We start from the raw sequence: 57671 nt of genomic DNA, 5'->3' as shown, positions 1-57671 counted from the left end.
CAGGCGTAATAAAACATCCGCAGTTCTATACCTATGCGTTAACGGCGGCAATTTCGGCTGCCGGTTTATATGCTTATATAGGCGGTTCCCCTTCTGTGTTTATGGGCGTTTTTCATGTAACGGAAAAACAATACGGCTGGATCTTCGCTTTGATTGCCATGGGGCTGATAGGGGCCAGCCAGATCAACAGCGTATTGCTGAAGAATTATACCAGCGAACAGATCATTAAAGTGGCGCTGGCCTGCCAGAGTACGATAGGGTTGATACTGGTTGCCCTTACATTGCTGGGCTGGGGCGATCTGTTCATAACCATATTTCTCATTTTTCTGTTCCTATGCTGCCAGGGTTTTACGTTTCCCAATGCTTCGGCCCTGTCGATGGCGCCTTTCGGACATAACGCAGGCAGCGCTTCGGCGCTTATGGGAGCCATTCAAATGTGTATTGGCGCCTGTACATCGGCCCTGGTGAGCATATTTCAGAACAGCACGGCGCTTCCCATGGCCGCCGTAATGGCCTGCTGCGCCATTGGTGCTTTTACAATGTATATGGTAGGGCGAAACATTATTTATATAAGGGCCCGCGCCGAAGCGGTGGCGAAGGGAGAAGTGGAGATGGTGAGTACGTTGTGAAACGCTTATCGCAACACGCGGAAGGCAGAACGTAGAACGCAGCGGGCGGAACTGCCTTCATTTCAGGGTGTAACTATTTTTCGTGAAAGTGCATGGTCAGGTGCTGCGTTAAGCCTTCGGCTTTCGGCCTTAAGCATTTTAAGCTGAATTTAGTATGTTTGCGGCCCTAAACGGCACTTTGCCGGTTAAATCAAATAATACCTGATGAAGTATTCTCAATGGATCGGCATTGCAGCGGCTGTTATTCTTGTGTTGGCTGGTTTTTTACCCTGGACCTATCATCCTGACCTGGATAAGACCTTTAATGGCTTTTTCTCCGAGAACAGGGCTTATGGAAAGCCGGGCAATGTATTTGTGGTGATGAGTGTGGTAACTATTGCTTTTTTTGCCATTCAGCGGATCTGGGCCAAACGCTGGAACGTGTTTATCTGCGCTATCGTTCTCTCGTATGCTATAAGATGTTATATCGTTTACTCCGGTTGTTACCGCGGTATTTGTCCCGATAAAAAGATCGGGTTGTGGGTTATGCTGTTATCGGCCATACTTATGATGGTAATGTCATTGTTCCCCGATATTAAATTGAAAAAGGAAGAAACAGCAACAAATTGATATTTGTAATTCAACTAAGTGGTTTCAGCAAAGAAGTTCCATGGTAAATATCTTCCATGGAAATGGCTAAGCTTGCAGTTGGTATTTTAACTATTTGCTGTAAAGATGTGTATTCTTCAGATTCCCAGTTTTGATGGGTATTGATGCGCCAGGACGTTACCTTAATGCTTTCTGTATCTATCAGGATATATTCTTTAAGAGCAGGTATATTGCGGTAGAGTTTAAATTTAGTGCCAAGATCATAGTTTCTGGTAGACCTGGAAAGAATTTCGATAATGATAGTGGGATTTGTAAGTGTATCTTCATTTAGTGCAATTGGATCGCCGCAATAAATGGAAATATCGGGATAGGTGAATAAAGTGTTTTCGGGAATATGCATTCTCATATCACTGCCATAGGTAAGGCAGTGTTTGCCTTTTAGTTGAATGCCGATACCTGTGAAAACATTTGTGAACATCCAGTTGTGCCTTTTGCCGGCGCCGGCCATGGCAAATATTTCACCCTCGTAATATTCATGCTTCACATTTGATGCACGCTCCATGTGAAGGAACTCTTCTATGGTATAACGTTTTTTGTTGTATTCAACTGCTGGTTCGTTGAGGAAAAATTTATACTCTGCGTCGGATGCTTGCTCCGCTTCAAGATATTCCTGAATGGTATAGCGTGTTTTTTTGTACTCCTCTAATGGTATTTTATTTTCCATACCATCAAATTACAACTTTGTCATTTGAATGTATCAGGTGCCGGCAATTAATGTGTAAGAAATTGATCAAAGACAAAATATTATCCTTCAAAGATCTTCGCCACACCAAATGCTGCACTGGCTGCTACAGCGCCTATCAGCATCACTTTTAATGCGCCGGCCCAGGGAGAAACGCCGGTCATGCGGCTTTTGAAATAACCGAATACAAAAAGACAGATCAGTGTAACGATTGCCGAAAGTTTCAATGCTTCTACGGGTGTATCGATAAAGAAGTATGGGCTTAATGGTACCAGTCCGCCCACTGCATACGATAACCCGATATTCAATGCCGATTTGGTTGCGCGTTTGGGGTCGGGTTTATCCAGGCCGAGTTCATACTTCATCATAAAGTCGACCCATTTCTTTTTGTCTCTGGCAATATCTTCAACCGCTTTTTGTTGAACTTCTTCGCTTAGGCCGAGATTTTCAAAGAACCCGCGTACTTCTTCTTTTTCTTTTTCCGGAACCAGTTCCACTTCTTCGTATTCTCTTTTCAGCTCGCTGTTATAATGATCTGTCGCGGTTCTGCCTGCCAGGTAGCCACCCAGTCCCATGGCAATGGAACCGGCGGCAATTTCGGCGATGCCGGCAATGATGATAATGCCGGTTGAACTAACGGCGCCGCTTAAACCCGCTGCCAGTGCAAAGGGAACGGTAAGCCCGTCGCTCATGCCTATCACTATATCGGTGAGCATGGCAGAACTTGCTAAATGTTTTTCTTTGTGGTCCATATTAGTGATTAGTTCATTGGTTATTGAACTGTTCAGTTGATTAGCTTGAGTGTTGGTTAGAAAACTGAACAACTGAACAACTGAATAACTGAACAACTGAATAACTAGTTATGCCAGTGCGTCGAGACTCTTTTTAATAATTTGCACACATTCAATTATTTGTTCTTTATTAATGACCAGCGGCGGTGCAAACCTGATCTTATCGCCATGGGTAGGTTTGGCAAGCAGGCCATTGTCCTTTAACGTGAGACATAAATTCCATGCGGCGTTCTTGTCGGTATGCTCGATGACGATCGCATTTAATAATCCTTTTCCCCGAACAACATCAATAAAAGGTGATTGCAATGCCTGTAACTCCTTTCTTAACAATTCGCCCATGGCGGTTGCATTGGCGGCCATATGCTCTTCTTTCAGCACGCGCAGCGATTCAATGGCCACCCGGCATGCCAGCGGATTACCGCCGTAAGTAGAACCATGTTCGCCGGGTTTAATGGTAAGCATAACAGCATCGTTTGCCAGTACAGCCGATACCGGTACCGTACCGCCGCTCAATGCTTTACCAAGAATGAGGATATCGGGTTGTACATTTTCATGGTCGCATGCCAGCATTTTGCCTGTACGGCACAAACCGGTTTGAATTTCATCGGCCATGAACAGTACATTGGCTGCTTCGCAATATTGTTTTGCCCTTGACAAGTATCCTTCGTCGGGAACTACGACACCGGCTTCGCCCTGTATGGGTTCAACCAGGAAACCCGCCATGTTAGGATCTTGCAACGCTTTTTCAAGCGCAGGCAGATCGTTATAGGGAATAACGGTAAAGCCCGGCATATATGGGCCGAACTTACTCCGTGAAGAAGGATCGGTGCTGAACGAGATCACGGTGCTGGTGCGGCCATGAAAATTCTCTCCGCATACAATGATGGTGGCTTTGTTCTCAGGAATGCCTTTGACGGTATATCCCCAGCGACGGCACAGTTTGATGGCTGTTTCAACAGCTTCAACCCCCGTGTTCATCGGCAGCACTTTATCGTAGCCGAAATATTTAGTGATGAACGCTGCATACTCACCCAGTGCATCGTTGTAAAATGCCCGGGAGGTAAGTGTAAGTTGTTGCGCCTGCAGCATGAATGCAGCAATAATTTTAGGATGGCAATGTCCCTGGTTAACGGCTGAATAGCCGCTCAGGAAATCATAATACCTTTTGCCATCGACATCCCATACATACACGCCTTCTCCTTTTTGCAACACTACGGGAAGGGGATGATAATTGTGTGCGCCATACTGTTCTTCAAGATCGAGATAATGCTTCGTTTTGTCAGATAAAGTGGAAACCATAAACAGGTGATATAAATATTATAAATAAATGCGACGGTAAAATATATCGTAAGGGATCGAACAGGCAGAATACCTTATACGCCCGGCAGGGCCGGGAAACAGATGGATTATCCTCGATGATTCAGAAAATCGAGGTTGAAGTGAAGAAAGTGCGGTATGTTGATCTTAAAAGTGATAACAACGCTATTTGCTGCAAATATAAGCAATTTGGGCGAGGGGTGAAAATGATGAAAATATTAAACTACCCGTTCGGTAGACAGATTATTTCAGGTTAAATACCGCGTAATTATCAGGCCATTGCAGGGAGGGGAGTTGTTCTTTGTTAAAAATGCCAAAGAAACAGGAGCCGCTGCCCGTCATGGATGCATACAATGCGCCGGCTTCATAGAGTTTGTCTTTAATGGCTTGCAGTTCGGGATACTGTTTGCATACAGGCGCTTCGAAATCATTTGTAAGCGCATGGCGCCAGCGGGCAACCGGTTGCTGAATGATCTGCTGTAAAGGTTGCGGCGATGGGGCAGGCGTGAGTTGAGAAAACGCCCAGCCGGTATTGATGTGAACGCCGGGGTGCACTACGAGGAATGAATAAGCGGAAAGATCTAGTTGAATAGTTTGCAGAAGCTCGCCGCGGCCGGTAGCAAAACAGGGTTTGTTGATGATGAAGAACGGGCAGTCGCTACCCAGTTGCAGCGAATGATCGAGCAGCTTTTCGAGGGGAATGTTCAGTTGAAATTTGTCGTTGAGCAGTTGTAAGGCGAAAGCGCCGTCGGCAGAACCGCCGCCAAGGCCGGCGCCCATGGGAATGGCCTTATGCAGGTACATGTCGACGTCACTGAGTTGCGGATAATGTTTTTTCAGTAAGTGATATGCTTTGATGCAGAGATTGTCTTCCGGCCTGCCATTCACATTCAAGCCGCTTAAATGAAGTGAGGCGGTTGCGCTATCAGGCATTGGCCGATCGCTTCCGCTTTGAGGCGCAACCGGTTGCCGGCTGACCACTTCCAGTGCATCGCGCAGGGGCAGGGGATAAAAAATGGTTTCCAGGTTGTGGTAACCATCCTCCCGTTTGCGTACAACATGAAGGCCCAGATTTATTTTGCAGTTGGGGAAAACAACCAAAGGATGAGATTTTGGGATTTTTAGATTTGAAAAACCGGAAATCTGCTATTATTTGAACCGGGTGTTTTGAAACTAGCGAATATTGAAATTTATGGGGCGTTTCGCATTTAAGCAGATCTCAAAATCTCAAAATCAGAAATCTGTATTACCCTCTGTTCCGTTTGCGGCTATTTATTTCATCGCGGATGGCGATGGCCCTGATATAGTCTTCCTGTTCAAGCACCTCGTTCAGCAAGGTGGTCAGTTCATCGAGGGTGAGGGTTTTCAGATCGTCGGTACCGGCAGAAGATTCGGCGGCCACGGCTTCGCGGGGCTGTTTTTTCTTACCGGAAGGGTCTTCCATCAAAATACCGGCGCTTTCGAGAATATTATCGTAGGTATAAATAGGACATCCGAAGCGTACGGCCAGGGCCAACGCATCGGATGTTCTTGAATCAATTTCAACCGTATCGTGTTCACTTACACAAACCAGCTTTGAATAGAATATGCCCTCCTGCAGATCGCAGATCACGATCTCCTGCAGGTCAATGTTAAAGGCATTCATGAAATTTTTCATGAGGTCATGCGTGAGCGGGCGGCTTGGATGCATTTTTTCCAGTGCAACAGCTATAGCCTGAGCCTCAAAGCCCCCGATAACGATCGGCAGCCTGCGCAACCCGTTTACTTCTCCCAACACAACAGCATAGGAATGAGTTTGCGTAATGCTGTGTGACAAGGCAACTATTTCCAACTCTATTTTCTTCATAACGAAAGCACGAAACTAAGGGATTTTATTCAAAAAATGAGCCTTAATCCTTTAGCCTCATTTCATTGAATATACCGGGTTTATTTATGCCATTCCTTTCAGCTTTTTAACCGCTTCCGTTATTTTGGGAACTATGTCAAATGCATCACCCACAATACCATAATCGGCTGCTTTAAAGAAGGGGGCTTCGGGATCTTTATTGATAACCACTATCACCTTGCTGCGGTTCACTCCCGCGAGGTGCTGAATGGCTCCCGAAATGCCGACTGCAATATATAAATTAGGAGCAATAGTGAGGCCAGTTTGTCCAACATGTTCATGATGCGGGCGCCAGTGCTCATCGGCCACAGGGCGGCTGCAGGCGGTTGCGGCGCCAAGGGCATGGGCCAGGTTCTCGATCAGTGCCCAGTTATCGGGTCCTTTTAAGCCACGGCCGCCACTTACCACCACTTCAGCTTCGCTTAATGGTACTTCGCCCGACGCTTTATTCACGGCTTTGATCTTCACTTTAGGGGCATCTACGGTTACTGAAGCAGGAACAACTTCGGCGGTGCCGCTGCCTTCCGTTACCTGGTAAGAATTGGGATTGAGCGAAATAACCCTGATGTCTGAATTGATAGTCAAATTAGCAAAAGCCTTACCGGAAAAAACGTTTTTCTTTACGGTGAAACCGTTGGCAGTATCCGGCAATGCAACTGCACCGGGCACAAAGCCGGCTTTGAGCCGGGCCGCCAGCCGCGGAGCGATAGCTTTACCATCGACATTGTTCGAAAATATGATCACTTTTGCCCCGGCTGCCTGCGCAACCTGGGCAATTACTTTTGTAAAAACCTGTGCATCGAAGTGATTAAGGGCATCATTGGCCACATGGTGTATCTTTTTTACCCCATATTTTCCCAATGCAGCGAGGTCGCCCGCTGAAACCGCGCCCAATACCACACCTTCGGCGGATGTGCCTAATTGTTCTGCTACTTTGGCACCATAGCTCAATACTTCATAAGAAGCTTTTTTAACATGGCCATCGGCCTGATCTATAAATACTAAAACCATAATTAATTAATTTGATAATTAGCTAATGTGATAACGTGATAATGAAATACACGATCAGATCAGCAAATTGAATGATGGTGAATAAAGAACCGAACGTACAAGTGTCCGCCAGCTGGCGGAACGGAAGCCTGTTACTATCGATTGGCTCATAATCAGCTAATGTATTTAATTATCACATTAACTAATTCTCACATTATCACATTAAATGATCTTCGCTTCTTCGTGCAGTAAACGCACCAGCTCGGCCGGGTTGTCGGCCGGGATCAGTTTTACACCTGCTTTCGCTGGCGGCAATTCAAAACTCGCAACGGTAGTGAGCGTATCGGCAGCAGCCGGCTCCAGTACTTTCAACGGTTTGGTACGGGCGCCCATAATACCTTTCATGTTGGGAATACGCTGTTCGGCCATCCCTTTCTGACAGCTAACTACAACGGGCAGATCCACTTCACAAACTTCTTCGCCGCCTTCAATTTCGCGGGTGATGGTAGCGGTAGCGCCATTCAGTTCAAATTTTATGGCCAGAGAAACATATGGCATGTCGAGCAGTTCGGCCACCATACCGCCGATGGATGAACCATTGAAGTCGATGGTTTCCTTACCGGTAAAAACAAGATCATAATTACCTTGTTTGGCTACTTCCGCAATTTGTGAGGCAATATAAAAACTGTCGGTGCTGGTACTGTTCACCCTGATGGCTTCGTCGCCACCCAGGGCCAGGGCTTTGCGGATAACCGGTTCGGCATCGGCGCCGCCTACATTAATAAGATGCAGCACAGTAGATGGATCTTTTTCTTTTAATTCAATAGCGCGCACAAGGGCGTACCATTCATCGTATGGGTTGATGATCCACTGTACGTTGTCCTGCGCAAATTTCGTATTGTTATCGGTGAAAGCTATTTTTGCCGTGGTATCCGGCGTTTTGCTGATGCAAACTAATATCTTCATTGGCAATAGATTTATTGGTTCATTGGTTGTTTATGCAACCATGTATACAAATATACATGCCATAAAGATACATTTAGATATTTTATGGATTTTTTAATTGAGGAATTATGGACCGCATAACCCAACTGAAGGCGTTTTTGCAGGCTTCGCCCGGTGACAATTTTTTAAGGCATGCACTGGCCCTGGAGTACATAAAACTGGGCGATGACAATACAGCGAGGTCAATTTTTGAGGAAATATTGACCCAAAGTCCGGCATATATTGGTTCTTATTATCATTTGGCCAAACTGCTCGAGCGAACCGGCGATACCCCTGCGGCAATAGCATGGTATGAGAAGGGGATGGAAGCGGCCAAACAGGCGGGCGATAAACATGCTTTTGGGGAACTGCGAAGTGCGTACGAAGAACTCACTTTTTGATAACCCGCTTCCCCGGTTTTTTGTTTGTGCCCTGATCATTTAATCTTTTTCATGAGTCTTCTTCAACGATTTCAGCAATATATTTCAGCGCATCATCTTTTTTCACCAAAGGATACATTACTGCTGGCTGTGAGTGGCGGCATCGATTCCGTTGTGTTGTGCGAATTGTGCAAACAATCGGGTTATTCATTCATCATTGCCCATTGCAATTTTAAATTAAGGGGCGCCGAAAGCGAACGTGATGCGGCCTTTGTGCAACAACTGGCGCAAAATTACAATGTGCCCCTGCAGGTGAAGGAGTTTGATACGGAAGCGTATGCCGGGCAGCATAAATTATCTATACAGGAAGCTGCGCGGGAGTTGAGGTATGAATGGTTTGGGGAACTGCTTGGCCGTGAAACGGGAGTTCAGAAATCTGAAGCGGTTGCGCCAGGATCGGAACATTCCACCCGCCACTCGCCACTCGCCACCTGCCTGCTTACAGCGCACCACCTTGACGACAACATAGAAACCATGCTGATGCATTTCTTCCGCGGTACCGGCATTCATGGTTTGCGGGGTATGCAGCCCAAACAGGGGTCAATCGTTCGGCCATTGCTGTTTGCGCGGAAACAGGAACTGAAACAGTTTGCTGCTGAGAACAACTTAACATGGGTTGAGGACAGTTCCAATGCATTGGACAAATATTCCCGTAATTACTTCCGGCATCAATTGATCCCATTGGTACAAAACATCTATCCCGAAGCAGAAAATAACCTTGCCGCCAACCTGCGCCGGTTTGCCGATATGGAACAATTGTATGAACAGGCTGTACAACAGCATAAGAAAAAACTGCTCGAACAAAAAGGACACGAAGTGCATATACCGGTGCTGAAGCTGCAAAAAGCGGAACCGTTGTATACTGTCGTATACGAAATAATAAAAGCGTTTGGCTTTTCACCCGCACAAACAGAAGAAGTGATCAAACTGCTCGGCAGCGAGTCGGGCCGTTATGTGCAATCTGCCACCCATCGCATTATAAAGAACAGGCGCTGGCTGATCATAGCGCCTGCCCAATCGGAGCAGGCCCAAACGCTGGCGATTGATGAGGATGAAAGCAAAGTGGTATTTGAGAACGGCGAACTTGCATTTGAGCAGCTGACAGGCAAAAATATACAACTGGTGAATGATGCAGCCATTGCCCTCATCGACAGAACAGCGTTGCAGTTTCCCCTGTTGTTACGCAAATGGAAAAAGGGCGATTATTTTTACCCGTTGGGGATGAAAAAGAAAAAGAAACTGGCGCGATTCTTTATCGATCAGAAGCTATCGCTCACCGATAAGGAAAAGGTATGGGTACTGGAAAGTAATAAAAAGATCCTGTGGGTGGTGGGGCTGCGCATAGACGACCGCTTTAAGCTCACGGAAGCTACGAAGCAGGTTTTGAAAATACAGTTGGTAAAAGTTGATAAGTTGACAAGGTAAGGTAACAATTTGACCGGCTAACCGGTAAAACTGTTACCTTATTAAAAATAGCGGCTGGAAAAACCCCGTACCCGCTCGAGGAATTCTGCCAGCACATGATAATCGGAAAAAACGTAACCGGCAAAGATCAGGAACGCTATACCGTACAACCCGCCGAAAATGTGCGCCGAGTGATTGATATTACCACCGCCCCGTTTATCGAGCCACGACGAGATAACAATATACAGAAGCCCGAATATAAACGACGGCAACCCGATACCGGGGATGAAGATGATACCGATCTTCTGCAAAGGATTGAGCATAATATAAGCGAAGATCACCGCCGAAACAGCACCGGAAGCGCCAAGGCTTCTGTAATTTTCATCGTTTTTATGTTTTGAATACGTGGGCAGTAAACAGGCTGCCAGGGACGTAATATATAATAACAGGTAAAGCAGTTTTCCTTTCTGTTCGAAGAGCTGAATGAAACTGGCCTCTACGCTGTCACCAAACATATAGAAAGCATACATATTAAAGAACAGGTGGCCAATATCGGCATGAATTAGGCCGCAGGTAAAAAAGCGGTACCATTGTTTATTGTGGGTAACGGCTGGCGGGTAAAAAATGAAATCGTTAAAAACTTTATCATTCGAAAAGGCTGCAATGGAAGTAATAACGGTAATAATAATAATGATCAGGGTTATTGTCATCGGTTTTTATTGATGGTCAAAAATAATAAGAAACGAGGTATGCCCAACACGTTACGCTGGTTGTGCAGTGGGTGCCTGGCACATATAACTGGAAAGAATAGGGGGAAATTCAGTTGCGGCGCCTGTTGGAATGGTGAATTTCTTTCCCAAAAAGATGTGTTAATTCCGGTTTTGAAACAAATTTGCGTATTCCTACGCTGTTGTATTTGCATTCTTTTAATTATTTTCATACCTCAATTTTAATTTCAACTAGCTGAAAGTCAGTTAGTAGCGCGTGAATTTGTGACTAAGTGTAAAAAAGGCCCATTTGGGGCCCCGTTGGCATGGTACGGGCATTGCCATATACAAAATGTGCTGATTTGATAATATGCTAATGTGCTAATTGAAATGCTGGTGACGCATACAGAGCACAACTTGATAACAGGAATTAGTCTTCATAGGTATAGAAAAGGCCCCCGATGTGTCGGGGGCTTTTTTCGTTTATGCCGTTGCCTTGTGGTTGGTGCTACCAGGCATTGACATAATGAAGAACCACTACCTTTGGGCTATTAAACCGCACTATGCCCGGAAATATCTTACTCATCGATGATGAAGAACAGCTTCGGAAATTGTTAAGCCGCATCATATCACTGGAAGGATTTACCGTTGAGCAGGCCGCCACGTTAAAAGCGGCCCGGGCTTCGCTCGCTCAGAAAGAACCTGATATTGTTTTGTGCGATGTTAAGCTGCCCGATGGCGATGGGGTAAGTTTTGTAAAAGAACTGAAAGCGAAATACCCGCTGGTGGAGATCATTCTGCTCACCGCATTCGGTAACATTCCCGATGGCGTGCAGGCCATTAAGAACGGTGCATTCGACTATATTACCAAAGGCAACGATAACGACCGCATTGTGCCCCTGTTGTACCAGGCATATGAAAAGGGCGTAGTGCAAAAGAAGTCGGCAGTAAAAATAAAAGAAACAGGCGCCTATACTTTTGACGATATCATTGGACAAAGCCCGTTGATAAAACAGGCAATACAACTGGCGCAGAAAATTGCACCGGCCGGCGCCAATGTATTATTGCTGGGTGAAACCGGTACGGGCAAAGAAGTATTTGCCAATGCCATTCATGCAAGCAGCAAACGAAGCGATAAAGCCATTGTGGCCATAAACTGCAGCGCCTTTGCGCGCGACCTGCTCGAAGGCGAACTGTTTGGCCATAAAGCCGGCGCTTATACCGGTGCTGCGAAAGATAAAAAAGGACTGATAGAACTGGCCGATGGCGGCACGCTTTTTCTCGATGAGATCGGCGAAATGAATATCGATCTTCAGGCCAAACTGTTACGCGTAATTGAAAACGGCGAATTCATAAAGCTGGGCGATGTAAAAACAACCAGGGTCAATGTGCGCATTATTGCGGCTACCAATCGCAACCTGGAAAAGTCGATTGCCGAAGGAATGTTCCGGGAAGACCTGTATTACCGCCTGAACGTTTTCACAATTTCATTGCCGCCATTGCGCGAACATGCAGAGGATATTCCTGCCCTGGCCGGTCATTTCCTGGCGTACTTGGCAGCAAAAGAGAACAAGCCGGTGCTGCAGATACATAAAGACGCCCTGCAATTGATGCAGCAGCATGCCTGGAAAGGCAATATTCGCGAACTACGCAATGTACTGGAACGCGCTACCGTCATGGCCGATGGTGATACTATTTTGCCTGAACATTTGCCGTTTGACATTCAGAAACAATCAACCGGCGCTTCGGGCCTTACCCTGGCCGCCGTTGAAAAGGATCATATTCAGAAAGTGCTGCGTTATACCAACGGCAATAAAACGAAAACCGCGGTGCTGCTGGGTATTGGCTTAACGACGTTGTACCGGAAAATGGAGGAATATAAGATTGTTTAATACTTCGGGAGGCAGGAAGTAGGAAGTTGAGTAAAAATCAGGCGGTACGAATGTCGAACTCTTCGTAATTCATACATCGTACTTCTTATTACGGTTTATAAAAGAAAAGGGCCACGGTTTTACCCGTGGCTACCTTATTACATTTCGATTACTGCCTAACCAGCGGCGGGTGCTGGAACGAACTAACCACCACCGGGTATTTCTCAATGGTTACATTACTGGGGTCAAGACCAAAGTTGATGGATTCTTTTACACCCAGGAATTTTAGATTGAAATAACTCTTCATCATTATATTTTTCAGGAAGGGCATATCGTTTTCGTACGACAGGAAACTTTCCATTACCAGGAACCGGTAGTCGCCGATCTTGCTATCCTGGTAATGTTGTTCGTAACGGCCCGATACGTCAACTTCGCCTGACTTAACCAGCTCGTTAGCCACCTGTCTGAAATAATAGTCGATACGCGGTTCAATACGGAAACCCAGGTTGAACTCAATAAAGTAAACGTCGTCCTTTACGATAGTATCAACGTGATAGTTCATGGCGTAGGGTTCATCGAGCACATTCACATGCACAAACCAATAGATGTCGGCGCGTTTGGGCGATTTTGACAGAATGGAATCGATGGCCGTTTTTTCCACTTTACGCGATGTTCCTGAAGTGGTAAGAAAAACCAGGTTGGTAGCATATTTGGTAATATTCTCGTCAAGGCTTAAGCGCTTCAGCTTTGGAATATATTCTTCAATAGATACCAGCCTTTTAAAGCCGTTAACGATATTGCGACCCTTGCGCCATACATACATGATGGCGAATAATATAGCGCCAATGATCAGCGTTATCCAGCCGCCTTCTTTTATCTTTTGAAAATTGGCCGTCAGGAACGAGATCTCGATAAGCAAAAACAATCCGATGACCAGCACAACCCATATCATTTTTACCCTTCTGGTATACAGGTAGAAGTTGATCAGTACAGTGCTCATAAGCATTGTAAGTGTAACGCTTAGGCCGTAGGCAGCTTCCATTTTGGTACTCTCGCGGAAATGCAAAACCATACCTAAACAGCCGGCCAGCAATAACCAGTTCACAAAAGGGATATAGATCTGTCCCTTTATATGGCCCGGGAACACCACACGATGGCGGGGCCACATGTTCAGCCTGATGGCTTCATTGACCAGTGTAAATGACCCGCTTATCAACGCCTGGCTGGCAATAATGGTAGCCAGGGTGGCAATGATAACTGAAGGAATATAAATTACCTCGGGAACTATATGGTAGAAAGGACTGATGCCATCCAGTTGCTTACCGGTATGTTGCAGCAACCAGGCGGTTTGTCCGGCATAGCTTAAGATCAGCATTATTTTAACATAGATCCAGGCTATGCGTATATTATTTCTGCCGCAGTGACCCATGTCGCTATAAAGCGCTTCGGCACCGGTTGTACACAAAAACACACTACCCAGCAACCAGAAACCACCCGGTACTTCTTTCAGCATCACATATGCATAATAAGGGTTTAACGCTTTAAGTACCCGGGGTTCATGACTCAACGCCATAATACCCAGTGCGCCGATAAACGTAAACCAAACCATCATTACGGGACCGAATACCTTACCGATCTTATCTGTACCAAATTGTTGAAAAGTAAATAAGATAACAAGGATCACAATCACAATAGGCACCGTATCAATATGCGGATTTATCTTTTGCAGCCCTTCTATGGCAGAAGCTACAGAAATGGGTGGGGTAATAATACCATCGGCCAGCAGAAAAGCGCCGCCGGCCATGGCAGGTATCAGCAACCATCTGCCCCAGAAACGGCGGATAAGCGCATACAGCGAGAGGATCCCGCCTTCGCCCTTATTGTCGGCCTGCAGGGTGATGATCACGTATTTTAAAGTTGTTTGAAAAAAGAGGGTCCAGAAAATAGCCGATAAAGCACCCAGCGCCACATCTTCCGTAACAACGCGGCCATGGAAGATGGCGTTCAACGTATACAATGGTGAAGTACCGATATCGCCAAACACAATACCGGCGGCAATTAAAATACCGGCTGCGGTGATTCGCTTATGAAAGACAGCCGGTGATGCAGATGAGCTCATTTTATTCTTGTTTTAAACCATACCCCCAACGCAGGTCGGGAATGCGGTTTTATTTTTTCAGGTTTATTATTAGTATGGGCTATACCCTAATTGTTACAAAACCTTTTCAATTTGATAAAGCACCCTTTCAAAATGAAAGGGTTTAGGTTTTCCGGTTATATGAACGCTTGTTGGTAATTTGTTGTAGTTGCCTGGGAATTAATTGCTTGTTGTTCTTCCTTCGTTTTTTTTCAATCGCGGCACTTCGTTGGCTTTTTAAAGGCACAAATAAAATTCAATTATGCTAACGCTCATTCTTTTGCTAACAGGCCTCGTTTGTTTTTATGTATTCTATAAATCAATTGACTTCTTTGAAAAAGTATAAACTATGATCAACGCATTATTTTTTTTATCGATACTGGTTTTTGGTTACCTGTTGTATGTATTAATTAAACCTGAAAGATTCTAACATGAACACGGAATTATTTGGTGTAATAATAACCTTCCTGCTAACGGTACTTCTGGCAATGCCGCTCGGGAAATATATTACCAAAGTATTCAAAGGCGAACCCGCCGTTACCGATTTTATGCATCCCCTGGAACGGTTGATCTTCCGCGTCAGCGGTATTGACCCGGCGGAAAGTATGAACTGGAAACAGTTTTTAAAAGCCATGCTCAGCATTAACCTGCTGTGGTTTGTATATGCGTATTTTGTGCTGCTCTTCCAGCACAAATTACCGTTGAACCCCGATGGCAATGCCGGGCAAGCGCCCGATCTGGCTTTTAACACTGCCATCAGTTTCCTGGTGAACTGTAACCTGCAGCACTATTCGGGTGAAACCGGTGTTACGTATTTCACGCAGTTATTCGTGATCACGTTTTTACAGTTTGTAAGCGCTGCAACGGGTATTGCAGCCCTGGTTGGCGTCTTCAACGGGTTAAAGGAAAAGACCACCAATGATCTGGGCAACTTCTGGGTGATCTTCACCAAAAGCCTCACCCGCATTTTATTACCGCTTAGCCTGGCTGCCGCAATTGTGCTGGCCTTCAACGGAACGCCGGCTGGTTTTAACGGCAGGGATACCATTACCACCTTGCAGGGCGATACGGTTCAGGTAGCACGCGGACCCGCAGCCGGAATGATCGCCATTAAACATCTTGGCACCAATGGCGGCGGCTGGTTTGGCGCCAATTCGGCCCATCCGCTCGAAAATCCCAATTACTTCACCAATATGTTCGAGCTGGTTTTACAAATGCTTATTCCCATAGCTATGATCATTGCGATGGGATCGTACATCAAGCGTAAAAAACTGGCGTGGGTGATCTTCGGTGTTATGACCATTGGAATGTTATGCCTGCTTATTCCTACTATGGTTACAGAACTGAACGGTAACCCGGCCATTGCCCAAATGGGTGTAGCGCAGGCAACGGGCGCTATGGAAGGGAAGGAGGTGCGCTTTGGCGCTGCGGCATCTGCTTACTGGAGTATTGTAACTACCATTATTTCTACCGGTTCGGTTAATTCAATGCATGACAGCTCTATGCCTTTATCGGGGTTGATGCAAATGCTGGGTATGATGATCAATGCTTTCTATGGCGGTTGCGGGGTTGGACTGTTAAACTATCTACTCTACATCATAATTGCAGTATTCATCTCCGGTTTAATGGTTGGCCGAACGCCTGAGTTTATGGGTCATAAGGTAGAGGCAGGGGAGATCAAGATCGCATCCCTTGTTTGTTTGCTATCGGCCCTGCTGGTAAAAGGCGGTGCGGCGCTGGCCGCTTACATGGTAACGCACCATCCTGAAATGGCATTGACGGTAAAACCCGCTGCCTGGCTGAACAATCCTTCGCATCATGGCTTCTCAGAAATGTTATATGAATTTACTTCGGCCAGCGCCAACAATGGAAGCGAGCTGGAAGGGCTGGGTGATAATAACATGTTCTGGAACATATCTACCGGTATCGTGCTGATTATGGCAAGGTTTATCCCTGTGATCGGTCCGGTAGCTATTATCGGCATCCTCTCAAATAAAAAATACATTCCCGGATCGGCGGGTACGCTGCGCACCGATTCGCTTACGTTCGGCGCCATGACCTTTGCGGTTATCGTCATCGTAAATGCCCTTTCGTTCTTCCCGGCGCTGGCACTCGGCCCTATTGCAGAATATTTATCATTACAATAATTCAGAACTGATCATGTTAAAAGTAAAACGAGAAACAAAATTGTTTGAACCGGCGCTGGTTCATACCGCCATCGAACAATCCTTTATAAAGTTTAATCCGCGGTTAATGGTCAGGAACCCGGTAATGTTCACCGTAGCGCTCGGTACGTTGGTAATGCTGGCGGTAGTGATGTGGCAAATGATAACGCACGACAGTACCCAGGGCGCGCTTTGGTATAACGTCGTGGTGTTTGCCATTCTATTCCTGACAGTATTGTTTGCCAATTTTGCAGAAGCGCTGGCTGAAGCAAGAGGAAAGGCGCAGGCGGAAAGCCTGCGTAAAACAAGAGAGGAAACCCCGGCGAAAAAGGTGGTGTCGCCCGGTGATATTTTTGTAAAAGAAATAAAACTGTTGCCCTCTTCGCAACTGCGTTTAGGCGACAGGTTTGTTTGCGAAGCCAATGATGTGATACCGATGGATGGCGAGATCATTGAAGGTATTGCTACCATCGATGAATCGGCCATTACCGGTGAGTCGGCGCCGGTTATCAGGGAGGCCGGCGGTGATAGATCATCGGTAACCGGTGGTACCAAAGTATTGAGCGATCGTATTGTTGTACAGGTAACTACCCGGCCCGGTGAAACGTTCCTCGATAAAATGATAGCGCTGGTAGAAGGCGCCAGCCGGCAGAAAACACCCAATGAAATTGCCCTTACCATTTTGCTGGCCGCATTCACACTCATCTTCATCATAGTATGCGTTACCTTAAAACCATTCGCCGATTATGCGAATACACCCATTACCATTGCCAGCTTTATTTCCCTGTTCGTTTGTTTAATTCCCACCACCATCGGTGGTTTGTTATCTGCCATTGGTATAGCGGGAATGGACAGGGCCCTGCGCGCCAATGTGATCTCTAAAAGCGGTAAGGCGGTAGAAACTGCCGGTGATATAGATGTATTGCTGCTCGATAAAACCGGTACCATTACCATTGGTAACAGGAAGGCCACGCATTTTTACCCTGCAAAGCATGTAGATGAACAGTCGTTTATCGATCTGGCGGTGTACAGTTCGCTGGCCGATGATACGCCTGAGGGCAGATCTATAGTTGAGCTGGCTGCTAAACGATCAAACGCCCATGCTTCACTTGAACAATTCCGTCAGCAGCACCTATCGGTGCCGCTTACCTTCGTAAAATTTACAGCCGAAACCCGTAGCAGTGGCGTCGATCTGCCCAATGGCACAAAGATCCGTAAAGGCGCATTTGACGCCATTCGCAATATGGCTTTGGATGCCGGTAAAGGTATGCCCGCTGAAGTGGAAGAAAAAGTGAAACAGATCGCCGGCGATGGCGGAACCCCGCTGGTGGTAGCTGTGAACAATGAAATAAAAGGCGTGATCGGGTTGCAGGATATTATAAAACCCGGTATACAGGAGCGGTTTGAACGGCTGCGCAAAATGGGGGTGAAAACGGTAATGGTTACCGGCGATAATATGCTCACCGCAAAATACATTGCCGGTAAAGCAGGTGTTGACGATTTTATTGCCGAAGCAAAACCCGAAGATAAAATGAACTACATCCGCAAAGAACAGGCGTCGGGCAAACTGGTGGCCATGATGGGCGATGGCACAAACGATGCCCCGGCATTGGCGCAGGCCGATGTAGGTGTTGCCATGAACAGCGGAACACAGGCTGCCAAAGAGGCCGGTAATATGGTAGACCTCGATAACGACCCAACCAAACTGATAGAAGTGGTTGAAATAGGAAAACAGCTGCTCATTACCCGGGGTACACTTACCACGTTCTCGATTGCCAATGATGTTGCCAAATATTTTGCGATCGTTCCGGCATTGTTTGTTGCTTCTATTCCTGCCTTGCAGCATTTAAATGTAATGGGTTTGAAAAGTCAGGGGTCGGCTATTTTGTCGGCCATCATTTTCAACGCCATCATTATTCCTTTATTGATACCATTGGCACTCAAAGGCGTTGCTTATAAACCAATTGGTGCAGGCGCGCTGTTGCGAAGGAACCTGCTGATCTATGGCGTTGGCGGTGTAATTATTCCTTTCGCCGGTATAAAGCTGATTGATATGTTGCTGGGCACGTTTATGTAATTTTTTTAAAAAGATGTAACAATGAAAAGTTTTTTGATACCAATAAGGCTGACAGTTGTTTTTATACTTATATGTTCAATAGTGTATCCTCTCCTCATCGGTTTTGCTGGCAAACTGGCGCCCGGCGGCGGAAAAGGGGAAACCGTAAAGGTTAACGGCAGGGTTGTGGGCTATGCCAATGTTGGACAAAAATTTACTGAAGATAAATACTTCCAGGGCCGTCCTTCTGCGGTGGATTATAATGCCGCCGGTTCAGGCGGTTCCAATAAAGGCCCTTCCAATCCTGATTATTTGCAAACAGTGCAGGACCGCATCGATACTATTTTAGTGCACAATTCAGCGGTAAAAAAAGAAGATATTCCTGCGGAAATGGTAACGGCATCGGGTAGCGGACTCGATCCTGATCTTTCACCGGCATCGGCTTACTTACAGGTGAAGCGGATCGCGGCTGTACGCGGCATTGCCGAAGAAAAGGTAAAGGCGTTGGTTTCAGCGCAGATACAGGGGCCGCTGTTGGGAATGTTTGGGCCATCGAAAGTGAATGTGTTGAGGCTGAATATAAGTTTGGATGAAATAAAATAGTTATTACGTTTGCACCATTTGATTTCGAAATTGGTAGCGGATACAATTGAATAACTAAATAACTAAACAATTGGCTTTTATAATGAAAAATGTTTTATCAGGTATCGCTGTGCTTTTTGTTACGAACCTGACCGCCCAGGATACAACCCGGAAAGAAAATAAAGCACAGGTAAGCATTAGCGGATATGCAGAAGCATATTACAATTATGATTTAAACAAACCGGCAGATCATTACCGGCCGGGATTTTTGTATAGTCATAACCGCAGCAACGAATTCAATATTAACCTCGCCTATGTAAAAGCAGGTTATACTGCAGAACGTGTACGTGCCAGCCTGGCCTTGGCGGCCGGTACCTATATGAATGCCAACTATGCGGCTGAGCCCGGTGTGCTTAAGAATGTATACGAGGCTAATGTAGGTTTTAAAGTAAGTCAGCGTAAGAACCTCTGGTTCGATATAGGCATTATGCCATCCCATATCGGTTTTGAAAGCGCCGTCAGTAAAGATTGCCGGGCATTGACGCGGAGTTTGGTGGCTGAAAATTCACCTTACTATGAAAGCGGCGCCAAACTTACCTACACAACCGACAATGGCAAATGGTTGCTGAGTGCGCTGGCGCTGAACGGCTGGCAACGTATTCAACGGGTGAGTGGTAATTCGCTGATGAGCTGGGGTACACAGCTGCAGTTCAAACCAACGGATAAAGTATTGCTGAACTACAGTACGTTTTTAGGTACCGATAAACCCGATAGTGCGCGGCGCTGGCGGTATTTTCATAACGTATATAGCATTGTACAGCTAAGTGATAAATTAGAAGCAACGCTGGGTTTCGATCTTGGGCAGGAGCAGGCCTCAAAAGGTGAAAGCAAACTCAATACCTGGTATGCGCCGGTAATTATTCTTCGCTATGCACCGGTTGATCAGTGGGCTGTTGCGGTACGCGGTGAATACTACAATGATGAGCATGGTGTTATCATCGGTACGGGTACGCCAAACGGATTTAAAACCACCGGTCTTTCCACCAATATCGACTATATGCCGGTCAACCATCTTGCATTGCGATTGGAAGGGCGATGGTTGAGCAGTAAAGACAGGATCTTTGTAAAGAAGGAAAGCTGGTCAGCCAATAATGCGGCAATTACCTTTTCTGCAGCTGTAAGTTTTTAAGCAGGAGGCAGGAAATGCAAGATCTTCTTATTTCCTGCTTCTTACATCAGTATAGTAAAATCTACATGCGTAATTGATCCCATTAATAACTTATGAGTGGGAAACTTAAAATATATATCGGCATGAGCGCCGGTGTGGGTAAAACCTACCGCATGCTGCAGGAGGCGCATGAGCTGCTCAGGAAGAATGTGAATGTAAAGGTTGGTTTTGTAGAAACACACAATCGTAAAGAAACACATGCATTGACAGCAGGCCTGCCGCTGGTGCCGCGGCGGCAGGTGTTTTACAAAGGTAAACAACTGGATGAGCTGGATGTGCAGGCTATTTTATTGTTACATCCCGAGGTGGTGATCGTTGATGAACTGGCGCATAGCAATATCCCCGGCAGTAAAAATGAAAAACGCTGGCAGGATGTAATAGAGATCCTCGATGCCGGTATAGATGTGATCACCGCGGTGAACATCCAGCATATTGAAAGCATAAACGAGGATGTAAAGCAGATAACCGGCTTATTGGTAAAAGAAAGAGTCCCCGATAAGTTATTGCAAATGGCCGACGAGGTAGTGAACATCGATCTAACTGCGCAGGAGCTCATAACGCGATTGCAGGAAGGAAAGATATATGAACCTGATAAGGTGCAGCAGGCGCTTGCAAATTTTTTTCAGCCTGAAAAGATCTTACAGCTACGGGAGCTGGCATTAAAGGAAGTGGCAGGCCAGGTAGAACGAAAGGTCGATTACACCGTCACTAAAAATAATGCATGGCAACACGAAATATTTCTTGCCTGCATCTCCAGCTCCCATGAAACGGCGCGGCATATTATTCGTAAGACCAGCCGTCTGGCTTCGTATTACAATGCCGCCTGGCACGTGTTGTATGTGCAAACGCCCCGCGAAGAACCTGATAAAATTCCACTGGCCGCCCAACGGCATTTGATCAATAACCTGAAGCTGGCCACCGAACTGGGCGCCGGAGTTTTACAGGTAAAAAGCAAAAGCATTGGCGGCCAGATCATTCAAACAGCCGTCGAAAAAAAGATCACCACCATTTGCATCGGTAAACCACATTTGAGCTTATTTCAGGTAATTTTGAGAACGGGCCTGTTCAATCAATTGTTAAAAACCCTTTCTAAAAAAGACATTGACATCATTATATTATCGTAATGCCATTAAAGTTAAAAACCAGGGTGGCCCTCGGCGTAGGGTTTCTGTTTACATTGCTGCTGCTGGTTGGCGGGGTGGGTTTTTATTATTTTAATAAGATCAGTCTCGAATCGCGCGATGTGTTAAAAGACAACTACAAAAGCGTTGACTATGGCCGCAGGATGCTCGATGCGTTGAATACCTGGGAAAAAGAACGCGATACCGCGCGGAAGGTATTTGAGGAGAACCTGGCCGCACAAAAAAATAATATAACGGAGAAAGGCGAGAACGAGTTGACCGCGGCCCTGCACCAGCATTATACCGCCTTCCTGAAACACAATGATTCCATGCCATTACAACTGGCGCTGCAAAAGCACATCGGCCATATTATTAAGATCAATCTCGACGCCATAAACGAAAAAAATGCTGTTGCTCAACAGGCGGTAGATAATGCAAAGGTGATCATAACCATCATCGTTACTTTCTGCCTGCTGATCGGCTTTACGTTCATTGTTAATTTTCCAGGATTAATAGCGAATCCCATTGCCAAACTTACCGAAGGTATAAAGGCGATAGCTAACAGGAACTACAGTCAGCGTATTCACCTCGAGCGAAAAGATGAATTTGGCGAACTGGCCAATGCGTTCAATAATATGGCCGAACAGCTTGACGCTTATGAGCACAGTAACCTGGCCACGATCCTGTTTGAAAAAAAACGCGCTGAAACCGTTATCAATTCATTGAAAGATGCCAGCATTGGAATAGATAAGAACGGCACCGTTTTGTTTGCCAACCAGCAGGCTTTACAATTGTTGAACCTCAAGGAAGCCGAAGTGGTCGGGCACAGGCAGGCCGACATACAGCAACGGAACGACCTGTTCCGTTTCCTTTCCAATGAAGAAAATGGAATGCCGTTCAGGATCGTAGTGAATGATAAGGAGAATTATTTCACAAAAGAACAGATCGATATTCAGCAGGAAAAAGAAGTGACCGGCCATGTGATCATTCTTAAAAATATAACGCCGTTCAAAGAACTGGATGTAGCCCGCACCAATTTCATCGCCACTATTTCACATGAGCTGAAAACACCACTGGCTTCCTCCGATTTCAGTTTGCGTTTACTGGAAGATCAACGGATTGGTACCTTAACCACTGAACAAAAAGAACTGGTGCAAAGCCTGAAAAACGATAACCAGCGGTTGCTGCGTATCCTGAGCGAATTGCTCGATCTGTCGCAGGTAGAAAGCGGCAAGATGCAGTTACACCTGCAACCTGTAGCCGTGAGCGGCATCATTGAAAAAGCGTTGGGCGCTGTGCAGAACGCGGCCCGCGAAAAGAACATCAGGATAGAACAACAGGTCACCGCAGAATTGCCTGCATTCCGGGCCGATGCCGAAAAAACCGGTTGGATCATCAATAATTTTCTTACCAACGCCATTCGCTATTCGGCACAGAACGATCATATTGTAATAAAAGCTCATCAGCCCAATGAGCAGCAGATTGAAATAGGCGTACAGGATTTTGGGATCGGAATCGATACTTCCTTGCAGCAAAAGATCTTCGACCGGTTTTTCCGCGTGCCGGGCATTCATGAGAATAAAGGCACCGGGTTGGGACTGGCCATCAGTAAAGATTTTGCCGAAGCCATGCATGGCGCCATCGGCGTGGAGTCGTCGCCGGGAAAAGGCAGTTATTTCTTTTGCCGGTTTAACGTGGCGTAAGTGTAGGTATTTGCACATTTCTCCTGTAAAAATTACTGATCCTGAATTTACCGGTGCGGCTTCAGGGTTAATTAAACCTGCACACACTCAAAATGATAATGCCCGCAACAAACGCTACCTGCACCAATTGCCAAAGGGCGATCTTTTTCTTTATATCGGTAAATGGAACGTTCGTTTCGCCGGCAGGCCTTTTCTTAAGCTGGCGGATGTTCCTTGAATAAAAGATCCTGATCACAAAAATGCCGAGCACCAACCCGATCTTTACCCGCATCCATAATTGCCCGCCATACACTTTGTGCATTTGAGCCATCATCAATATACCCGGCCGGTAATTCAGGCGAAAATGGGCAGGGGGGCGGCCCTTTTACGCTGCAAAACACAGATTAGCAGCATGGAATGGACATTTTTACAATAAAAGTCTACAAATTTGACACTACTTACCTTGTGGTAACCGCATCTTGTAACAAGATTGTAAACATATGAAAAGGAATATTTTATTGCTCGCTTTTTGGTGCTGCTGCAGCGGTGTGCTGGCGCAGGATAAAGCAAACAGCCGTCCGAATATTATCATTATCATGGCCGACGATCTCGGGTACAGCGATATCGGCTGTTATGGCGGGGAGATCAATACACCTAACATCGATCGCCTTGCAAAGAATGGGATGCGCATGGCCAATTTTTATAACAATGCCCGCTGTTGCCCAACCCGGGCCAGCCTGCTTACCGGGCAATATGCGCATAAAGTGGGACTGGCGGCAAACGGAAATGCGCTCACCCGCAATGGCGCCACCATTGCCGAGTTGTTAAAAGAAAACGGATACCAGACCGGCATGGTAGGAAAATGGCACCTGAGCGATGATATACAACAACCAACCAAAGAAGAACAGCTGAAATGGCTTAACCACCAGGGTTTTGCCGATGCGCCATTTGCGTCAGTCGAAAGTTATCCAATCAACCGCGGTTTTCAGAAACATTACGGCATCATTTGGGGAGTGGTTGATTATTTCGATCCTTTTTCGCTGGTTGACGGCGAAAAACCGGTAAAGGAAGTACCTAAAGATTATTACATCTCCGATGCCATCAATAAAACATCGGTGGAATACATAAAAGAATTCACCGCTGCCAGAAAGCCTTACTTTTTATATGTGGCCCATGCCGCGCCGCACTGGCCGGTTCATGCCAAACCCGAAGATATTGCCAAATACAAAGGCAAATACGACATGGGTTGGGATGAGTTGCGCAAACAGCGGTATCGTCGCATGGTGACAATGGGTTTAATTGATTCCACCACCACACCTTTAATAAATGTAATGGGTGGAAACGGCGCCTGGGAAAAATTAAGCGCAGCTGAAAAAGAAAAACAGTCGATGAAAATGGCAACCCATGCCGCCATGATCGAACGGCTCGATATTGGAGTAGGGGACATCATCAAAACACTGGAACAAACCAATACCCTGCAAAATACCCTGGTCATTTTCCTCGCCGATAATGGTGCTTCGCCTGAGATCATCGATGTGCCCGGTTACGACCGGCCTTCGCAAACCCGCGATGGCCGTGAGTTGCAGTATGATAAGGTTGTTACAGCCGAAAATATAGGTTCAGAAATTTCCTATACCGGTATTGGCGCCAACTGGGCCAATGCCGCGAATACCCCTTACCGGTTCTGGAAAATGGAAAGTTTTGAAGGTGGCATTCATACGCCCATGATCATTCACTGGCCGGCCGGTTTAAAAACAAAAAAAGGAAGCATCAACCCGGCCATGGGGCATGTGACAGATATTCTGCCAACCCTGCTCGATGTAAGTAGATCAAAATATCCTGCAGCTTACAACGGAAATGCATTGACTCCAATGGATGGACAAAGCCTGTTACCGGTGATCGGCGGTAAAACAAAAAAGGGCCGGAGTGAGATCTTCTTCGAGCATGTAAAGGGAAAAGCTTACATAAAAGGCAACTGGAAACTGGTAATGAAAACGAATGCCAGCGAGTGGGAATTGTACGACCTCAGTAAAGACGCCAATGAACATACCAATCTCGCGGCGGCCAATACCGGTAAGCTTAATGAAATGAAAACCGCCTGGGAGAACTGGTATAACAATATGAAACCGTATATTCATCTGCGCCCCGGGAGCGGCCCGCAATAATGGCTCAGCAACTCCTTTTTCGCAACTATACGGTGGCCGATGGTTTATCTGTGGACAGGCACTTATGGCAATGGAATCGATATGCTCTAAATTATGCTAACAGGCTGACTGGTTCACAGGTGACAGGGAAAATAGACCGCAGGATTTGAATCGTTTGAATTCACCCGCCGGGAGAGAGCCGGTCTTTTGCCGATGAAGTAGGGTTTTACCGATTCCGATCATGAATTGTTTCCGGTAATAAAATGATCTTACAATAATGTAACAAAGAATGTTTTGAGTAATTACGATGCAATAGTAGTAGGTTCCGGCCCCAATGGGCTGGCAGGGGCGATCACCATGCAGCAGGCCGGTTTATCGGTGCTGTTGCTGGAAGGGAAAGAAACCATCGGCGGTGGAATGCGCACAGCCGAAATTACTTTGCCCGGTTATTTGCATGATATCTGTTCGGCCATACATCCCATGGCGGCCGCATCGCCTTATTTAACTACGCTGCCCTTACAGGAGCATGGGCTGGAATTTATTTATCCCGAAGTGGCAGCGGCGCATCCGTTTGATGATGGTACTGCCGCTGTGCTGATGCATTCTGTAACCGAAACCGCGCGGTTGCTTGGTGCGGATGCTGATAATTATACAAAACTGATACAACCAATATTGAATATCTGGCCTGCAATAGCCCCAGACGTTTTAGGACCGTTGCGTTTCCCCAGACATCCCCTGTCGATGGCGCGGTTTGGGCTGTCCGCCCTTACTTCTGCCAACTTTCTATCCCGTAAATTCAAAACGGCAAAAGCAAAGGGCTTTTGGGCCGGGATGGCCGCGCATTCCATACAACCATTGACCAATGCGGTTACTTCGGCTATTGGTTTGGTTTTGATGGTAGCCGGGCATTTAAAAGGCTGGCCGGTGCCAAAAGGCGGATCGCAATCCATTGCCAACGCACTGGCTTCTTATTTTTTGAGCCTCGGCGGAAAAATTGAGACCGCGCAATATATTCGCTCACTCGATGAATTACCCCTGGCAAAAGCCGTGTTGTTCGATGTAACACCCAGGCAGTTGTTACAGATCGCCGGTGAACGGTTCTCTTCCTTTTATAAAAAACAATTGCAGCGCTACCAGTATGGGATGGGCGTTTTTAAGATCGACTGGGCTCTAAACGCGCCGGTTCCCTTTACAGCAAATGAATGCCGCATAGCAGGAACGGTGCATCTGGGGAATACGCTGGAAGAAATAGTAGAAAGCGAACGGCTATCGTCGAAAGGTGTTCATGCCGAAAAACCATTCGTATTGCTGACGCAGCCCAGCGTATTTGATGCCTCGCGGGCGCCTCAAAAAAAACATACCGCCTGGGCTTATTGTCATGTGCCGAATGGTTCAACCGTTGATATGACAACGATCGTAGAGAACCAGGTAGAACGCTTTGCGCCGGGATTTAAGGATTGTATTCTCGGCAGGCATACTATGAATACTGCCGAAATGGAAGCATACAACCCAAATTATATCGGGGGCGATATCAATGGCGGTATCATCAATATTCGGCAGTTATATACCCGGCCGGCTATACGCTGGTCGCCTTATACCACGCCGGCAAAAGGAATTTATATCTGTTCCTCCTCTACGCCGCCGGGGGGCGGTGTGCACGGCATGTGCGGATATCATGCTGCCAAAAAGGCCCTGCACGACGTGTTTTCCATCGAGATAAAGACGCATTAAAAATTGAAATAAATAAGTCTGTTTAAATACGGGACTTCAGGAAATTCCTAACTTGTAACATGGGCGCCGTATCACGGTTCCAGACAGAAAGATTCCTGACGATTTCAACCAATCAAACATGTCGTACCAGAACGCGAACGTCGAAGACATCGCAGTCAATGAAACAACCAAACCTGTTCCGGCCAAAAAATCCTTTTTCGAAAGCTTTACCGAAGATTACTGGGCGGTTTCCATTGCAGGTGTGATCATTCTAACCATGCTGGCACTTACACTGTGGGTGCCGGGGTTCAGTTTGTCATTGCCATCGTATAAATGGGAAACCGGGAGTGACCTGGTGAATAAAGTATTGGCAGGCAAAAATATTTTATTGATCCTGCAAACAGGAGTGATCTCCCTGGTATTGTCGGGTATCGCCATTAGTTTATCTGGCGGCAGTATAAAAAAATATTTAAAAGGGTTTTCGTTGATCTATGTGCTGGCTGTGGCGGCGCTGATCGTAGCAGGTAATAAAGTCATTTCATATTACGGATTTGAATATGTGATCTTTGCTTTGATCCTCGGATTGTTGATCGGCAACCTTACCACCGTTCCGGCCTGGTTGAAAGAGGCCGCCCGTTCGGAGTTTTTTATAAAGACCGGGCTTGTGATCTATGGCACAAGTATTCTGTTTACCGATATTGTAAAGGCCGGGCTGCCTGGTTTATTACAATCGGTATTGGTGGTGAGCGTGGTTTGGTTTATAGCATTATGGATAAGCCGGAAATTGAAAGTAGATGATGAGTTTGGCGTAATCCTGGCGTCGGCAGTAGCAATATGCGGCGTGTCGGCGGCTATTGTTGCCAGTGGAGCCATTAAAGGCGATAAAAAGAAATTGTCATATGTGACCACGCTGGTATTGCTGGTAGCTGTTCCCATGATGATCATTCAACCCTGGTTGAGCAAACTGCTGAACCTATCTGAAGTGGTAGGCGGCGCCTGGCTGGGCGGTACGCTCGATACTACGGCATCGGTTTCGGCCGCTGCCCAGCAGGTAGGCGAAAAAGCCGTGAAGGCCGGTGTGATCGTGAAATTCTCACAAAATGTGCTGATAGGAATTGCCGCTTTCTTTATTGCACTCTGGTGGACGTATAGAAAAGGCGCATCAGCGGAAGGCGCAGAAAAACCAGGGCTGGGGGTTGTTTGGGAGCGTTTTCCCAAGTTCGTGCTCGGTTTTGTGGCAGCATCATTGTTGTTCTCATTCCAGATCCCGGCCGAATTGTCGGGTAGGGTAACACCTGTTTTTGCCGGACTGCGTACTGTATGGTTTGCCCTCGCATTCGTAGCCATTGGCCTGGAAGCCCGGTTTGCCGACCTGGTAAAGACCGATGGCGGTCGCCCGGCGGTGGCATTTGTTTCCGCGCAGTTGTTCAACATCATCTGGACCCTGTTATGGGCATACCTTTTATTTGGCGGTGTCTTGTTTGAAGTGCCTGATATAAAATAATAATACAATTCATACCCCTGCTGTAAACATTTGTATACCGGGTTTTTGGTGACGGATACGTATTTTCACGCCCGAAATAAATATCTGTCACCATTCCTGAAACATTGCCATGCAGCTACGTCAATTTTCTCTGCCCTTTCTCTGTTTCCTGTTATGTTTGCACCAAACGCTTTTTGCTCAGCCTACCCGGGTGCGCGAAGATTTTGATAAGAACTGGACCTTTCACCTCGGCGAAGCCGAGCGTCCTCAATCGGTTTCTTTTAATGACGCTTCCTGGCGCAAACTGAACCTGCCGCACGACTGGAGCATCGAGTTGCCATTTGATTCAACCAGCCCCACCGGAACAGGCGGCGGCGCTTTGCGCGGCGGACTGGGCTGGTACCGGAAAACATTTACATTGCCGGCAACCGACAAAGGGAAAAACATTTTTATCGATTTTGACGGGGTGTACTGCAATAGCGAGGTGTTCATCAATGGCCACTCTTTCGGGGTTCGGCCCAATGGGTATATTTCTTTCCGCTATGATCTTACCTCGTTCCTTAAATATGGCGGCGAAAAGAACGTCATAGTGGTAAAGGTCGACAATAGCAAACAGCCCAACAGCCGCTGGTACAGCGGCAGCGGGATCTATCGCAATGTGTGGCTGGTAAAAACAAACAGCATTTATGTAGATAATTGGGGCACATATATAACCACACCAAAAGTATCTGCTTCGTCTGCCACGGTTAATATTTCAACCGATATTCTCGGTACCGGTGGTTATGCTGATATTACCACTACGATCGTAAATGCCGCCGGAAAGCCGGTAGCATCCCAAACACAAAAGAATATTCATATCGGCGCTTTGCAAACCGCAAAACAGGTGTTCAATATTCAGGCGCCGGTATTATGGAGCCTTGAGAACCCTTACCTGTATAAAGCGGTTACGAAGATCACTTCGAACGGGAAACTGCTTGACCAGTATACCACTCCCTTCGGTATCAGGTATTTTAATTTCGATGTAGACAAAGGTTTCTCCCTGAATGGCAAAAAAGTAAAAATAGTGGGGGTATGTAATCACCACGATCTCGGCTGTTTAGGAACGGCCATCAATACCCGTGCGCTGGAACGGCAGTTGCAGATCATGAAAGATATGGGAGTGAACGGCATTCGTACCTCACATAACCCGCCGGCGCCCGAGCTGCTCGACCTATGCGATAAAATGGGTTTTATTGTAATGGATGAAACCTTCGATATGTGGAAGCGCAGCAAGACCCAATACGATTATAGCAACGATTTCGATGAATGGTATAAAAAGGACCTGACCGATCATATTCTGCGCGACCGCAACCATCCTTCTGTATTTATCTGGAGCGTAGGTAATGAGATCCCCGAACAGGGGGGTAAAAAAGGCGATTCTTCCGGTATAATGTATTTGCGTGAGATGCAACAGATCGTTCGCAAACTCGATACAAGGCCAACAGTAACTGCCAATAACCATGTGCAGTCATGGAACCAGTTATTGAAATCGGATATCAACGATCTGATCGGCTACAATTATCATCATAATGACTGGCATCCTGATTCAGTACAAAAAACATGGGGCCGCAAACCTTTTATTGTAACGGAATCGGTTTCTGCATTGCAATCGAGAGGGCATTATGATATGCCATCAGACAGTATGCGCATCTGGCCAAAACGCTGGGACCTGCCTGTTGACAATGCCAATGCCGATCTTACGTGTTCTGCTTACGAGAATTGTTTTACACCCTGGGGCTCATCGCACCTGGCTACCCTGCGCATGTTCCTGAAACATGAAAGCATCAGCGGTATGTATGTGTGGACCGGCTTCGATTATATGGGCGAACCAACGCCTTATCCCTGGCCGGCGCGTAGCTCGTACTTCGGCATTGTAGACCTGGCCGGTTTCCCGAAAGATGTTTATTACCTGTATCAAAGTTTGTTCACTACAAAGAATGTATTGCATTTGTTCCCGCACTGGAACTGGCAACCTTCACAAACGATAGATATGTGGGCGTATTATAACAACGCCGATGAGGTGGAGTTGTTTATCAATGGAAGATCACAGGGCGTTAAAAAGAAATCGGGCGATGAGCTGTATGTGATGTGGCGGGTGCAATATGAGGCCGGCAAGGTAGAAGCCGTATCGAGAAAGGGCGGAAAAGTGGTGGCTTCCAAATTGATAAAAACAGCAGGTGCGCCTGCGAAGATCATTGTACAGGCAGATAGAAGTACGATAAAAGCAGATGGAAAAGATCTGTCGTTCGTAACGGTGAAGGTGGTTGATAAAGACGGTAACCTGGTGCCGGATGCTGCTAACAGAATTAAGTTCAAAATTGCCGGCTCCGGCTTTATAGCGGGTGTTGACAACGGTTGCCAAACGAATCTCGAATCATTCAAGGCCGGCAATGTAAAGGCATTTAACGGGTTGGCACTGGCAGTGGTTCAATCGAACGGAAAACCGGGAAGTATAAAGTTACAGGCACAATCGGCAGGGCTTTTGCCGGCAGCTATAGATATAATCGTGAAGTAGGAAGTATAAAAAATTACAAGCCCTGTAATTCATTTACAGGGCTTGCAAAACATCTTGTAGTTATACCGAAACAACTTACAACTTGCAAAACAATTAAGTCGCTGGTGATGTGTTTGCAAGCCTTCAGGGCTAATTTGCTGTACCTGGCAAAATCTTCAGGCCCTGAAAAATTCATTACATGAAGCTAAAGCTGTTAGGTTTCTGAACTAATTCATTAAGGGAACAAACCGGCGTGCAGGGCCTGGAAAGTATCCGTGATCAATTCACCAAACTTCTTTGATAAAGTGGCATTGGCCGGAGTACCTTGCTCAGTTAATACCACGTTACCAACCTGGTAATAATTGGTTGTGTTATTGTCAAGCACTTTAACAACGCTGTTATTTTTGAAATAATAACATTTGCTGAAGTTGGCCGAGTCTGTTGTAAAGATATAGTTGGCCTTCAATATCTCTTTTGTCTTTTTGTTATAGAAACATTCAACCCAGTATTTGCCTTCACGGGCTTTGCCTCTGAAAGAAGCATGATCTAAATACTGACCTCCTTCGGCAAGCTGAACTATAGAATCAATCTGTAGTTTTTGGTTTTCGAAGTTGATTAAAGGAGCTGCCGGTGCAGTTGTCTTCTGACTGGCAAATTGTGCTGTTGGTTTCTGCTGCGCAAGCGCAGGGACGGCCAGGGTAGCAAGTACCAATGTAAATAATCGGGTTTTCATATACATACGAATGGGTTTTTTTAAATGTACACACGATTCTTTACATGTGCAATAGCGGCCGGGAAAAAGGTTTTACGGGTAAATCCTTACTGGTATTGGTTCTAATCTGTTTCTAATGGTATATGTGCTGGGGTTCAATGCATTAAAATTGCTAAACCCTTCAGCGGACAATTGCGGCACAACACGCGTTTTGATAAATGTCAACAAAAAAGTTTCTGGAACTTAGTTGGGGCGGGGTTTTGAGGGATGGATTACTACGTAGTGGATTTCCTATGGTGAATGGTTGCCTGCCTTAATAATCAGGAGTTGAAGATCATCATTTTTATCTGTTGGGTAATGGTGTTTGCAGATCTGAATTTGGATAATGGCATCATATAACGGAGATCAATGTGTGTTGTTGGTGCATGCGTCATTGTTCTTTGAGTAGTTCGATTTTAAACTGCATCGAGTTGATTATGGACAGTAATTTTAATTCCCATCAAATAATATTCAAAGAGCCCTCCGGTTACGGAAGGGCTCTTTGCTTTTGTAAGCGATCATGCAGATATGTAATGCGTGAAGTAAGAACCGGCAGGTTTAAAACCTAATCGCATAGCGAGCCGCGCCGATCGTTCATTGGCGGCATCCCAATGCGGCACCAGGTTTTGTTCAATGGCTTTTTTTATAGTTGCTGCTGAAACAATTGCTGCCAGTCCTTTATTCCTGAACTGCGGCAGGGTGATCACATTCAATTCTATTCCATAAGAACAGCGCAATGCAGCGGAACAAACGCTGGCAGGCGTTCCATCTATAAAAATACCTGAAGCAAGTGCATTGGCCGAGAAATCATCGGGAGAATGGTAGTTCGATAAATGGTACTTATGCCATTCATCTGTTTCCATTGCCTGTGCAGTGGCTGCATCAATTTCATGTACCTTATAACCGCCTGCATTCTGCTCGATGATCCTGTTGAGTTCAGCCACTTCAATAAACGTATGCGTAAACGAGAACCGTTCTGTTTTTTTTAGTTTTTCTGCATATGTATACTGCAATAAATTCATCCATGGTTCCGGCGAAGGTTGAATGGCGCACGGTAGTTCAATCGATTGTATAAGCGCAGCGGCCTTATCATGTGTTGCATCTCCGGCCAATACGCCAAATGTACCATACCTGATAAATGCTATTTTGGGATCGGTAACATTATCCACCACCACACTGATCTGTTTGCCGCTTTGTCCGTCAAGTAAACTGTCAATGCCAAGATCAACCCGGTGATGGGTATTGAAAAACGGAACCAGCTTTGCTTTCAGGGCGGTATCAACTTTGTGTATGATATGCATAAACGCTAATATAGGTGAAAGCCTTCAACTCCCATCTTCCGGCAACACATGTGTTTTAGTTATTATTCAACGAGGCGGATCAAATAATTCTTCGCTAAACTGTAAGAAACAGGCCTCCGTTTGCTACTAATGGTATAAACCATACAGTTAGTGACCTTTCAGGAACAGGGATACATCTTCAATCAATGGATCGATCAGCATAAAGCGCTCATCTTTAAAATAGTGCGTGCATATGGCAATACGGCTATGGATCAGGATGACCTGTTTCAGGAGATCAGTATCCAGGTGTGGCGTTCGATCCCGGCTTTCAGAAATGAATCTGCCGTTACTACATGGATCTATCGCATTGCCCTGAATACTGCTATCAGCTGGGTCACCAAAGAGCACAAATACCGCAAGGTCAGCGGCGCATTGCATGGCATTCCCGATGTATTGAGCCACCCGCATAAACCTGTTGATGAACAGCTGACCTGGTTGTATGAAACCATACATTCCCTCGATGAAATTGACCGGTCGCTGGCCCTGCTGCTGCTCGATGGGTTCAGTTATAAAGAAATGGCGGCTATCCTGGGTATCAGCGTTTCAAATGTAGGTGTGAAGATCAACCGCATAAAGAAGCAACTCATTCTTCAATCGAAAAAAATCAGTGACCATGGAATTCGATGAATTGCAAAAGATCTGGGATACACAAAATAACAAGCCGTTGTATGTGATCAATGAACATGCATTGCATAACCGCATCGTTGCCAAAAAACACCAGGTAATACATATTGCTGTTGTAACCGAATGGATCCTTATAATTGCCAATGCCATCTCCGGAGCGTTCGTGCTGCAACAAAATTTTACCGGGCGGCGTAGTTTGGTATTCGCTTACTTGTTGGCTATATGGTTATTGGGTAGCGCATTATATGTGCTGGTAAACCGCGTTCGCCGCATGCGGGAACAAAAACGGTTCAACCGTTCGCTGAGCGGCGATTTGCAACATGCACTTGCAACGGCCGTTTACCAGGTGCGCATTGCGCAAATTATGCGCTGGAATACATTGCCAATTGCACTGTTGGTTTTGTTGGGTAGCTGGGAGGGGGGGCAATCTGTTTGGTTTTTAGTGGCTGTAGCGCTTTTCTTTGTGCTGGTTTTTATCGCCAGCGGCTGGGAGCAAAATATATACCGCAACAAAATGAAAGAGCTGCAGGTGCTTCAAAACAAATTACAGGAAGAGGGCCTGCCGCCAGACTTTTAACGTTGGTTTGCTGCCCGCAAAAAATTTGCCCCCATACATACTAAATAGGGAATATAATGGTTTATAGGTATTGAAATCCAATACAAAGGCATAGCCTGCCGAAAAATATGAACAGCCTGATAATCATCCCTTCTTTTGCCTTATTTTCGCCCGCTGTTTTGCCTTTGCACAATAAGCACATTTTCGTATCATTTAAAATAAAATCAATACCTGGTTTATGCCATCAGTACGCCTTTTAGCTGCTGCCTGCACAGCTCTTGTAATGAATGCCTGCTCTAATGGTGAGGCAAACACTACAGAAACTAAAGCTGCAGATTCCACCGCTCCGAAAAACACTTCAGCAATTAAAGAAACCCAGGAGAACGTAGCCAGTCCTGCTGCCACCACGCTGGATACTGCGCTGTTCAATAAATTGAATTTACACCTGGCCAATGGCGATTCATCGGGCCGCTGGCCGGTAAAAACTGCCTACCCCAGGGCCGGTGCTATTTTCCCTTTCAAAAGGGTGGTAGCTTACTATGGCAACCTGTATTCAAAGAATATGGGCGCCCTGGGCGAATATCCACCAGATGAAATGCTGCAAAAGTTAACCGCAGAATGTAAGAAATGGGAAGCCGCCGACCCTGCCATTCCGGTACAACCGGCATTACACTATATTGCTGTAACCGCCCAGGGAAGTCCCGGCGCGGGTGGCAAATACCGCCTGCGGATGCCCTTTCACCAGATAGACTCCGTGCTGAAAATGGCGGAACGCATTAATGCGCTGGTGTTTATCGATGTGCAGGTAGGCTTCAGCAATGTACAGGCCGAAATTCCCGAACTGGAGAAATACCTGAAGATGCCGCATGTGCACCTTGGTATCGATCCTGAGTTTTCCATGAAAACCGGTAAAAGACCCGGGGCGGTAATTGGCACCATGGATGCCAGCGACATCAATTTTGTTACTGATTACCTGGCCAAACTCGCAAAGGCAAACAACCTGCCGCCCAAGATCCTCGTAGTGCACCGCTTTACGCAAAACATGGTAACCAACTATAAAAATATTAAACTTCAACCCGAAGTTCAGATCGTTATCGATATGGATGGCTGGGGAGAACCTTCACTTAAACATGACAGCTACAAAGCGTATGTTTGGAAGGAACCTGTACAGTTTGCCGGTTATAAACTGTTCTATAAAAATGATATCCGCAAACAAGGCAGCCATATGCTGACGCCTGAGGAAGTACTGGCTGAAAAACCACAGCCGATCTATATTCAGTATCAGTAAGGTTGAAAAGAATTAATTAATTTGGAGGGTCCCCGCTACCGCGGGCGACCCTCCTTTCTTTATAGAAATTAAAACAACGCTCATATGTCATACAATGAAAAGCTGGCCAACCGGGTGCGGGAAATTATTGCATTGACGCATGACAGGGTAGAGGAAAAAAAGATGTTTGGCGGATTGTGTTTTATGGTCAATGATAAAATGTGCGTTGGTATAGAAATTGAACGCATGATGGTGCGGCTTGACCCTGCGGTTTATGATGCCGCGCTGGAAAAAGATGGCTGCACACCAATGGACTTCACCGGCAAGGTGATGAAGGGGTATGTATTCGTTGATGCTGCCGTGCTGAATACAAATAAAAAACTCGACTACTGGGTGCAACTGGCGCTTGATTTTAATAAAAGGGCCAAACCTTCGAAAAAGAAGAAATAATACTGCTGAAATCGTATACTAATTCCGGAGGGGTTTCTGCCAACTTCAGTTTGCTTCGGGAAAAACAACTACAATGCAATTGATTTAAAGGCTGTTGCAGGGGCAGGGCTGTAAGCTAATTTATTTCACCGTTACTTTTCACTTACTCATCGATACAGCAGCTGGTAATTTGTGTTTTTACTTGTATATTTAACAACACTAATAAGATCCTTACAACCATTTCCCTTTTTTATCACCGGGCAGTTGTCCCATTACTGTTGGTTTCCCCTTTAAACGGTATATATCTAAATGGAGGACCAACCCCGGCTAACTAATTTTCGTAATATAGTTTACAAGTTTTTTAGTTGCCCCTATAAAAACGTGGATGAAACATATACTACTCTGCTTAATTGCCATTGCTGTAGCGTTTTCAGGGTTTACCCAAACGCAAACCTGTCCAACTAACATCAATTTTGGGTCGGGGGATCTGTCGCATTGGTCGGTTACCACGGGCCTGATGGGTGGGGCTACCCAAACATACCCTGCTCCCAATACAGGGCTAACCACGGTACCTGAATATTCAATTGGTAATACCGGTGTACAGGTGATCACTTCCCCTACCACTGATCCTTACGGTTTTTTTCCAACCGTTCCAACCATAAACGGTTATGCTTATAATTATTCCATTATGCTGGGTTCAACGGCTACCAGCCGCTCGCTAACCGCAGGCGGCGGCCGCAACCCCGGTGGCTTTACCCGGGCCATCACTTATATTATCAATGTGCCGCCCGGACCCACTACCGAGCCATACACCATGACCTATGCCTACGCCATGGTGCTCGAGAACGGAACTCATAATTCAAACGAACAGCCGCTTTTCAAGGCCACCCTCACCACGCACGACAGCATAATTACCTGCGCCTCGCCGGGTTATTATCTGCCCACGTTCAATAATGCATCAGGAGGCGGTGGCGGCTCATCGGGCACCGGCGCCACCCTCGATACCGCCTCGGCTCTCGCCAATGGGTTTTCAAACAGCCCAACGCCTTTTTTGTCTTTTTCAGGAGCGGGTAACCAGAATGGTACTTTATTATATGATGTATGGACCAAGGGATGGACCGAAGTGACCTTCGATCTTTCTCCCTACCGCGGCGAGCAGGTAACCCTTACTTTTGAGGCAGACAATTGCCGCCCCGGAGCCCATTTTGCTTATTCTTACGTGGCGCTACGAAATACCTGCGCCGGTTTGGAGATCAGCGGGCAAAGGGTGGCCTGCACCAATACAACAGTAGAATATTCAATACCGGCGCTTGCCGGCGCTACCTACGACTGGAAAGTTCCGCCCGGCTGGGTGATCAATTCGGGTCACAATACCAATATTATTAATGTTACTGTAGGAAGTACGGGCGGCCATATCATCAGCCATGAGGTAAATGGTTGCGCCGATCTGCTCGATACCATCGATGTAACAACCACTCCGCCTACGATTGCCGGCCGGGTAATGGACGATACAACAGTTTGTGCAGGTAATAATAATTGCCAGCTCGTGGTGGCAGATGAAGTGGGAAGTGTTTTGAAATGGCTTTCGTCAACGGATGGTATTACGTGGCGCGACATAAACGTCACTTCCGACAACTATACCGCGCAAAATCTTACTACCTCCACCCGTTACGCCGCCCTTATTCAAAACGGCGCCGCCTGTACCATCGATACCAGTGATGCCGCTTTTATAACGGTTGATCCCCAAACGGTAGGGGGCAGGATCGATCCCAGCCTTACCAATGTTTGTGTCAATCAGGTTGTTGACCCACTGCTTACATTAAGAGGCAATACAGGAGCGGTATTGAACTGGCAGTTTTCCCTGGATAATACCAATTGGAGTGATCTCACGCCCGTTAACACTAATTCATCTTATAATACCGGTTTGGTTAACAGAACAATGTATTACCGCACACGGGTAAAAAGCGGGGTTTGCCCCGCCGAACTAAGCGATGCGGCAACGGTCAGGTTCTTCAATGTGCCCATGCCGGAAGCCAATATAGATCCGCCATTTTCCGATATCTGTTATGGCAAATCGGCCGTGTTGAATGCTACCATTACAACTGGCACCAGCTATACATGGAGCAACAATGTGCCCTTATCGCCGGGGGGCGGCGGAACCGTTCCGGCCCTTCCTTACTCAATAACTACCACTGCAACACCGCTGAGAACGGCTGATGTAGTGCTTTCCGTTACCAATGCCGGTTGTCCAAACGAATTGAAAGATACTTTCCATATTCGGGTTACCGAGCCCATCATCGTAAATGCGGGTAACGATACCGCAGTGGTAATAAACCAGCCATTGCAGTTAAATGCAAAGGCAAATGATCCCAATGCCAACAATTGGAGCTGGAACCCTGCTGCGGGTTTGACTTTTCCGAATATTGCCAACCCTGTGGCTCTGTACAATGCAAGCGCTCCTGCAGCCATCACGTACGTTGTAACGGCGCAAACCCCCGCTGGCTGTACCGGTGCCGATACGGTTACGGTAAAGATCTTCAAAACAGGCGCCGACATCTTCATGCCATCTGCGTTTACACCAAATGGTGATGGAAAGAACGATGTCATAAGGCCGGTAATGGCCGGGGTGGCGCAATTGCTCTTCTTCAGGGTATACAATCGCTGGGGCCAGCTGGTTTTCAATACCAATCAGCCAAACAAGGGCTGGGATGGAACAATTGGCGGCGCCAGGCAGTCGTCCCAAACCTATGTATACATGATACAGGCGGTGGATTACACCGGCAAAACCATTGTAAAACGAGGTAGCTTTGTGCTGGTACGATGATTGTAGTCAAATAGATGGTAATGCGTTCTTTGCGTATTCCTTTTTATGGGCACCGGCAGCAAACAGGACGATGATCTGAAAAACAATGAACTGGCTCAACGGGTCACCGATAAATACTATTTACTTTTCAACTCCATGAATCAGGGTTTCTGCATTATTGAAATGATCTGGGACGAATGCCGTAAAATATTCACCCGATGGTGCCGAAATAAAAATTAGCAGTGAAGATAATGAGCGTGAAGTTACAGTTCGGGTAGCTGACAACGGTATAGGTATACCCTTAAGTTATCAGGATAAAATATTCGAGCGTTTCTTTCGCGTAAGCGATGATACCATGAGCGCCTACCCGGGTATGGGATTAGGTTTATATATCTCTGCAGAGATCATCAGGAACCACGGGGGAACTATTTCGGTGAAAAGTAAAGAAAGGCAGAGGGCGCTGTTTTTGAGTTTACGCTGCCGGCGGTTATTCTTTAAAGAAATATGAAAAGTTGATCATGATCAAATTGCTAACTATAACATCATCCTTAACCGATATATATTAAACGCGGATGAAATAATTTTTTTGCTTATAAGGTGGGCTATTTATAACTTGGGCCAGTTACCGTGAAACCTTATTTCTCTGATTTGTAAACCATCCTGTATTTATATGACAGATGAGCAGATTATGCAGCGAATCATGGACAAGGATCCCACCGTGTATAACGAGTTGTATGATAAGCTATATAGAAAATTATTTTTATTCGCAAAAAGCCTGATCGATGATACGGAAGAAGCCCGGGATATTGTAACCGAATCATTTATCAAACTTTGGGCGCAGCAGAACAATTTCGCCAACATGGTTCATCTACAGGTATACTTCTATACCGTTATAAAGAATGCCTGTATAGATCACTTACGAAAGAACAAGCTCAGAAATAAAATAGAAAATCATCTCCTTAAGTCGGGCACCGTCAGCGAGAACGGCATTGAACGAAGATACCAGGAGGCCGAACTGGTTCAGATATTATATGAACGTATAAATCAACTGCCCGAGCGAATGCAGCAGGTGTTCAAGCTTACTTATCTCGATGGCTATAGCAGAACGGAAGTAGCACAAATGCTCAATTTATCTGAAAACACAATTCGCAACACCAATGCTGCTGCAATGAAAGCCATCAGGCTCACCCTCGGTGTAGAACAAATGGTGGTACTCATCTTTCTCTCCCTGTTGTTCTTCATGTCGGCCTGTAATTAAAAAAATCATCTATTCCAATGCGTTACGTCGGGTTTTGACATATACCTGCCGCTCATGCGTAAATTGATAGTGTTTTGTGTACGCAAATATGCAATATATTTCTAATCAGGAATATCGACTGCTCCCGTTTTCACGCTCTTCTTTTTTATCTCATATGTATGTTGCCCCGCTAAAAAAAAGTTAAGAAATTTCTGTTGGTCACTGGTACAAAAATTTTGTCCGTCCGTATTCATATAGCCGATAGCCAGAACATGAAGCGTTTTAATCACCTACGGGGGTTTAATTATCACCGGCAAAGCAGGAGTAATGACCGACAATAGCCTTATAAATGGTATCATCTTAAAAGCGATCTCCGAAGAAGACCTTAATTCAGCGGAGGCCGTGATCTTTGAAGAATGGCTTACCGACGAAGACAACCGCAGGTGGTTCGAGAAATGGAGCAATAAAGATTATATGCTCGAAAGGCTGATAGAGGCGCATAGGGTAGACGTTGGGGGCGATAAGGCTTACTTTGAACAAAAACTGGCTAATGGAAAGCGCATAATAATAAGGAAAAGGCAATGGAAGTTGTTTAGGGATGTAGCAACCTCGGCAGCAGCGGTACTTGTACTGGCTGCTGCTGCTTTTTACTGGTTTAGAACGCCGAATCAAGGTGACAATGTATTGCCAAAGGACAAGGCAGCAACGGTATCTCTGCATGATATTGCACCTGGACAAACAACCGCCCTGTTAACCCTGGCCGATGGCAGCAAGCTGGTGCTTGATAGTACTGCCATTGGTCAGCTGGCACAGCAGGGCGGAACCGTTGTTTTAAATGGAAAAGGCATCCTGAAATACCAGCAAAAAGACCAGCCGGCTGAATTGATTTATAATACATTGACCACGGCCAATGGCGAAACCTATGCCATGGTGATGGCCGATGGCAGTAAAGTATGGCTAAATGCCGGCGCTACCATAAGATACCCGGTGGCTTTTGCCGGCAATGAAAGAAAAGTGGAAGTTACCGGTGAAGTATATTTTGAAGTGGCTCCCGATAAAAATAAACCCTTTATCGTTCACGTATCGGGCCGCAAAGAAAATGAAATGGATGTTCAGGTTTTGGGAACACATTTCAATATCCATGCATACGATGATGAAGCAATTATAAAAACTACATTGGTTGAAGGCTCGGTTAAGATAAAGCACGCCAATGTAGAAACACTGCTTGAACCGGGCCAGCAGGCACAGGTAAGCAATGGCGTTACCAAAGTGAAACCCGATGCCAATATAGAAGCCGTAACCGCCTGGAAGAACGGCCGTTTTTACTTCTCGAAAAGTGATATTACCGTTGTTATGCGCCAGTTGGCAAAATGGTACAACGTGGAAGTTGTGTACGAAGGCGCCAAACCCACAAAGCTGTTTATTGGTGAAATGGAAAGAGGACTAATGTTGTCGCAGGTACTGCGTGCCCTTGAATATACAACAGGTGTTCATTTCCGTGTTGATGTGGCGGCAAGGAAACTGATCGTAGAAGCGCCGAAAGATGCTAAAAGCCGGAACAAAGATTCAAATTAACTATACCATACCTGATTTTATTTTCTCATTTGACCATTTCTCAAGCACTAATCACTAAATCCAAAACTGACCTAAATACCATATTAAATCTAAAACCATATGAACCATTTAAACATCCAAACCGCTTCGGTTTACCACACGATCTGTAATACGCAGATTCCGTAATCTCCTCCCTCAGGCCATAAAAAAACCGGTACGTTTCGTGGACGCACCGGTGTAAAAAGGCCAATAATAACACTGTTAGGTATTTTATTATTCAACCTTTCAATTACTAAGGTATGCATTTTCGCAATTACCTGCAGGCAGTAATTTATTATACTGCCGGCATAACCATTAACTGCTCAAAAACCCTCGTAGGAAAACAAACCTTACGAATTATGAAATTAACGGCAATCATTTTAACCATATCCTTACTTCAGGTGCAGGCGGAAGGTATTTCCCAGACCGTTACTTTTTCAGGTAAGAACATTTTGCTTGAAAAAGTATTCACGGCCATAAAAAAACAAACCGGGTATGTATTCCTGTACACCGATGATGTTATCAAAGACGCAAGAAAGGTCAGTCTCGATGTAAGGGACGCCGCACTGGAAGACGTATTAAAACTTGCTTTAAAGGGACAGCCGCTCGGCTATCTTATAGAAAATAAAACGGTAATTATTTCAAAGACCGGAGAAGCGGCAGAAGAACCGCAAAACCGGAAGAAGATAACACCACCGCCGATAGAAGTGAATGGCAGGGTGCTGAACCATAAAGGAGAACCGCTTGTTGGCGCCAATGTAAAAGTAAGAGGTACCGCTATTGGCGGAATTACCAATGATGGCGGCTTTTTTATATTACGGGGCGTAGAAGAAAATGCCACTATCGAGATCTCTTACCTGGGCTTTGAAACCAAGACGTTCAAACTCGATGGAAAAACCAATGTATCGATACAGCTTGAACTGGCGGTAAGTGAAATGGCCAGTGTATCCGTATCGGTATTTACCGGTTATCAACAGATCCCGAAGGAAAGGGCTACAGGTTCCTTTGTTACCATCGACAATAAACTATTGAACCGCGGTGTTTCTTTGGATGTATTATCGCGTATGGAAGGCGTAGCCAGTGGCGTTGCTTTTTACCGGAGCAGCAAAACCGATCAGCCTACATTGAACATCCGTGGCCGAAGCACCATTCTTGCAAATGCCACCCCGCTGATCATACTCGATAATTTTCCATACGATGGCGATATCAATAATCTTAACCCCAATACCATTGAGTCAATAACCGTTTTAAGAGATGCTGCTGCCGCGTCTATATATGGTGTGCGTGCCGCCAACGGCGTAATTGTAATTACAACAAAAAGAGGTAACCTGAACCAGCCTCCGCAAACCCAGTTCAATACCAATGTAACAATAGGGGAGAAACCCGACCTGGGGTATTTGCCGTTAGCCTCATCTGAAGACTATATTGAAGTAGAAAAGGAATTCTTTTCCAGGAAGTGGTATACGGCACAGGAGTCGAGCTTGTTTAAAACACCGTTAACGCCGGTAGTGGAGCTTTTAATTGCAAAAAGAGATGGTTTGATACCTGCAGGTGAAGCCGACCAGAGAATCGAGGCGCTGAAAGCAAATAGTTATAAAGATCAGTATTCAAAGTATTTTTTAAGAAATAGTGTTTTAGCCCAGAATGCACTGACCGTATCGGGTGGCGGAAATAAAAGCAGGTACTTTGTTGCAATAAGTTACGATAAAGACCAAAGCAGTTACGTAAGGAATAGCTTCGACCGTTTTTCGATAAACGCATCGAACCAGTTTACGCCTTTTAAAAACGTAGATGTTAATGCCGGCCTGTTATATACCAACACGAAATTTGTGAATAATAATCCGGGAATAAACGACCTGGTTCATACAACCTTAAAAAGGATTTATCCCTATGCCCGGCTCGTTGATGAAAATGGGAATGCCGTTCCAATAAATTATGGTTATAGGCAAACGTATAAGGAGGAAAAGGAAAGCCAGGGATTTTTAGATTGGCAGTACAGGCCGCTCGATGAGCTCAATATGGCCAATAACGTTACCCGTCAGAATTATAACCGGGCCAGTCTTGAGATCAGGAAAACGTTTTCCACCAGCTTTAATGTTGAATTGAAATATCAATATGAAAAGCAATACCGGAAAGCCAGCAGTTTATCACCCAAGGAAACCTATTTTGTAAGAAGTTTGGTAAATCAGTATTATAATCCGGCCGGCCCGGTTACTTATCCGGTACCTTTTGGCGACATTCTCGATGAAGGGATCTCAGAGCTGGATGGGCATACCGGCAGGGTGCAGTTGAACTTTAACCAGGCGTGGCAACGGCATCGGGTAAACGTGATTGGTGGCTTCGAGGTAAAGCAACTGGAACAAAAGGGAAGCCAGTCCCGTTTATATGGTTATGATGATGAGTCGGCGATCAGCCAGCCAATAGATTTTGTTACCAGGTTTCAAACCAATCCCAACAATGCCTCAACTTCTGCTGCAACGATTCCCTATCCGCGTGAGGTGACCGGTTTTCTCGACAGGTTCCTGTCGTATTACGCAAATGGTTCGTATACTTTCAACGACCGGTACGTTTTTTCGGCCAGCGGGCGTTTTGACAATACTAATTTTTTCGGCATAAAAGCCAATCAGCGTATTCTGCCGTTATGGTCGGCTGGTTTTAAATGGAATATTTCACGCGAGGAATTTTTCCGCAGCGGTATCATCGATCAACTGGCGTTGCGCGCTACATATGGCTATAATGGAAATATCAATAAAGACCTTACTGCCTATACCACCATACGGTTTGGTACCAACGCAATAACGAAAGCTACCGTGGCGCAGGTTGTTAACCCGCCCAACCCCGATTTGCGATGGGAGAAGGTGAGCATGTTGAACCTGGGCGTTGTGTTTGCATTGAAACAAAATGTTTTGTCGGGTACCATAGAGTACTTTTCTAAAAGAGGTAACGACCTTATTGGAGAGGCAACAGTGGACCCAACAACCGGTATTACTTTATTCAAAGGTAATATGGCAAATATCAAAGGGAATGGAGTTGATGTGCAATTGACCGGAAAGATATTAAAGAACAGGTTGATCGGCTGGACCTCAAACCTTTTGTTCAGCTATGCCACCGATAAGGTTTTAGAATATTTTAAAACAACATCTGCAGGCGGATACGTTACTCAGGGAAGTGGAGATCAGAGCATTGTTGCGCCATTGAAGGGGCGTCCTGTTTTAAGTATTTATAGTTATGCCTGGGGGGGCTTAGATCCTGCAAACGGCGATCCCTTAGGATACGTGGATGGCCAGAAATCAAAGAGCTATTCTGAAATATCTTCCAGCACAACGCTTACCGGAATGATTTATAATGGGCCTGTCAATCCTCCTTTTGTGGGGGCATTCAGAAATGATTTTACATGGAAAAACTTGAGTGTTTCTGTAAACATCACGTATAAAATTGGTCATTTTTTCAGGCGGCCTTCAGTTGATTATGGTGCCATGTTGAATGTATGGGGCACAAATGCCGATTTGGGTAAAAGGTGGCAGAAGCCGGGTGATGAGGAATTGACATTTGTTCCTTCTTTGCCTAATACTGTTGCAGCTCCAACCCAGGCCAGTTCAAGGGAAAGGTCATTTTATGCAAATTCGGAGATACTGGTGCAAAAGGCCGATCATATCCGTTTGCAGGATATCGTGATCGGCTATGACTTCGATAAAGAACAATGGGCGCGGCTACTGTTTAAGGGAATTCATGTTTACTGTAATATAAATAACATCGGTATTTTATGGCGGGCGAACAAATACGGCATTGATCCCGATGCGCTACCGAATACATATGCCAATTTTCTGCCTGCATCCCGCAGCGTGACACTGGGTGCCAAATTTGATTTTTAAAAACAATGCCTGGCAACAGCCCGATTTTTTTCAATCAAAAAATACACACATGCTTAAATATAAAATACTATTGTTTGTTTTTGCAGGTACCATCGGTGTTTCCTGTAAAAAGGACTGGATGGAAGCTAAGTCGAACAAGTCGCTCGATGTACCTACTACAGTAAAGGAATTTCAGGCTATGTTAGATCATTCGGTTTACATGAACGATGGCCGTCCGGCATTAGGTGAGGAAAGTGCCGATAATTATTATGTGAGCAGCGCCATGTGGGCCGGATATTCAGCTTCAGAGAGAAATACTTATATATGGGATAAAGATATTTATATTGATGTAGACGCCGATCCTAACAATTGGAATACCGCATACCGGCAGGTTTTTTGTTCGAATGTTATATTAGATGATATCGACAAGGTGACGGAAGCGGATAAAGGTACGCCCGCGTGGAATAACGTAAAGGGAAGTGCGCATTTTTTCAGGGGTGAAGCATTTTTTAATGTATCGCAGATATATGCAATGCCTTATAAGGCTGGTTCAGTAAACGAGCCGGGCATTCCGCTTCGGTTGAATGCTGATCCCAATATCAGGTCGGTAAGGTCCGGTTTGGAAGAAACCTATCAGCAAATACTGAACGATTTGCATACGGCAGTAAATTATCTGCCTGTTACGCCTCTTTATAAAACGCGGCCTTCCAAACCGGCGGCTTACGCACTGCTATCAAGGGTTTATCTGGTAATGCAGGACTACCCACGGGCCTTGTCGTATGCCGATTCCTGTTTAAAATTGTATGATTCCCTGATTGATTATAATACCCTGAATTCAAATGCGGCATACCCTGTTCCCGGGTTGAATAAGGAAGTGATATTTCATGCATCCATGTCAAATTATTTCTACGCAAATACGGTAATTATCGATTCTAATTTCTACAAAAGCTATAACGTAAATGACCTCAGGCAGAAAGTTTTTTTCAAGTCGAATGTCAATGGGGGCGTGCGCTTTGTTGGTACTTACACCGGCGGCAATACCGGCCAGATCTTTTTCGCCGGCATTGCTACAGACGAAGTTTTTCTTACGCGGGCTGAGTGTTTGGCCCGCACGGGAGATTTCACAGCCGCTATGGATGATCTCAATGCTTTATTGATAAAACGGTATAAGGCCGGCACCTTTGTTCCATTAACTGCGGGCAATGCAAGCGAGGCGCTGGACCTGATACTGGAGGAAAGAAGAAAAGAAACACTGTTCCGCGGTTTGCGGTGGCCTGATATACGCCGGTTGAACAGTGAAGGCGCTAATATTGTTCTGACCCGGGTGGTGGAAAACCAAACATATACCCTGCAGCCTAACAGCCCCAGGTATGCCTTGCCGTTTCCGCCCGATGTAATTATTTTATCTGGCATGCCTCAAAACGACAGATGATATACATCGCTGATGTATACTTAATAAAGATCGTTAGATAGATCAGAGCATATCCGTACCCGTTTTTTATTTTATCGCGTCTACCGGTTAAAATCATTAGTATGAAAAGCTGTTTTGCTGTTTTATTTGTTCTGTCATTCATTTACATTACCGGCAGGGCGCAAACCGTTAATATAAACACAACAGGCGATCCGCTGATCAATCAGTTGTGCCCCGCGTTTTCATTCGATACACTGTTCAATTATCCTAAGGACAAACTGTCTTTGCCCGAATTGAAAGGGAAATTTGTGATCATAGATTTCTGGGGCACATTTTGTCTGCCGTGCATTAAAGCATTTCCAAAGCTCGAGAACTGGCAAAAGCGATACGGCGACAACCTGCAAATATTGTTAGTGGCCACCGATGGGTACCCAAAGACCAAACAGTTTTATGAAATTAGGAAGAAAGGGAACAAGCCCATGTCCCTGCCCTGTGCCATAAACAAAAGTATGGTAAAATATTTTCAGGTAAAGGATGTTTCCACTTATGTATGGATAGACGATAAGGGTTACATCAGGGCCATTACCGACGGTTCACAACTTACCGACGAGAATATTGCCGGATTTGTAAACAGAAAAGAGATCATGGTTCGTGAGAAAGAGAAAAAAATATCTGTTGATTATAAAAAGCCATTACTTGAGATAGCTAAAGAAATAGATAGTAATAGTGTGGTCTTTGGTTCGGTTCTTACGAGGCATTTAAAAGGGGTAAGGTCCAGTATGAATGTTTCCCGGAAGGGTGTATATAGAAACAGGATCGCTGCGCATAATATGGCCGTCAGGAATTTATACCAGCTTGCCTATGGCGACTCTACAGGTCCGGTGCCTTTTAACAGGACCATTGTCGAATCTTCGAGTTCGGAAAAGATCGAATGCCCCCCAAATGAGGATTATGAGAAATGGAAATACGATAATACGTTTTGTTATGAGATCACTGTGCCGGAAGCAAAACGCGACAGCATCTGGAGTTTAATGCGTGATGACCTGCGGCAATTGTTTGGTTATAGCGCATGCCAGGAATACCGCAAACAAAAGTGTTTGATCCTGAAGGCTGATAAGAACTTCCGCCATCTGGCCGATACGTCTGTAAAACCTTCTGCATCGATCAGCGTAGGCGGTATTACGCTCGTAAATCAGCCATTCCCGAGGCTTGTTGATAATATAAGCCATTTTTTGTCTGACAAAATTCTTCTAGATGAAACCGGCCTGTCGGGCAGAATAACAGTAGTTTTAAAAGCCCAGATGAATGATGTGGATGCTGTGAATGGTGAGTTAAAAAAATACGGATTAAGCCTTCAGTATGAAGACCGGCAGGCTCAAATGCTGGTCATCAGAGATCCGCGATAAACCCCAGATCATATAACACTACCGTTTTACCGTAGAGCGCATACAGTTTTTGGTTAACCACCTGAAACTGGTGCGCTTTTTTTTCTTCATAGGCAGGGATATAAAAGCTTCCTTTATAGCTGCCGTTTTTCAGGCTATATACATCTATGATGGTATTTTCATTGAAGTCAAGTTCATATTCATTGTCGGCTTTTAACAAAGATTGTAAAAAGAGCTTTCCGTCATTTACAGAACCGTTATAATTTATACGTTGCGGCGGTTGTTTCATTGTGAGCGAATTGGCTACCCGGGCAACCTTTATATTACGGTGGGTGACTGTATCTATGGTCCTGGCTTTAAGTGTGAGGTTGAGGTTTGTGTCCATGCAAATAAACCCATTCTGGTAAAAATAATTATAACATGCCTGTTGTGTAGCGGTGTCGTAATAGAGCAGGCCCGCAGTTTCAAATCCGCCGATTGTTTTTCTGTCGCTGAAGTTATCTTCGCTCATGCTGTCTTTTTTGTTCAGGTTGAGCCTGGCGAACAGGTGGCTTTGCGATACGCGGTCCTTGATCCTTATGATAAAGTTATCGGTTGATGACATGGCTTCCTGATTGAAATAACCTGACAGCGCATGATTGATTACGCTTCCCGTATTCAGGTTATAGTCGATGATGCCGGGCATATTTCTGCACGCCAGGTACAAATGATGCCCCTGCATGAACATACGAATGCTTCGGCCCGGGTTACTATTGGCTGGCAATTCCAATTTTATTGCCTGCAGTGAGTCAAGTGAAGGTGTGGTAGTTAGTATCTCATAGGGTTTTTCTTCCTGGAAAAAAATCTTTCCTGAGTGCATGCCGATCAATTTTACCGGCTTTACCGGAAATGTAATATGTTTCCGGGGTATCAGTGCGGTGGAAATGAAGCGCCTTTCAAATCCATTCTTTTTTGGAATCGATTTTTTTGAAAGGAATGCCAGTATGCCGATAATCGTAAATGAGGCTATAAATAAAATCGCTAATTTAAGAACAGGCTTCCTGCTATTCATAAAACTAATTTAAAATGGGGCTGGCCAAAAAGGTTCGCGAAATGGCCGGGAATAACCTGCACGACCATCTACTCAGTCACCTGACCTGGTAAGGCTCCTTTTTAGTCAGCCCCAAACGATTAAAGCGGTGGATAAAAGTAGATATTGCCGAAATCATCTTCACAGCATGGTTCATCGGAACCGTCAACACATATTAGTCCTTTCGGATCTACTTTACTACAGGGATCTGCCAGTTGTTTATTGGCATTGGCAGTAGCAGTGCCTGCAATGGCTACTATAAGCACCAGTGCAGCGAGTGAGAACTTAATTTTTTTCATAATTCAGCTTTTTTGATTAAACCAAATAAAAGTTTGTTTGCCTACTCTTTTTAAGGTTTTCGGCATTCCCTTGTTTACGCGTAAATATTTTAAAAGGTGTTCTCTTTTAATAAAACACCTGTTCCGGCAATAACTATAAAGAACGAGTTGAATACTATATGTTCATTCCACGTTAAATATTGCAATACACCGCCGCAGGAGCAGGGGATATAATAACTGAAGTTCAACATGATTACCAGGTAAGCGGTGAACAGGCTCATCAGAAAGAACGAAGCATACAATCCCAATAACCGTGTTTTGTTGAAGACCAACAAAAGAGATAGTACTATTTCAACCGCAGGGATGCTCCATGCAATTGAATTGGCATAGGAAGTAATAAAGGGCGACTTGCTTAATTGAGCGATAAAATTATTATAGTTCGATAGCTTGCTCAATGCCGTATAAATAAAAAGAATGATCAACAGCGAGCTGATAACTTCAACAACGATTTGTTTTTTTAACCAGGTAAATGATAACAGGTTATACAGAACAGGCTTTGGTAGCTGCCTGCTGCTTAATAGTTCTTTTTTCATAAAATAAGGTCTAAGTACAGGGCCAACCGGCCATGCATCATTTATTCATAAAATAAAGTTGCTGGTGTACAATCCTTTCCCGGAAGAAGATTTTTATCAGTGTCTGAGGTTGATAACAGTGGAGGAAGTGTAAGAAGAATATAATCTGGCATTGAAGCCAGCAGCAAATTACTTATTGATTATTGGCGAATCCGGTTAAACTCATGGCGAATCCGGTTTTTCTTTATTATAACATAAAGGTGAAAGAACGATTCGGTGTATTTTTCCTGCGCCATTCGATCGGGGCCATGCCCGTAATTTTCTTAAACTGTTTTACCAGGTTACTTACATCGTAACCCAATTTGAATGCTATCGCCTTTACCGGATCATCGGTTGTCTCCAGCAGCTCTTTCGCTTTTTCTATCCGCACCTGGGTAAGGTATTCATAAATTGTTTTATTGTTCACCAGTTTAAACCCCTTGCGTAGTTTGCTTTCATTGGTGTTTACCCTGCTGGCCAGTTGTGCATGCGTATTATTGTTCCGGTACTCCTTCTCTAAAATGGATTTTACCTGTGCAATTTTTCGCAGGTCCTCATTTGATAGCTTCATAGTTAGTATTTTAGGTAGAATAAATCAGATGCATTACTTAACAGGCGCCTTTATCATCCTGAATTGTCTGTGATTTTAATAGGGGAGGTGTTGTGTTATACGACAGCAAAAGTAGAATGTTTTGTCAGTACAATTTATATTTTAAAATTGCACATATAAATCACAATTGATCGTAGCTGTTAGATAATGGGTATGCCCGTGCAGGCACTTCAACGTTTACAAGTAATTATCAATCCTTCACGCACCGGATGGCCATGCCATAACCGGCTTCATATGTATTGCGTTGTACATCGGCCATTCCGGTATACATACGGGGACTATGGTCGTAGAGCTCAAAGCTGTGGTTTGCTCCCCACCAATAGCCGTTGAAACCCAGGGTATGAAAGGTGGCGCCGGTATAAAAGCGGTAGCCGCCCAACCCATTTTGTTTTAATTTACCGGCATTGGCCGGGTCTTTTTCGAGTTCAGTTATCAGGGCTGTTATTTCTTCGTTGGTGGGAATATGCCAGCCTTCGGGGGCTATATTGCGTGGGTCGTTTATGGCATACCAGTTATATAGTTTACCATAAGCGGTATCAAAGGAGTAATCGTTATTATAAAAGCAATAAGCGCCTGTTGTGGTTTTGCTCCAGGCGGTTGAGTCGGTCAAAAGGGAAACAGGATCGCCGTTGCGATAACGGGTTACGCGCAGGTTGGCGGCCATCCATACCTCGTTGCCAATAGTGCAGGTTGGATATACATTGCCATCGATATCTTTTACAAACGCGCCGGATCCGCTATTGGTACAGCGGGTAAAAAAGAGGATGTAAATTATTAGTATCGTATACAGGAACGGCGTAAAGGCTGTTTTCATTTCATGTAAAACGTTTGAATGCTTTCGTTCGCCCAATGATAAATACGGGTACGCTCTTCCAGTTCCATCAGCGCAAATCCATTCGGTTTAAGTATCAGTGATTGTATGCGGGGTTTCACTACATCAATTTGTGCTGGCGGCGCTACTGCAATACCCATCGACAGGTTATGCGCTGCTTCGTTAAACACATCGCTGGTGTCAATCACAATGGTATGGCTGAATAACCGGTTGGCTTCACCAGTACAAATAGCCAATCGTAACTGCGTTCCTTTTTTTAACCACAGGGCATAATCGGCCAGTTGATCGTCATTTATATCTGTACGCGCCCAGCAGGGGTTGTAGCTGGTGTCATAGAAAGACCACCAGGTTTTACTGTAATCGCTTTTTTCAACAACACGCCATTGTGGATATACATGCTGCAGGTAATTTATCACTGACGGTGGCAATGCGGCAGGGTAGTGGGTAACAGCCGCAGCAGGGGCCGGCGCAGGTGGTTTCGTGTTACGTCGATCGCAGGCCATCAGCAGCATGATGCTTATCATAAAGATCCATTGTGCCATATGATATAATTAAATGGAACCACACAGGTACCATACATGCCTGGTGTATTGCCAAAAAAACGTTGTCGTGGGAATACACAAAAAAGCAGGTACCTGTGTGGTTTTAATTAATGAATTACCATCTGCCATTGGCCGCTGTATACACCTGGCCGTTCACAGCGGTTCTGCAGTTGGAGGTTCTTACGTGTTGCACGTTTGGATTGCCGCTGGAAACCGTTCCTCCATTTACCCTGGTATTGGATGCATCTTCCAGGAAGATGCCGTGGCTGGTAGAATTGGCGATATCTACCGTGTTTACCGTGGTTCCGTTACTGCCTGAAACGCTGAAGAATCCGCGGCCGCTGTTACGCGAATAAACTTTGGCACAGGTTACGTTGGGGCCGTTGTTATTGGCAACGCGGAAAGTGGCGTAACCGCCGCCATTGTTATTATAGCTTCCTGTTACGGTACCAACCGATCCGTTCCTGCTTTGGTTCAACAGTACGGCGCATCCGCCGGTATTGTTGCAGGTTACACTGCCGATATTGAAGCCGTCTAACCCATAGGTTTCAATGGCATGGGTACCCGAGCCGGTGATGTTGATGTTGCCGTTGATGGTTAGGTTACTGGTAGCTGCTGTGCTGTGGTCAACGCGAATGCCCAAGCCAGCGCTAAGCGACATGGTGATATTGCTAAGGACCATATTGCTACAACCCTTGAACCAGATCCCGTAACGCGGGTTACCGGTTACGCGCAGGTTCCTTACTTCGATCTGGGTTTTTCTGTCGCCCTGTACAGGAACGATCAGCAGGTCATTGCTGTTGCAGTTGAAAGTAGTGCCTACAAAATCAAGAATGGTGTAGCTGGGGATGTTCACCGCTTTGATAGCGCCGCCCGAATTACCCGAGCTGCCTGAATTTTTAATGGTGATCGTTTCTTTGGAGGTGCGGCCGGCGGTGAGGTTGTTACAGGCTGCCTGAATGGCTGCAATGTAATCGGTGCCGGTATACTTCGTAACACCATTGATCCTGGCCGTCCAGGTACCATTTGTTACAAATACTTCTCCTGAAGCTTCTGTAGTGGCTGTTCTTTCAGTTCCCTGATCCTGTTCTGGTATTTGTTCAACCTGTTTTTTGCAACCGGCAGCGGTAAAAGTGGCTGCGGCCGCCATGCATACAAGCAATGCAAGCGTTAGTGTGTTTTTTTTCATAAAAAAAGCAAGCGTTTAGTTAATGGGTGCCTACTCTTAAGATTTTCGGCTTCGTCTGTGGATACTATTTGCAAATATTTTCCAGTAAACTAAATGTAAGTTATTGGGAAGGTACAAAGCAACCTGCTCTATCCTGCTGGCATTGCCGGCCATGATCGGGTGACCATGTGGTATAGGCACATACGTATTATAAGTGGCCCCAATTTTTGTGGGCTTTAATTGTCAAAAGAACAAAAAAAGCCTCCCGGCTAAACCGGCAGGCTTTTTTGAAATTGTATATGTATTATTTTCCGGCCTGGCCCGAGAGCTTTTCATTCACGCCATCCCAGGTATATGTGGCGCTTTTGCTTGCGGTGACCTTGTACTTTGGCTCACCGTTCTTATCTGTTTCCTCCGCAGCTTCTGCTTCGGTCATTTTCCACAAGATAGAATCGGGTTTACCATTCTTTTCATTGGGAAAGGTAAACGTTTCTTCATGGTAATATACACCCGCATCGCCTACATTGAATTTTTCGGGGAACCGGATCAACTGGCCGGTTTTTGTAAAGGCGAAGTAATAATCATAGCTGGGTACGCCGCAGGCCCCGCCTGAAAAGGTGATGTCTAATATATGCTGCACGTTCGAAAGTCCCATACCGCTCATTACTTTACCATCGCAGAAGTTCGCGCTTTCATCGTTGTCTGTAATAAAACCTGCTATTGCTCGTACAACGCCCTGTTGTACCACTTTGAGCTTTACAAGAAACCGCTGGCGGATAACTTTATCTTTTCCCGAACCGATAACACTGTCGGCCCGGCGTTCAATACCAAGCACAAATTTCACATCGCCACGGCGAAGTTCCCTGCAGCTTACCAGGCCCTGCCAGATGTATCCCGTCTTTGCGTGGCCGTTCTTTGTATAATTTATTTTAAGCCAGGGACCTTTCAGTCCACGAATGGTAAGTGCGTTGGCTGCAACACCGGTTACAGTAATATTATCACCGGCAAACAATGTATCGGCAGGCGGCTGCCTGGTATCGGGCGAAATGCGGATCAAAGCCGTATCGGCAAAAATGTACCGGTCGGAAGTATCATTGTTGCGGATACTCCAGCAGCGCATATCGGGATAACCAGGCTCATCCTGTGCAAGTGCAAATTGACCAACGGCCAGGAAAAGAAACAGCAATAGGGTTTTCATAAGATGTAAAAATAACATATCGGTTTGTGAATTCATAATGGAGTGGCAGGCCGGCGTTTGGGATAGAAATTGACCCTATTCCATCTTTTAAAATTACAATCGGCCATTTATAATTTTAAAAGTATGGTTTAACATTATAAACAGGTGGTTTGCAATTGCAAATGAGGTATTTATAATTTAAAGCGTGGATTTGTGATTACAATCAGTGCGCTCTAGGCATCATTGGTCTAAAATTAGCCGCTCCGGGTCGTACTCAATCATATTCATTCCGGTTTAACCGGTCAGGTTCAGGATTCCCTTCAACGGTCTTGTGAAATTGCTTCGACGTGTTGTGACTGTCCATGCCGCTCCTTTCTTTATCTTTGCCAATTATCAATAACTTACCCCAAAACACCGGCTGCTTATGCATTTACTCATGAATGGTAAATCACTTACCTTTTTGCATTTAATCGTTCTCCCGCTCCTTTTAGCAAATGTCGGATGCCAAAAAGAAATCTCTGCAGAGAATGGGTTGCTGCCCGGTGGCGGTGGCGGCGGCCCGGTGGACAGTTCAGCCGTATTTTCATTGGTGCCTTCCGGCGCAAATTGTTCCGATGCCGTTGTTGACGGGTCGTATGTTGCAGGACAAGCTGTGGGAATGGATGAGGAACTGATCGTTACTGTCAACGTTACAAAAACCGGTGAATGGAATTACTCTACATCACTCGCAAATGGATTTGCATTTGCAGGGTTTGGCAGTTTCACTCAAACCGGTATTCACCTGATCAGCCTTATGGCGGTTGGTACGCCTGTTTCGGCGGGCATTACGAGATTCAATCTCAATATCGATGGGGCTACCTGTTTTATACGGGTGCAGGTACAACAGTAACAGGTGAAATAACACCCGGCCCTGCTAATTCCTGAGTGCCAGTTGCTGGTATTGTTGTTAACTGCTGAATTTCAAAATACTAAATTTGATATTTATACGTTGTTGTTTGAAACGGGTCCCTGCCTGTGACAAACCCTTAACTCTTCCTGCGTATGCTAAAATTTTACTTTTCACGATCAATGTGCTGCAATAAGTGCTCTTCCCCCGATTGAAATGCCGTGTTTTTTTTCATCTCAGCCTCATTATTGCCCCTTTACAAGGTTAAATCGTTATCGACCCTTTTTATGAAAAAACTATTAAGTTCTTTGTTCGTTTACTTTCAGTTTATCTTTATTATTATACTTTCAGTGCCTTACACCGGTTCCGCACAAACCGCTACAGCCTCTGCCGGTACACAAACAGGTGAGCATTCAAAGCCGCGATCGGGAATGGTTGCCGGTAAATTCAACTATACTTCCTTTCGTGAAAAAGTAAAAAGCAATGATGATGCATGGTTGAAATACAATGAACCGGGTTACTACAATCATCCTGAGTTGGGGATACTGCCGGAAGGTGCACCGGAAAACTGTGTTGAAATACTAAGTAAAAGAAAGGTCGATGAACGGTTCTTTAGGAGTTTGACCGATACGAACAGGATATATCAGCAAAAGGCGCTGGGCGACCTGAATATGTTGAAGAATGGCCATTGGACTACCATCGATCATAAGTTGCAACCGGTGGAGAATGGCAAATACACATCTGTCAATACGCAGGAGCCGGTAAGTTTCGACATACCCAACCGCAATATATCCATTCATACTGTATATGGAAAAATATCTTTCAATAACTGGAAACTGCTGGCTAACAAAAAAGGCCAGGAGATTGCATTGGCAACGCCTGACTGGACAAATTATACCATCGGTGAAGACGGCATGTATGTGACAAATATTTTCAGTGGCATCGATGCCGAACTAAGGGTATTCAGGGGCGTTATAAAAACAAACTTCATTATAAAAACAAATGAATTCGGGGAATATGATGAATTGATCTTTCGCGATGAATTCAATGAAGGAAAAAATACCAGTATCCGTTTCACTGATAATGCGAAATCAAAAAAAGGGGTAGGACAGCTTACCGTTTTTAACAATGGCAAAGATGCATTAAAAGTTGATGCCGGTGTTGCCTATGCCCGCTTTACCAAGGAACGCTCGATTGGGTTGGCGTATGCAATCGGCGACAAATGGATGGATGTTGTGGTGCCGGCCAAATGGATTTCGGAGAATATCGGTAAATACGAATTGGTAGTTGATCCCATTGTGACGGCCTCAAATACGCTTGCCCAGGCATCCATTACGGGCAGCCGGTATAACGCGAGTTGTAATTTTGCCAACTCATGTGATTATAATCTCAATGTGGCACAGCCGGCAAATACCACAATCACTAATATCAGTTTCAATTTCAGTTATGTTGCAAACGGTTCTACCTGCTGGTTACAGGATGGCGCAGTAAAGATCGGTTCCGGTGCATGTTCAAGCCCCTCTGCCGGCGGTTTAGTATGGTTTTGCAACGGAATAGGTGGCGGTACCTGTAATGCAAGTAATTTTTCCATTCTTGGCGACGTTCAGAGTTGTATGCCTGTGCCTTCGTGCGCTGTGCAGAATATTCCGTTTATTTTAAAATTCTACAGATCATGCTGGGGCGCCTCAGGTTGTTCAAATTCCTGCATTGGCGCGGCCGGTCCGTGGACGATGACACTGGAGTGTCAGGACATATCCTTAAATAATCCTTCGAACCCGATCAACACCCCTGCTCTTATGGTTTGCCAGGGTTTAACCCATAATCTGTCGGCTTCCGCAAAAAACGGCGTTCCTCCATATGCTTATTCCTGGAGCTTCGACCCGTCAGGAACGCCGGTTGCTGCAACAGGTGGAAGCGCCAACGTAACTTTTCCGGGAAACGGAATGCATACGCTGTATGTATCTGCTACGGATGCCTGTAACAATACTGTTGCAGGTTCACAGATTATCGGCGTTTCGGCGCCGGTAACAACTACAGAAAATGTAACCATCTGCGCCAGCGC

At 45.5% G+C, this 57671-nt stretch carries 48 protein-coding genes and 1 pseudogene (1 of these 49 running past the window's edge); 29 read left to right on the top strand and 20 right to left on the bottom strand.

Annotated features, from left to right (window positions below):
- Positions 1–629: the 3' portion of a multidrug effflux MFS transporter gene (locus A4R26_RS11845; protein ID WP_081163989.1), read on the top strand. The gene continues 622 nt to the left of window position 1, outside the view; the window shows 629 of its 1251 coding nt (coding positions 623–1251); its start codon lies beyond the left edge, outside the window; its stop codon occupies positions 627–629.
- A 204-nt stretch (positions 630–833) separates the two neighbouring features.
- Positions 834–1238, top strand: a complete 405-nt coding sequence (locus tag A4R26_RS11840) for a hypothetical protein (RefSeq protein ID WP_081163988.1) — start codon at positions 834–836, stop codon at positions 1236–1238.
- Positions 1239–1248: 10 nt separating this feature from the next.
- On the opposite strand, the gene A4R26_RS11835 is transcribed toward A4R26_RS11840, so the two are convergent.
- From A4R26_RS11835 to A4R26_RS11805, 7 genes are all read right to left on the bottom strand, one after another.
- Positions 1249–1941, bottom strand: coding sequence for a Uma2 family endonuclease (locus tag A4R26_RS11835; protein ID WP_081163987.1), 693 nt, complete (start codon positions 1939–1941; stop codon positions 1249–1251).
- Between the two features lie 80 nt (positions 1942–2021).
- On the bottom strand, positions 2022–2711 hold the full coding sequence (locus A4R26_RS11830) for a VIT1/CCC1 transporter family protein (protein ID WP_081163986.1): 690 nt from the start codon (positions 2709–2711) through the stop codon (positions 2022–2024).
- 108 nt (positions 2712–2819) lie between these two features.
- Positions 2820–4049, bottom strand: coding sequence for an ornithine--oxo-acid transaminase (gene rocD / locus A4R26_RS11825; protein ID WP_081163985.1), 1230 nt, complete (start codon positions 4047–4049; stop codon positions 2820–2822).
- Positions 4050–4310: 261 nt separating this feature from the next.
- Positions 4311–5168 (bottom strand): 4-(cytidine 5'-diphospho)-2-C-methyl-D-erythritol kinase, encoded by an 858-nt coding sequence (gene ispE, locus A4R26_RS11820; RefSeq protein WP_081163984.1) that lies wholly within the window; start codon positions 5166–5168, stop codon positions 4311–4313.
- Between the two features lie 145 nt (positions 5169–5313).
- Positions 5314–5913 carry a bifunctional nuclease family protein gene (locus A4R26_RS11815; protein WP_081163983.1) on the bottom strand — a complete coding sequence of 200 codons (600 nt, stop codon included), beginning with the start codon at positions 5911–5913 and terminating at the stop codon, positions 5314–5316.
- A gap of 84 nt (positions 5914–5997) precedes the next feature.
- Complete coding sequence (locus A4R26_RS11810; RefSeq protein WP_207625730.1) at positions 5998–6963, bottom strand: electron transfer flavoprotein subunit alpha/FixB family protein; 966 nt, start codon at positions 6961–6963, stop codon at positions 5998–6000.
- Between the two features lie 201 nt (positions 6964–7164).
- A complete protein-coding gene (locus tag A4R26_RS11805; protein WP_081163981.1) occupies positions 7165–7908 on the bottom strand; it encodes an electron transfer flavoprotein subunit beta/FixA family protein in 744 nt (247 codons plus the stop codon).
- A 107-nt stretch (positions 7909–8015) separates the two neighbouring features.
- Here A4R26_RS11805 and A4R26_RS11800 point away from each other — a divergent pair, with 107 nt between their 5' ends.
- Positions 8016–8327, top strand: a complete 312-nt coding sequence (locus A4R26_RS11800; RefSeq protein ID WP_081163980.1) for a tetratricopeptide repeat protein — start codon at positions 8016–8018, stop codon at positions 8325–8327.
- A gap of 51 nt (positions 8328–8378) precedes the next feature.
- Positions 8379–9791: a tRNA lysidine(34) synthetase TilS gene (gene tilS, locus A4R26_RS11795; protein WP_081163979.1), complete on the top strand. Its 1413-nt coding sequence runs from the start codon at positions 8379–8381 to the stop codon at positions 9789–9791.
- 41 nt (positions 9792–9832) lie between these two features.
- On the opposite strand, the gene A4R26_RS11790 is transcribed toward tilS, so the two are convergent.
- A complete protein-coding gene (locus tag A4R26_RS11790) occupies positions 9833–10480 on the bottom strand; it encodes a rhomboid family intramembrane serine protease (protein ID WP_081163978.1) in 648 nt (215 codons plus the stop codon).
- Positions 10481–11040: 560 nt separating this feature from the next.
- Here A4R26_RS11790 and A4R26_RS11780 point away from each other — a divergent pair.
- Positions 11041–12369 (top strand): sigma-54-dependent transcriptional regulator, encoded by a 1329-nt coding sequence (locus A4R26_RS11780; protein WP_081163976.1) that lies wholly within the window; start codon positions 11041–11043, stop codon positions 12367–12369.
- A 148-nt stretch (positions 12370–12517) separates the two neighbouring features.
- Here the strand turns inward: A4R26_RS11780 and A4R26_RS11775 are convergent, their stop codons facing one another.
- On the bottom strand, positions 12518–14467 hold the full coding sequence (locus A4R26_RS11775) for a KUP/HAK/KT family potassium transporter (protein WP_081163975.1): 1950 nt from the start codon (positions 14465–14467) through the stop codon (positions 12518–12520).
- Between the two features lie 367 nt (positions 14468–14834).
- On the opposite strand from A4R26_RS11775, the gene kdpF reads away from it, so the two are divergent.
- From kdpF to A4R26_RS11740, 7 genes are all read left to right on the top strand, one after another.
- Positions 14835–14915: a K(+)-transporting ATPase subunit F gene (kdpF, locus tag A4R26_RS36055; protein WP_081163974.1), complete on the top strand. Its 81-nt coding sequence runs from the start codon at positions 14835–14837 to the stop codon at positions 14913–14915.
- 1 nt (position 14916) lies between these two features.
- Positions 14917–16632: a potassium-transporting ATPase subunit KdpA gene (gene kdpA / locus A4R26_RS11765; protein WP_081163973.1), complete on the top strand. Its 1716-nt coding sequence runs from the start codon at positions 14917–14919 to the stop codon at positions 16630–16632.
- Between the two features lie 13 nt (positions 16633–16645).
- On the top strand, positions 16646–18727 hold the full coding sequence (gene kdpB / locus A4R26_RS11760; protein ID WP_081163972.1) for a potassium-transporting ATPase subunit KdpB: 2082 nt from the start codon (positions 16646–16648) through the stop codon (positions 18725–18727).
- Between the two features lie 21 nt (positions 18728–18748).
- On the top strand, positions 18749–19309 hold the full coding sequence (locus A4R26_RS11755) for a K(+)-transporting ATPase subunit C (RefSeq protein ID WP_081163971.1): 561 nt from the start codon (positions 18749–18751) through the stop codon (positions 19307–19309).
- 82 nt (positions 19310–19391) lie between these two features.
- Positions 19392–20477 carry a porin gene (locus A4R26_RS11750; protein ID WP_107685829.1) on the top strand — a complete coding sequence of 362 codons (1086 nt, stop codon included), beginning with the start codon at positions 19392–19394 and terminating at the stop codon, positions 20475–20477.
- Between the two features lie 92 nt (positions 20478–20569).
- On the top strand, positions 20570–21640 hold the full coding sequence (locus tag A4R26_RS11745) for a histidine kinase (RefSeq protein WP_081163970.1): 1071 nt from the start codon (positions 20570–20572) through the stop codon (positions 21638–21640).
- Entirely contained in the window at positions 21640–23340 is a 1701-nt protein-coding gene (locus A4R26_RS11740; protein ID WP_081163969.1) for a sensor histidine kinase, read from the top strand. The genes A4R26_RS11745 and A4R26_RS11740 overlap by 1 nt, the downstream gene beginning before the upstream one ends.
- Before the next feature lie 67 nt (positions 23341–23407).
- Here the strand turns inward: A4R26_RS11740 and A4R26_RS11735 are convergent, their stop codons facing one another.
- A complete protein-coding gene (locus A4R26_RS11735) occupies positions 23408–23641 on the bottom strand; it encodes a hypothetical protein (RefSeq protein ID WP_133054643.1) in 234 nt (77 codons plus the stop codon).
- A gap of 178 nt (positions 23642–23819) precedes the next feature.
- On the opposite strand from A4R26_RS11735, the gene A4R26_RS11730 reads away from it, so the two are divergent.
- The 4 genes from A4R26_RS11730 to A4R26_RS11715 all read left to right on the top strand — a co-directional run bounded on the left by A4R26_RS11730 (position 23820) and on the right by A4R26_RS11715 (position 31210).
- Entirely contained in the window at positions 23820–25484 is a 1665-nt protein-coding gene (locus A4R26_RS11730; RefSeq protein ID WP_081163967.1) for an arylsulfatase, read from the top strand.
- A 273-nt stretch (positions 25485–25757) separates the two neighbouring features.
- Positions 25758–27194, top strand: a complete 1437-nt coding sequence (locus tag A4R26_RS11725) for a phytoene desaturase family protein (RefSeq protein ID WP_107685828.1) — start codon at positions 25758–25760, stop codon at positions 27192–27194.
- 118 nt (positions 27195–27312) lie between these two features.
- Entirely contained in the window at positions 27313–28677 is a 1365-nt protein-coding gene (locus A4R26_RS11720) for a YeiH family protein (RefSeq protein WP_081163966.1), read from the top strand.
- Between the two features lie 109 nt (positions 28678–28786).
- Positions 28787–31210: a glycoside hydrolase family 2 TIM barrel-domain containing protein gene (locus A4R26_RS11715; RefSeq protein WP_081163965.1), complete on the top strand. Its 2424-nt coding sequence runs from the start codon at positions 28787–28789 to the stop codon at positions 31208–31210.
- A gap of 214 nt (positions 31211–31424) precedes the next feature.
- Here the strand turns inward: A4R26_RS11715 and A4R26_RS11710 are convergent, their stop codons facing one another.
- Both A4R26_RS11710 and A4R26_RS11705 read right to left on the bottom strand, forming a co-directional pair.
- The gene (locus tag A4R26_RS11710; protein WP_133054642.1) at positions 31425–31922 is read right to left on the bottom strand and encodes a hypothetical protein; all 498 of its coding nucleotides are present in this window, start codon (positions 31920–31922) and stop codon (positions 31425–31427) included.
- Between the two features lie 536 nt (positions 31923–32458).
- Positions 32459–33241 (bottom strand): GNAT family N-acetyltransferase, encoded by a 783-nt coding sequence (locus tag A4R26_RS11705; protein ID WP_081163963.1) that lies wholly within the window; start codon positions 33239–33241, stop codon positions 32459–32461.
- Between the two features lie 150 nt (positions 33242–33391).
- Between A4R26_RS11705 and A4R26_RS11700 the strand changes: the two genes are divergently transcribed.
- The 11 genes and pseudogenes from A4R26_RS11700 to A4R26_RS11650 all read left to right on the top strand — a co-directional run bounded on the left by A4R26_RS11700 (position 33392) and on the right by A4R26_RS11650 (position 48457).
- Positions 33392–33907, top strand: a complete 516-nt coding sequence (locus tag A4R26_RS11700) for an RNA polymerase sigma factor (RefSeq protein ID WP_081163962.1) — start codon at positions 33392–33394, stop codon at positions 33905–33907.
- Complete coding sequence (locus A4R26_RS11695) at positions 33894–34481, top strand: hypothetical protein (RefSeq protein WP_081163961.1); 588 nt, start codon at positions 33894–33896, stop codon at positions 34479–34481. Before A4R26_RS11700 ends, A4R26_RS11695 begins: the two co-directional genes overlap by 14 nt.
- A 217-nt stretch (positions 34482–34698) precedes the next feature.
- Positions 34699–35748 (top strand): hypothetical protein, encoded by a 1050-nt coding sequence (locus A4R26_RS11690; protein WP_081163960.1) that lies wholly within the window; start codon positions 34699–34701, stop codon positions 35746–35748.
- Positions 35749–35832: 84 nt separating this feature from the next.
- Positions 35833–36177, top strand: a complete 345-nt coding sequence (locus A4R26_RS11685; RefSeq protein WP_081163959.1) for a TfoX/Sxy family protein — start codon at positions 35833–35835, stop codon at positions 36175–36177.
- Between the two features lie 364 nt (positions 36178–36541).
- Positions 36542–38980 carry a DUF8696 domain-containing protein gene (locus A4R26_RS11680; RefSeq protein WP_081163958.1) on the top strand — a complete coding sequence of 813 codons (2439 nt, stop codon included), beginning with the start codon at positions 36542–36544 and terminating at the stop codon, positions 38978–38980.
- A 184-nt stretch (positions 38981–39164) separates the two neighbouring features.
- Positions 39165–39467, top strand: a pseudogene (locus A4R26_RS36050) (sensor histidine kinase); the annotation flags it as partial.
- 162 nt (positions 39468–39629) lie between these two features.
- Positions 39630–40217, top strand: a complete 588-nt coding sequence (locus A4R26_RS11670; protein WP_081163956.1) for an RNA polymerase sigma factor — start codon at positions 39630–39632, stop codon at positions 40215–40217.
- Between the two features lie 306 nt (positions 40218–40523).
- The gene (locus A4R26_RS11665; RefSeq protein WP_081163955.1) at positions 40524–41771 is read left to right on the top strand and encodes a FecR family protein; all 1248 of its coding nucleotides are present in this window, start codon (positions 40524–40526) and stop codon (positions 41769–41771) included.
- A gap of 377 nt (positions 41772–42148) precedes the next feature.
- A complete protein-coding gene (locus A4R26_RS11660) occupies positions 42149–45661 on the top strand; it encodes a SusC/RagA family TonB-linked outer membrane protein (protein ID WP_165760238.1) in 3513 nt (1170 codons plus the stop codon).
- A gap of 49 nt (positions 45662–45710) precedes the next feature.
- The gene (locus A4R26_RS11655) at positions 45711–47072 is read left to right on the top strand and encodes a RagB/SusD family nutrient uptake outer membrane protein (RefSeq protein WP_133054641.1); all 1362 of its coding nucleotides are present in this window, start codon (positions 45711–45713) and stop codon (positions 47070–47072) included.
- 101 nt (positions 47073–47173) lie between these two features.
- Positions 47174–48457, top strand: a complete 1284-nt coding sequence (locus A4R26_RS11650) for a TlpA family protein disulfide reductase (protein ID WP_081163952.1) — start codon at positions 47174–47176, stop codon at positions 48455–48457.
- Here the strand turns inward: A4R26_RS11650 and A4R26_RS11645 are convergent.
- The 8 genes from A4R26_RS11645 to A4R26_RS11610 form a co-directional block, all read right to left on the bottom strand.
- Entirely contained in the window at positions 48441–49295 is an 855-nt protein-coding gene (locus A4R26_RS11645; protein ID WP_133054640.1) for a hypothetical protein, read from the bottom strand. The two genes, A4R26_RS11650 and A4R26_RS11645, sit on opposite strands and share 17 nt — an antisense overlap.
- A 311-nt stretch (positions 49296–49606) precedes the next feature.
- Entirely contained in the window at positions 49607–49804 is a 198-nt protein-coding gene (locus A4R26_RS11640; protein ID WP_081163950.1) for a hypothetical protein, read from the bottom strand.
- Positions 49805–49893: 89 nt separating this feature from the next.
- Complete coding sequence (locus tag A4R26_RS11635) at positions 49894–50376, bottom strand: MauE/DoxX family redox-associated membrane protein (protein WP_081163949.1); 483 nt, start codon at positions 50374–50376, stop codon at positions 49894–49896.
- A gap of 226 nt (positions 50377–50602) precedes the next feature.
- Positions 50603–50965 (bottom strand): helix-turn-helix domain-containing protein, encoded by a 363-nt coding sequence (locus tag A4R26_RS11630; RefSeq protein WP_081163948.1) that lies wholly within the window; start codon positions 50963–50965, stop codon positions 50603–50605.
- Between the two features lie 229 nt (positions 50966–51194).
- Positions 51195–51818 carry a fibrobacter succinogenes major paralogous domain-containing protein gene (locus A4R26_RS11625; RefSeq protein ID WP_081163947.1) on the bottom strand — a complete coding sequence of 208 codons (624 nt, stop codon included), beginning with the start codon at positions 51816–51818 and terminating at the stop codon, positions 51195–51197.
- Entirely contained in the window at positions 51815–52378 is a 564-nt protein-coding gene (locus tag A4R26_RS11620; RefSeq protein WP_081163946.1) for a hypothetical protein, read from the bottom strand. The genes A4R26_RS11625 and A4R26_RS11620 overlap by 4 nt, the downstream gene beginning before the upstream one ends.
- Positions 52379–52493: 115 nt before the next feature.
- Positions 52494–53567 carry a hypothetical protein gene (locus A4R26_RS11615; RefSeq protein ID WP_081163945.1) on the bottom strand — a complete coding sequence of 358 codons (1074 nt, stop codon included), beginning with the start codon at positions 53565–53567 and terminating at the stop codon, positions 52494–52496.
- 283 nt (positions 53568–53850) lie between these two features.
- Entirely contained in the window at positions 53851–54744 is an 894-nt protein-coding gene (locus A4R26_RS11610; RefSeq protein ID WP_133054639.1) for a hypothetical protein, read from the bottom strand.
- 403 nt (positions 54745–55147) lie between these two features.
- Between A4R26_RS11610 and A4R26_RS11605 the strand changes: the two genes are divergently transcribed.
- Both A4R26_RS11605 and A4R26_RS11600 read left to right on the top strand, forming a co-directional pair.
- Positions 55148–55612: a hypothetical protein gene (locus A4R26_RS11605; RefSeq protein ID WP_081163943.1), complete on the top strand. Its 465-nt coding sequence runs from the start codon at positions 55148–55150 to the stop codon at positions 55610–55612.
- Between the two features lie 284 nt (positions 55613–55896).
- Positions 55897–57671: PKD domain-containing protein (locus A4R26_RS11600; RefSeq protein ID WP_133054638.1), on the top strand; the 1775-nt coding region annotated here is incomplete at its 3' end.

The sequence above is a fragment of the Niastella populi genome, assembly GCF_002078015.1.
Classification (GTDB): Bacteria; Bacteroidota; Bacteroidia; order Chitinophagales; family Chitinophagaceae; genus Niastella; species Niastella populi.
Note: the sequence above shows the minus strand (reverse complement) of the source record. Positions and strands in the feature narration are given on the sequence as shown.

Excerpts from the sequence above, each read along its gene's own strand:
- A4R26_RS11775 (WP_081163975.1), bottom strand. The coding sequence starts at position 14,467 with ATGAGCTCATCTGCATCACCGGCTGTCTTTCATAAGCGAATCACCGCA.
- A4R26_RS11735 (WP_133054643.1), bottom strand. The coding sequence starts at position 23,641 with ATGCACAAAGTGTATGGCGGGCAATTATGGATGCGGGTAAAGATCGGG.
- A4R26_RS11705 (WP_081163963.1), bottom strand. The coding sequence starts at position 33,241 with ATGCATATCATACACAAAGTTGATACCGCCCTGAAAGCAAAGCTGGTT.
- A4R26_RS11790 (WP_081163978.1), bottom strand. The coding sequence starts at position 10,480 with ATGACAATAACCCTGATCATTATTATTATTACCGTTATTACTTCCATT.
- A4R26_RS11755 (WP_081163971.1), top strand. The coding sequence starts at position 18,749 with ATGAAAAGTTTTTTGATACCAATAAGGCTGACAGTTGTTTTTATACTT.
- A4R26_RS11690 (WP_081163960.1), top strand. The coding sequence starts at position 34,699 with ATGCCATCAGTACGCCTTTTAGCTGCTGCCTGCACAGCTCTTGTAATG.
- A4R26_RS11620 (WP_081163946.1), bottom strand. The coding sequence starts at position 52,378 with ATGGCACAATGGATCTTTATGATAAGCATCATGCTGCTGATGGCCTGC.
- A4R26_RS11745 (WP_081163970.1), top strand. The coding sequence starts at position 20,570 with ATGAGTGGGAAACTTAAAATATATATCGGCATGAGCGCCGGTGTGGGT.
- A4R26_RS11815 (WP_081163983.1), bottom strand. The coding sequence starts at position 5,913 with ATGAAGAAAATAGAGTTGGAAATAGTTGCCTTGTCACACAGCATTACG.
- A4R26_RS11810 (WP_207625730.1), bottom strand. The coding sequence starts at position 6,963 with ATGGTTTTAGTATTTATAGATCAGGCCGATGGCCATGTTAAAAAAGCT.
- A4R26_RS11835 (WP_081163987.1), bottom strand. The coding sequence starts at position 1,941 with ATGGAAAATAAAATACCATTAGAGGAGTACAAAAAAACACGCTATACC.
- kdpF (WP_081163974.1), top strand. The coding sequence starts at position 14,835 with ATGATCAACGCATTATTTTTTTTATCGATACTGGTTTTTGGTTACCTG.
- A4R26_RS11605 (WP_081163943.1), top strand. The coding sequence starts at position 55,148 with ATGCATTTACTCATGAATGGTAAATCACTTACCTTTTTGCATTTAATC.
- A4R26_RS11715 (WP_081163965.1), top strand. The coding sequence starts at position 28,787 with ATGCAGCTACGTCAATTTTCTCTGCCCTTTCTCTGTTTCCTGTTATGT.
- A4R26_RS11635 (WP_081163949.1), bottom strand. The coding sequence starts at position 50,376 with ATGAAAAAAGAACTATTAAGCAGCAGGCAGCTACCAAAGCCTGTTCTG.
- A4R26_RS11695 (WP_081163961.1), top strand. The coding sequence starts at position 33,894 with ATGGAATTCGATGAATTGCAAAAGATCTGGGATACACAAAATAACAAG.
- A4R26_RS11625 (WP_081163947.1), bottom strand. The coding sequence starts at position 51,818 with ATGAAAACAGCCTTTACGCCGTTCCTGTATACGATACTAATAATTTAC.
- A4R26_RS11655 (WP_133054641.1), top strand. The coding sequence starts at position 45,711 with ATGCTTAAATATAAAATACTATTGTTTGTTTTTGCAGGTACCATCGGT.
- A4R26_RS11730 (WP_081163967.1), top strand. The coding sequence starts at position 23,820 with ATGAAAAGGAATATTTTATTGCTCGCTTTTTGGTGCTGCTGCAGCGGT.
- A4R26_RS11685 (WP_081163959.1), top strand. The coding sequence starts at position 35,833 with ATGTCATACAATGAAAAGCTGGCCAACCGGGTGCGGGAAATTATTGCA.
- rocD (WP_081163985.1), bottom strand. The coding sequence starts at position 4,049 with ATGGTTTCCACTTTATCTGACAAAACGAAGCATTATCTCGATCTTGAA.
- A4R26_RS11740 (WP_081163969.1), top strand. The coding sequence starts at position 21,640 with ATGCCATTAAAGTTAAAAACCAGGGTGGCCCTCGGCGTAGGGTTTCTG.
- A4R26_RS11830 (WP_081163986.1), bottom strand. The coding sequence starts at position 2,711 with ATGGACCACAAAGAAAAACATTTAGCAAGTTCTGCCATGCTCACCGAT.
- A4R26_RS11650 (WP_081163952.1), top strand. The coding sequence starts at position 47,174 with ATGAAAAGCTGTTTTGCTGTTTTATTTGTTCTGTCATTCATTTACATT.
- A4R26_RS11710 (WP_133054642.1), bottom strand. The coding sequence starts at position 31,922 with ATGAAAACCCGATTATTTACATTGGTACTTGCTACCCTGGCCGTCCCT.
- A4R26_RS11615 (WP_081163945.1), bottom strand. The coding sequence starts at position 53,567 with ATGAAAAAAAACACACTAACGCTTGCATTGCTTGTATGCATGGCGGCC.
- A4R26_RS11630 (WP_081163948.1), bottom strand. The coding sequence starts at position 50,965 with ATGAAGCTATCAAATGAGGACCTGCGAAAAATTGCACAGGTAAAATCC.
- A4R26_RS11840 (WP_081163988.1), top strand. The coding sequence starts at position 834 with ATGAAGTATTCTCAATGGATCGGCATTGCAGCGGCTGTTATTCTTGTG.
- A4R26_RS11665 (WP_081163955.1), top strand. The coding sequence starts at position 40,524 with ATGACCGACAATAGCCTTATAAATGGTATCATCTTAAAAGCGATCTCC.
- A4R26_RS11800 (WP_081163980.1), top strand. The coding sequence starts at position 8,016 with ATGGACCGCATAACCCAACTGAAGGCGTTTTTGCAGGCTTCGCCCGGT.
- A4R26_RS11610 (WP_133054639.1), bottom strand. The coding sequence starts at position 54,744 with ATGAAAACCCTATTGCTGTTTCTTTTCCTGGCCGTTGGTCAATTTGCA.
- A4R26_RS11680 (WP_081163958.1), top strand. The coding sequence starts at position 36,542 with ATGAAACATATACTACTCTGCTTAATTGCCATTGCTGTAGCGTTTTCA.
- A4R26_RS11780 (WP_081163976.1), top strand. The coding sequence starts at position 11,041 with ATGCCCGGAAATATCTTACTCATCGATGATGAAGAACAGCTTCGGAAA.
- A4R26_RS11750 (WP_107685829.1), top strand. The coding sequence starts at position 19,392 with ATGAAAAATGTTTTATCAGGTATCGCTGTGCTTTTTGTTACGAACCTG.
- A4R26_RS11720 (WP_081163966.1), top strand. The coding sequence starts at position 27,313 with ATGTCGTACCAGAACGCGAACGTCGAAGACATCGCAGTCAATGAAACA.
- A4R26_RS11640 (WP_081163950.1), bottom strand. The coding sequence starts at position 49,804 with ATGAAAAAAATTAAGTTCTCACTCGCTGCACTGGTGCTTATAGTAGCC.
- A4R26_RS11670 (WP_081163956.1), top strand. The coding sequence starts at position 39,630 with ATGACAGATGAGCAGATTATGCAGCGAATCATGGACAAGGATCCCACC.
- kdpB (WP_081163972.1), top strand. The coding sequence starts at position 16,646 with ATGTTAAAAGTAAAACGAGAAACAAAATTGTTTGAACCGGCGCTGGTT.
- A4R26_RS11660 (WP_165760238.1), top strand. The coding sequence starts at position 42,149 with ATGAAATTAACGGCAATCATTTTAACCATATCCTTACTTCAGGTGCAG.
- kdpA (WP_081163973.1), top strand. The coding sequence starts at position 14,917 with ATGAACACGGAATTATTTGGTGTAATAATAACCTTCCTGCTAACGGTA.
- tilS (WP_081163979.1), top strand. The coding sequence starts at position 8,379 with ATGAGTCTTCTTCAACGATTTCAGCAATATATTTCAGCGCATCATCTT.
- A4R26_RS11645 (WP_133054640.1), bottom strand. The coding sequence starts at position 49,295 with ATGCACTCAGGAAAGATTTTTTTCCAGGAAGAAAAACCCTATGAGATA.
- A4R26_RS11805 (WP_081163981.1), bottom strand. The coding sequence starts at position 7,908 with ATGAAGATATTAGTTTGCATCAGCAAAACGCCGGATACCACGGCAAAA.